The following is a 56,522-nucleotide window of genomic DNA, read 5'->3' on the forward strand; positions in this document are numbered from 1 at the left end:
CCCCCAGGCTGCGCGTCAGCGCGAGGGTGAGCATCTCCGCCGGCTGGGCTACCCAGCGGCTGTCAGCATAGCTGCGCCGCTGCAAGCCCTGCTCGCCGTCCAGGCGGTACTGCATGGCCGCGCTGCGCAGCCAGGCGGGCGCGCTGACCTGGACGGCGAGCAGGCCCTCTAGCGGCATCCCAGGCTGCGCCTTGTCCGGCGGCGGCAGGTCGTACAGCGCGGGAGTACGCGGGACAGGCACGATGGAGTTGCAAGCGGTCAGCGTAATCGCACCAAATAACAAGGAAAGACGGAACAGGGATGAAAGGCGCATGGCGACGGTCAGCTCAAGGGGCCGGACGGGAATATCCCGGCTCGCCCGGGCCTGGCACCCGCTCTCCACGGCCGGTGATGAGAATCTGCGGGCTGCCTTCGATCTGATCGATCAGGATGCCGAGACGCTGGGTGGTGGCGGTGAGTTCCTTCAACAGCAAGGTGACTTGCGGCAGAGTTTCTCCGGCCAGGTTGTCACCGGTGCGGCCCACCGTCTGCTCAACCTGCTCCGCAGTCTGCGCCAACCGCCCCATCAGGCTGCGCAGTTCGATCAGCGTAGGTTCAGCCTGGCGGCTGGCGCGCTCCACGTTCGCCAGGGTGCTTGAAAGCCGCTCCACATTGGCGGGGCTCAGAATCTCGCGTACCGCGTCCAGCGTTTGCGGCAGCTGGGAAAATGTCCTGTCCATACCCGCGGAGGCGGACTCCACCCGGGCAAGCGTGTTGCGCAGCCGCCGCACGCCCTCTTCGTCCAGCACAGCGCTCAACTGGTCGGCGATGGTCTTGAAGCGCTGCGCGATGGCCAGCGCGGTATCGGTAATCTGTTCCACAGTGCCCGCCTCCAGCGGCAGGCGTGGCAACTCGCCGGCGGAAGCGCGCAGCGGCGTCGGATCGCTGCCGTGATCCTCCAGCTGGATATAGGCCAGGCCGGTGAGCCCTTGGGTGGCGAGACGGGCGCGGGTGCCCTGCGTCAGCGGAATCTCGTCCCGGATACGGATGCGGACGAGGATGTTGCGGCTGTCCTGGGGGTCCAGCCGGATTTCAGCCACGTTACCAGCGGGAATGCCACGGAAACGCACCCGCGCCTGGTGGTTCAGTCCATTGACTGAGCCCTGGGACACCAGCAGGTATTCGTGCATGCGCTCCCGATGGCCGGAGAACCACCACAGGGCCAGTATCAGCGCAGCGCCCATCACCAACACGAAACAGCCGGCGGCAAGAGCGTGGGAACGATTCTCCATCTCAACCCTCCCCATCAGCTGACATGACGGCCCGCCGGCGTTGGCCGTGGAAGAAGCGTTGGACGAAGGGGTGGTCCAGGGCCAAGGTTCGCTCCAGGGTGTCGTGGCTGACGATGCGCTTGTCCGCCAGGATGGCGACGCGGCTCGCCAGAGCGGCCAGGGTGTCTAGGTCGTGGGTGATGAGGATCACCGTCAGATGGAGTTGCCGGTGCAGAGTTCGGATCAGCTCGATGAAGGCCGCACTGCGGTCCGGGTCCAAGCCGGCGGTGGGTTCGTCCAGCAGCAGCAACTCGGGCTCCAGCGCCAGCGCCCGGGCGAGCGCGGCGCGCTTGACCATGCCGCCGGAGAGCTCTGCCGGCATCAGCGCCGCATGGGTGGGTTCCATTTCCACCATGGAGAGCTTCAGGCGTACCAGCGCGGCGATCTCCTCCTCGCTCGCCACGCCCTGCTCGCGCAAGGGAAAAGCAATGTTCTCGCCGACGTTGAAAGCCGAAAACAAGGCGCCATGCTGGAACAGCACACCGAAGCGCCTGCGACGGGCCATGCGCTCCGCCAGCTGGCCGGCGTGCAGCGCCTCGCCGAAGAGGCGGATGCTGCCGGCCTCCGGGCGGGTCAGGCCGATGATGTGGCGCATCAGCGTGGTCTTGCCGCTGCCCGAACCACCGACCAAGGCGACGATTTCCCCGGCCGGCACGACGAGATCGACGCCATCGTGTATCAGCTGATCCCGGAAACGGGTGCGTACCCCCTGCAACTCGATTACCGACGCGCTCACGCCACCACTCCCACCGTGCGGGTGGCGATGGCGAAAGCGGCGTCGGCGAGGATGACGATGGTGATGGCCGACACCACCGAGGCGGTGGTGCTCGCCGACAGGCTCTCGGTATTCGGCTGCACCCGCAGGCCGAAATGGCAGGCCACCAGGGCGATCAGTAGACCAAACACGGCGCCCTTCAGCAGGCCGATATAAAGGTTCGCGATGGGTACGACCCGCGGCAAGGTCTCCAGGAAAAAAGACGGTGCCAGGCCCAGTTCCACCCAGGCGGACACCGCCCCGCCCAGCAGCGCCACCGCCGAGGTCCACAACACCAGCAGCGGCATGGCCAGCATCAGCGCGAAGACCTTGGGCAACACCAGCCGCTGGCTGCGGGAGACGCCCATTGCCGCCAGTGCATCGATTTCCTCGGTGACCCGCATCACACCTAACTGCGCGGTCATCGCCGAGCCCGAGCGGCCAGCCACCAGCACCGACACCAGGACCGGCCCCAACTCCCGGATGATCCCAAGGCCGAGGATGTTGATGATGAAAATGTCCGCCCCGAAGGTCTTCAGTTGCAGGGAGGAGAGATAGGACAGCACCACCCCGATCAGGAAGCCCACCATCGCCGCCACCGGCATGGCCTTCACGCCGACCTTGTAGACACCGGCCGACACCTCCGCCAGCGGAAACTGACGCGGATTGCGCAGCAGGTGGATGCAGTCGAGGAACAGTTGCCCGAGCAGGGCAATGAAATGCAGCGCGTGATCGACGAAACCGAGCAATGCATCACCGAGGGCGACAACTGCCGCACGAGGGCCGAAAGGTGCCGTTCTCGGCAAGGCGTCCGCCGGTATCGTGGCGGCCCGTTCGATGATGCGACGATGTTGCTGCTGGAGAGAGACCTTCGCCGGCCAGCGCTCACCCCAGGCACGCCAGATCAGGATTGCGCCGAAGCTGTCCAGGCGGACGATGGCCCCAAGATCCCATTCGGTGCTCGCAGAGGCCTGCGCCAGCGTGCGGCGTATCCCACCGATGTCCTGCCCCAGGCTGTTCAGCGACCAATCCCCCGCCAGTTCCAGCCGCGCGCCCGCTGCTCGGATGCTGGCGGCAGCAATGCGCGGCGCCATGGGCAGTACGGGTCAGCTCAAGCGGCCGCAGCCGGCCGGACGGCGGCCGAACGGATGAACAGCCCGCGGCCCACCGACAGCCACTGGCGCTGCTCCTCCTCCAGCGCGGCGGCGGTGAGCGGCAGCTTCTGCAGCCATCCCGCGGCAGTGTTCACCGAGAAACCACGGCCTTCCCGTGCAATCTTCACCGGCGGCAACCCGCGCTTGTCCCTCGCGCGGTGGATCACCACCGCCAGCCGCAGGCAAGCGATCAGCAACCAGTCGGAACTGCCAGGATCGATAGCGGCAACCCGCTCCAGCTTGCCGCGGTGGGCGAGCACGATGCGCGCCAAGCGGCCCTGGTCCATGCGGGAGAAGCCAGGCATGTCTGCATTTGCCAGGATGTAGGCGCTGTGCTTGTGATAACTGGAGTGCGCCACCGAGATGCCGATCTCGTGCAGCAGCGCAGCCCAGCGCAGAAAGCGCCGGTCGGGGTGATCCGGCTCGGCGGCCTCCGGGGCCAGTTGCTCGAGGAAATAGCAAGCAGTGTCCGCCACCTGCTCCGCCTGCCGCATGTCCACCCGGTAGCGGGAGGTGAAAGCGTTGACGGTGGCGTCCCGCAGATCGGCATGGTGGTAGCGGCCCAGCAGGTCGTAGAGCACGCCCAGGCGTAGCGCGCCCTCGGAGAACACCATGCGGTCCAGTCCGAACTCCTTGAACACCGCACTCATGATCGCCAGGCCGCCGAGCAGCACCGGCAGGCGGTCGCCCTTCAAGCCGCTCAGTTCCAGGGCGTGGATGTTGCCGGCGCGCAGCAGCAGGGTCTTGAGCTTCTCCAGGCCGTCGCGGGTGATGCCGCCGTTGGAAAGGCCGTTCTGCTCCAGGATCTCCGCCAGCGCCTTTGCCGATCCGCTGGAGCCGACCGCCAATTCCCAGCCGACCTCCCGGTAGGCATGAGCGATGGCTTGCAGCTCGCGGCGGGCAGCCAGCTCAGCCTCCTTCATGCCGCGCTTCTCCACCCGGCCGTCGGGGAAGTAACTCAGGCTGTAACCCACGCAGCCCATGTACAGCGACTCCAGCATCAGCGGCTCGAAACTCTTGCCGATGATGAACTCGGTGGAACCGCCCCCGATGTCCACCACCAGTTGCTGGCGGTGCGGGTCAGGCAGGGTGTGAGCCACGCCGACATAGATCAGCCGCGCTTCTTCCCGGCCGGCAATGACCTCGATAGGAAAACCCAGCGCTGCCTCGGCCCGGACGAGGAAATCCGGCGCGTTCTTTGCCACCCGCAGGGTATTCGTCGCCACTGCCCGCACCGCGCCGGCGGAGAAGCCGGCCAGGCGCTCATGGAAGCGCTGCAGGGCGGCAACGCCCCGCTGCTGGGCGGCCATGTCCAGCCACTTCTCGGGCGAAAGACCGGCTGCAAGCCGCACCGGCTCCTTCAGACCATCCAGCGGATAGATCTGGTTATTGACGATACGCCCCACCTGAAGCCGGAAGCTGTTTGAACCCAGATCGATGGCAGCGATCAATTCTTGCATCGTGTCGGACTATGGCTTGCGATGTTCGCAGGAGCGCCGATTCTAGCACTGCGACCGGCCCCGCCAGCCGGCTTTCCAGGCGGAGCTGCCGTCATCTAAATGCAAAGGAAATGTCACATAATCGGCAGTGATTTTCCCGTCCCGGACGCCTCATGAACAGACCGCTCAACCTCAAGCGTTTTCCGACAGAGCATTTCATCAATCGCGAACTTTCCCTGCTGCAATTCCAACGCAGGGTGCTGGCCCAGGCAGCCGACAAAGGCGTCCCCCTGCTCGAGCGCCTGCGCTTCCTCTGCATCGTCTCCAGCAACCTGGACGAGTTCTTCGAGATCCGCGTTTCCGGCATCAAGGAACAGATCCGCCTGCTGAGCGGCGCCTCCGGCAATGACGGCCTCTCCCCTGCCGATCTGCTCGCCCGGCTGAGTACCGAGGTGCACAAGCTGATCGCTGAACAGTACTCGCTGCTGAACGACGACATCCTCCCCGCGCTTCAGGCCGAAGGCGTGGTGTTCTTGCGTCGCCGGCAGTGGAGCGATGCGCAGCGTGCCTGGATCGCCGACTACTTCCAGCGCGAAGTGATGCCGGTGCTGACGCCTATCGGCCTGGACCCGGCGCACCCTTTCCCTCGCGTGCTCAACAAAAGCCTGAATTTCGCCGTCGAACTGGAGGGCCGCGATGCCTTCGGCCGCGACTCCGGGGCGGCCATCGTGCAGGCGCCGCGTGCCCTGCCCCGCGTCATCCGCCTGCCGTCCGACATCTGCGAAGCGGAATACACCTTCGTCTTCCTGTCCTCGGTCCTGCACGACCAGGTCGGCGCCCTGTTCAGCGGCATGAACGTACTCGGCTGCTACCAGTTCCGTGTCACTCGCAATTCCGACCTCTTCGTCGACGAGGAAGAAGTGAAAGACTTGCGCGCCACGCTGAAGGGCGAGTTGCAACAGCGCCATTACGGCGACGCGGTGCGCCTGGAGGTGGCCGACAACTGCTCCGAGGAAATGGCTGATTTCCTGCTGCAGCATTTCCGCCTCGGCCGCGACGATCTCTATCGCACCCCGGGCATCGTCAACCTGGTACGGCTGATGCAAGTACCCGACTGGGTAGACAGGCCGGACCTGAAGTACCCACCCTTCCTTCCCGGCCTGCCGCGTGCGCTGGACAAGCGCCGCGAAATCTTCGCGGCCATCCGCAGCCAGGACATCCTGCTGCACCACCCCTTCCAGAGCTTCGCGCCGGTGATCGACCTGCTGCGCGCGGCAGCCGACGATCCGCAGGTGGTCGCCATCAAGATGACGGTCTACCGCACCGGGACGGACTCCGTGCTGATGGAGCACCTGGTGCGCGCGGCGCAGAAGGGCAAGGAAGTCACCGTCGTGCTGGAACTGATGGCGCGCTTCGACGAGGAAGCGAACATCTCCTGGGCAAACCGCCTTGAGGAGGTGGGGGTGCACGTCGTCTATGGCGTGTTCGGCTACAAGACCCACGCCAAGCTGCTAATGCTGGTACGCCGCGAGGAGAGCGGCCTGCGCCGCTATGTGCACCTGGGCACCGGCAACTACCATCCGCGCACCACCCGCTTCTACACTGATTTCGGCCTGCTGACCTGCAACGAAGACATCGGCGAGGACGTCGCCGAGCTGTTCAAGCAGCTCACCGGCCTGGGCAAGGCGTCGGCGCTGCGTCACCTGTGGCAAGCACCCTTCTCGCTGCAGCCCAATGTGGTGGCTGCCATCCAGCGGGAAACGGAAATCGCCGCCGCCGGCCGCAAGGGCCGCATCATCGCCAAGATGAACGCGCTGCTTGAGCCAGAGACGATAGAGGCGCTGTATGCCGCCTCCCAGGCCGGGGTGGAGATCGACCTCATCGTCCGCGGCCCCTGCGCGCTGCGCCCTGGCGTGCCGGGCCTGTCCGAGAACATCCGGGTGCGGTCGGTGATCGGCCGCTTCCTGGAACATCACCGCATCTTCCACTTCCACGCGGACGGCGAAGACGTGATCTATCTCTCCAGCGCCGATTGGATGGACCGCAACTTCTTCCGCCGCATCGAGATCGCCTTCCCGGTACTCGATCCCCGCCTGAAGCGGCGGGTGATGAAGGAAGGCCTGCGCCCCTACCTGGGCGACAATTGCCAGGCCTGGGAGATGCAGCCGGACGGCAGTTACCGCCGAAAGACGCCGCGCGGTACGCGCCGCGCCGCGCAGATCATCCTGCTCGCGGAGCTGTCGGCAGCCAGCTGATTTCGCACACGCAGACAAGCAAAAAAGGGCGCACCACGGTGCGCCCTTTCCTTTATGGCGGCCAGCCCGTATTACTTGGCCTTGCGGCGAAATGCCACACCGGAGAGACCCGCGGCGGCCAGCAGCGCCAGCAGGGACGGTTCGGGCACATGGGTAGGATTGCCCGGCGCGGAAGCATCATCCACGCCGTCCAGCCAGACGCTCCAGAAGGTGCCCTTGCCTGTACCGTTGGCAGGCTGATCCCAGTCGCCGATGGCGACTGGCGTCTGCGAATCAAAGGTGAAGCCGTCGCTCAGCGAGTAACCCAGCGCCCAGTTGTTGTAGGTCGCGATAGTAAAGATGTAACTACCCGCCTCCAGGAAAGGAAGGGCGAAACCGGAGTCGAACCGGGTCTGGCCAGGGGCGATGCTGGCATCATCATCGTTCTCGTCTACACGGCTGCCGTCGGCCTTCCACAGCGCGGTGATCGGGTCGAAGTTCACACCGTCCAGGAAGGAGTCGGTCCATACCCGCACGTTGGTGGCGTCATTGTTCAGCGTGAACGACACCTGGATCACGTCATTGTGATTGGTGATGTTCCCGGTGAAGTTGAACAGAGCGGCTTGGCTAGGCGCGGCCACCGTCAGAAGGGCAGCGGCCAGGAGGGCGGTCTTCATTCTTATCTGGTCCAAGTTGATCAAAAAACCACGAGCATAAAGCAAGCCCCGGACCAGATTACCCAACTTGGTGTTGTATATCACTTTTTATACAACTCACCGGATATTCAAAGAGCGGAATGTAAAAAAAGCCGACAGCCTTGAGCAGTCAAAAGGAATAGCGCATGCGCTTACTTCCTTTGCGCACCAATCACCCCTGAAACCTCGCGAATCAATGAAATCACTTTCTGGATCTGGGTGCCGCTGCCTACTTCCATGGTGAAACGCATGAAGGCGGTACCCTTCTTGGTGAGCGTATTTACCGCGATGACGTTGAGCTTCTCTCTCGACAGCACTTCCGATATATCCCGCAGCAATCCCTGGCGGTCTGTCGCCTGGACCGCGATATCCACCGGAAAAACAGCCTGTTTGTTGTTGTAGGCCTGGTCGCCCCACTCCGCCTCTATCACCCGCTCCGGATGGCGGTGGGCCAGCAACTGGAAATCATGGCAATCCACCCGGTGGATGGAGACGCCGCGTCCGCGGGTCACGAAACCCTCGATGGCATCCGGCGGCGCCGGCTTGCAGCAGCGCGACAGCGAGGTCATCAGCTTGCCTACACCGACGATGAGGATCTTGTCGCTGTTGTCGCCAGAGCGGCTGCGGCCGACGACGATTTCCGGCTCGGCCGGGGCCTCGGCGGATGCATCTGCCTCGCGCAGGGCCATCTGCACCGCCCGCGGCCCGATCTCGCCCCGGCCGGCGGCCACGTATAGTGCATCCGCGTTCTTGAAGCCCAGCCGCTCGGCCAGCCCGTCGATGTTGGCCTGGCCGTGGCCGTCGCGCTGCATCTCGCGGTTAACGAAGCTGCGGCCGCGACTCAGCAGTTCCTCTTCTTCCTGCTGGCTGAAGTACTGCTTGATCTTGCTCCGCGCCCGGCTGGTGGCCACATAACCTTGGCGAGGGTCCAGCCAGTCGCGGGACGGGCCACCCTCCTTCACGGTGGTGATCTCCACCGTCTGCCCGCTCTGCAGCTGGGTATTCAGCGGCACCAGGTGGCCATCCACCTTGGCACCCCGACAGCGGTGGCCGAGATCGGTATGCAGCCGGTAGGCGAAGTCCACTGGCGTCGCGCCGGTAGGCAGGTCTACGACCCTGCCCTGGGGGGTCAGCACATAGAGGGTATCGTCCAGCGAGGCGCGCTTGAACTGCTCCACCCATTTCGCCGAGTCGGTGACTTCATCCCGCCAAGACAGAAGATTGCGGAGCAACGCGATCTTGTCGTCGTAATCGCCGCCGTGGCTGCTACCTTCCTTGTAGCGCCAGTGCGCCGCTACGCCGAGCTCGGCATGGCGGTGCATATCGTGGGTGCGGATCTGCACCTCCAGCGCGCGGCCATCACCGGCGAGGACCGCGGTGTGCAGCGACTGGTAGTTGTTACCCTTGGGCTTGGTGATGTAGTCGTCGAATTCCTGGCTGATCGGCTGCCACAACTGGTGGACGATCCCGAGCACCGTGTAGCAGTCCTTCACCTCCGCCACCAGCACCCGCAGGGCGCGGATGTCGTAGACCTGGGAGAAATCCAGCCGCTTCGCCCGCATCTTGTTGTAGATGCTGTAGATGTGCTTGGGGCGGCCGTGGATCTCGGCCTTGATACCGACCTCCTCCAGTTCCTCGCCCAGCCGGGTGATCGCGTTGCGGATGAACTCCTCGCGCTCAACCCGGCGCTCGTCCAGCATTTTGGCGATGCGCTTGTAGGTGTCGGGCTCCAGGAAACGGAAGGAGAGATCCTCCAGTTCCCACTTCAGCTGCCAGACGCCGAGGCGGTTGGCCAGCGGCGCGTATATATCCAGGCTCTCCCGGGCGACCTCGAAGCGGGCCTCGCTCGGGTTCTCGGTGAAATAGCGCAGGGTCTGCGTGCGGGAGGCAAGCCGCAGCAGAACGACGCGGATGTCCTCCACCATCGCCAGCAGCATCTTGCGCAGCACTTCGGTCTGGGCGCGGATCTCCGGCGCGGTGGCGAGCGCGGTGGCGCGCGTGATGACACGCAGGCCGTTCAGCCGCAGCAAGCCATGAACAAGGCGCGCAACCGGTCCGCCGAAGCGGCTCTCGATGAGTTCGTTGCAATCGACGCCATCATCCAGGTACTCGCCGATCGCGAACAACAGCGCGGCGATCCGCGTTTCGGCATCCAGCCGCAGCGAAGCGGCAATCAGCGCCATGCCCAGCGCGTGCGTCCAGACCGACTCGCCGGTGCCCAGCACATGTCCCTCATAGGTTTCGGCGGCCAGATCCAGGGCCTTCTCGATCAACGCGCGATCGTTGGCGCAGAGACCGGCTGAGATGAGGTCTACCGGGGGAGCGGCATCGTTGGGAGAGACGGCGTGGGTGACGGAAACCATAGGGCGGGATTATCCCATATCGGGTCTTTCGAGGTGCTAAGATCGCGCCACCGAAGGCCAGTCGGCCTTCGTCGCCCCCAGCTAGAAATGACGGAAAACAATACAGCCAGGCCTCGCAGCCGGCGGCGCATCTGGATTGCCCTCGCCGTGCTGGTCATCATTGCCGGCGGAATCGGCGGGGCCTTCGTTTCCGAAGAACTCCTGAGCTCCCGCCTGCAGGCGCGCTACCTCAGCGCACTGGGCCGGGAACTGAGCTTCCCGGTGCAACCCGGCGCAGGCGAGTTCCTGCCCGCTCCCGATGGTCCCTATGACGGCCGGCTCGGTTACAACCAGATGCCCGCCTTTGTCGCCCGGCTTGTGGAGCGCGGCCATGTGGTGACCCGCCAGGCGCGCCCCTCCCCCCGCCTGGTGGAGTTGACCGATCTCGGCCTGTTCCCTATCTACCATGAGAAGAACCGCGCCGGACTGCGCCTGCTCGACTGCGAAGGCGGGGCGCTGCAGGCCGCACTTTACCCGGAACGGGGCTACGAGCGTTTCGAGGACATTCCCCCCTTGCTGGTCAATTCCCTGCTCTTCATCGAGAACCGGGAGCTGCTGGACCCCACGCAGCCGCGTCGCAATCCGGCCATCGAATGGGGACGCTTCGCCAAGGCCGCGGCAGATCAGGTCATCAGCGTCGTCGCGGAAGACCGCAGCACACCCGGCGGCAGCACGCTTGCCACCCAGATCGAGAAGTACCGCCACTCGCCCGACGGCCGTACCGGCAGCCGGCAGGAAAAGCTGCGGCAGATGGGCAGCGCTTCGGTCCGCGCCTATCTCGATGGGGAGGACACGCTGAAAACCCGGCAACGCATCGTGCTGGACTACCTCAATACCGTTCCCTTGTCGGCCAAGGCTGGCTTCGGCGAGGTCAACGGCATGGGGGATGGCCTGTGGGCCTGGTACGGGCGGGACTTCGACGAGGTGAACCGCATCCTCGGCGGCCCCTTGGTGGAAACCGGCCGGGTGGAGAATGGCGAGGACCTGCCGGCGCGCGCGCTGGCCTTCAAACAAGCCTTGTCGCTGACCATCGCCCAGCGGCGCCCTTCCTACTATCTGGCAGGCGGCGCCCAAGGCCTGAATGAACTGACCGACGCCCACCTGCGCCTGCTTGCCGATGAAGGCGTCATCCAGCCCTCGTTGCGGGATGCCGCCCTGGCGGTGAAGCTGAAGCTGCGCGAAGAGCCGGTCGCGGCACCGCCGGTCGCCTTCGTCACCCGCAAGGCGGTCACCTCGCTGCGTGCCCACCTTTCCGGCCTGCTGGGCGTGCCGCGGCTGTATGACCTGGACCGCCTGGATCTCTCCGCCTCCAGCACGCTGCATGGCGCGGTCCAGCGCAACGTCACAGCGGTACTGCGCGAGTTGGGCAATCCGGCCCGTGCCCGCGAGGCTGGCCTCTACGGCTTCCGCATGTTTTCCGAGGGGCAGGATCCCTCCAAGGTGATGTTCAGCTTCACCTTGTACGAGAGCACCGGCGGCGCAAACCGCCTGCGGCTGCAGACGGACAATTACGACCAGCCCTTCGACATCAACGAAGGCGCCAGGCTGGACCTGGGTTCGACCGCCAAGCTGCGCACCCTGGTGAGCTATCTGGAACTAGTGGCCGCGCTGCACACCGAGTACGCCGGCCGCGACGCAGCCGAGTTGCGCCGCCTCCCCCGCCAGGGCTCCGACTTCCTCACCCATTGGGCGCTGGACTACCTTGCCACCGCGAGCGACCGGGACCTGAAGCCGATGCTGGAAGCGGCTATGGAGCGGCGCTATTCCGCCAGCCCGCAGGAGCAGTTCTTCACCGGCGGCGGGCTGCACACCTTCGGCAACTTCAACCGCGAGGACGACAAGAAAGTCATGACGGTGCGCGAGGCCTTCCGCAACTCGGTGAACCTCGTCTTCATCCGCATGATGCGCGACATCGTCCGCTACCACGTCGCCCGGAACCCGGCCGCTTCCGGCATCTTCACCGACCCGGACGATCCCCGCCGCCGCGATTACCTCAATCGCTTCGCCGACCGCGAAGGCAAGGTCTTCCTCTCCACCTTCTATCGCAAGCACCAGGGCCGCAGCCCGGATGAGAGCGTGGGCCTGATGGTGGAAGGGCTGCAGCCGACGCCACGGCGCCTGGCGGTGATCCTGCGGGCGACCTGGCCGCAAGCCAGCCTGGCCGAATTCGGCGACGCCCTCGGCGTACACCTGCGGGAAAGCGACAAGCTGAGCGAGGGCGAAATCCGCGATCTCTACGACCGCTTCGGTCCCGGCCGCTACTCCCTGCCAGACCAAGGCTATCTGGCCGGCGTCCATCCGCTGGAGCTCTGGCTCGCCGGTTTCCTGCGCGCCCACCCGGGCGCCACGTTGCAGCAGGTGCTGGAGGCCAGCGGCGACGAACGCCTGGCGGTCTACACCTGGCTGTTCCGCACCCGCCACCGGAATGCACAGGACGTACGTATCCGCAGCCTGCTGGAAGTGGAAGCCTTCATCGAGATCGGCCACAGCTGGCGCCGCCTCGGCTATCCCTTCGAGTCGCTGACGCCCTCCTATGCCTCTTCCATCGGCAGCTCGGCAGACCGGCCCGCCGCGCTGGCGGAACTGGTGGGCATCATCGTGAACAAGGGCAAGCGCCTGCCGGTGGTCCGGCTGGACAGCCTGCACTTTGCCGCCGGCACGCCCTACGAAGCAGAACTGGTCCGCGGCACCGGCACGCCCGAGCAGGTACTGCCGGAGGCGCTGACCGAGGTGGTGCGCGGGGCGATGGTGGACGTCGCCGAGAACGGTACCGCGCGCAGGCTCAAGGGCGTGTTCCGCCGCAGCGACGGCAGTCCGCTGGTCGTCGGCGGCAAGACCGGTACTGGCGACCACCGCTACGACGTCTACGGCAAGGGGGGCCAGCTCGTTTCCTCCCGGGTAGTGACCCGCTCCGCCACGCTGGTCTTCCTCATCGGCGATCGCTTCTTCGGCACCCTGACTGCCTACGTCGGCGAGCCCTACGCGGAGCAGTACGCCTTCACCAGCTCCCTCGCCGTACAACTCGCTCGCTCCCTCGCCCCCCTGCTGGCGCCACTGATGGCGGAGGATGCACAGGGCCAGCCGGCCAGCTGCCGCCTCGCCAGCGACGCCTGACCCTCCGGCGACGGCCCGCGGGCGGCGCCGGCCTTGTGCCATCATCCGGCCTCGACAATAGAAACGGCTCGCAATGAAACCCTTCCGGAGCGGCGCCACGCCTGGCCACCCCTATCTCCTGCTCACCCTCACCGCCCTTTTCTGGGCCGGCAACATGGTGATGGGGCGCGCAATCCGCGCCGATGTCCCGCCCATCGCGCTGGCCTTCTGGCGCTGGGTCATCGCGCTGGCACTGGTGCTGCCCCTCGCCCTGCCCCACCTGCGCACCCAGTGGCCACTGCTGCGCAAAGCCTGGCGACCGGTGCTCATCCTCGGCGCGGTCGGCATCGGCGGCTACAACACCTTCGCCTACATCGCCCTGCAATACACCACCGCCACCAGCGCCACTCTGCTCAATTCCTTCATCCCGGTCGCCACCATCGCGCTGGCCTTCCTGCTGCTCGGCAAGCGGCTATCGGCCATGGAGGGCTGGGGCGTGCTGGTCTCCCTGTTCGGCGTGCTCACGCTGGTGAGCCACGGCAGCCTGCAGACCTTGCTGGGACTGAGCCTGAATACCGGCGACCTGTGGATGCTCACCGCGGTGCTCACCTGGGGCCTGTACACCGTAGGGCTGCAGTGGCGGCCGCAGGGCGTGGATCCAATGCTGATGCTGGCCGCCTTCACCATGGTCGGGCTGATCGTGCTGGCGCCGGTCTACGCCTGGGAGCTGTCCAGCGGCCGCAGCATCAATCCGAGCCTGCAGGCCATCGGCGGCATCCTCTACACCGGCGTCTTTCCCGGCTTTCTCGGCTACGTGTTCTACAACGCCGGCGTCGCCGCAGTCGGCCCCAACCGCAGCTCGCTCTTCATCCACCTGATGCCGGTGTTCGCCACCATCCTGGCTGCGCTGTTCCTGGATGAGCGGCCTTACTGGTATCACTTCGCCGGCATCGGGCTGGTGTTCGCCGGCATCCTCCTCACCACCCGCAAGCCGGCGAGCTGACGATGCTGCAGCGTTTGAAACAGTGGCTGGGCCTGGGCGAGAGGCAGCCGCGGATCGCAGAGGAAACCTGGCGCGAAGTGGAAGCCACCCTCCCCTTCCTCGGTTTCCTGGAGGAGGCGGACAGACTGCGCCTGCGCGCCATGGCCACCGAGTTCCTGGCGGTCAAGCAGTTCCACGGCGCCCAGGGGCTGCAGCTCACCGACCGGATGCTGCTCGCGATCGCGCTGCAAGCCTGCCTGCCAGTGCTCAATCTTGGCTTGCAGGCCTACAGCGGCTGGGTGGGCATCGTCGTCTACCCGGGTGATTTCGTCATTCCACGCAAGGAAATGGATGCGGACGGCGTGGTGCATGAGTACGACGACGAGGTCTTGGGCGAAGCCTGGGAAGGCGGGCCAGTGCTGCTCTCCTGGTTCGAGGACGAGGCGCCGGAGGGCGTGAACGTCGTCATCCATGAATTCGCCCACAAGCTGGACATGGAGAACGGCGGCGTGGATGGTCTGCCGCGGCTGCGGCCCGGCATGTCGGCCCAGGCCTGGGCGGAGGCCTTCGAGCTGGCCTACGAGCAGTTCTGCGCCCAGGTGGATGCTGGCGAGGAGACGCTGCTGGACCCGTATGGCGCTGAACATCCCGGCGAGTTCTTCGCCGTGGCCACGGAAACCTTCTTCGAGGCCCCTGCGCTGCTGCAGGAAGCCTTCCCCGAGGTTTACCGCCAGCTGGCCCGGTATTACCGGCTGGATCCCGCCGCCGGCGAGGGCAGATGGGCCGGACTGCAGCAAAGGTAATAAAAACTCATTTGTCGCAAATCCCCTGACCACAAGGGTTTCAGCGGCAAAATCCATTCCTGGAAATTGTTTTTCACATTGCGGGATCGAAGCCGTTTGGCACTCCCCCATTCGCCTGCCTAAGCTGAAATCACCGCTCTTGCGGCGGTGATTTGTTCTTGCAACGGAGGGTGTCACATGGCCATTACCTGGATTCTGGTTGCTAACGCCAGCCTGGCGAAGCTGTATGCGAACCTCGGCCCGAACAAGGGCTTGAAGCTGGTAAAGGAACTAATCCATCCGGCTAGCCGCCGGAAAAACGCCGACCTCGTAACCGACCGCCCCGGCAGCATGGCGGCAGGTGGTGTCTCAGGGGGCGCCAAGCAGCCGCAAACCTTGCCGAAGCAGCATGAGGCCAAGGTATTCGCGCAGGAGATCGCACAGACGCTCTACCTGGGGCGGGCGCAGAACGCGTTCCGCCGCGCCATCATCGTGGCTCCGCCGGCATTCATGGGGATGCTCAACACCGTGATGGATGGGCCCACCGCCCAGCTTGTCTCGGACCGTTTCGAGAAGGACTACACCAAGACGCCTGAACCGGAACTGGCCCTGCGCCTTTCCACCGCAATCTACCTCTGATTTCGACTGCCTCCCTCAGGGAGGCGCGAGGGCCGCTCCGGACGGCCCGACCACCGCGGGGCGCTTGGCGCCCCGCATTCATTCCGGCGCCCTCAAGCCACCGCGGTCATGCTCACAGCGGCCACTCTCCCAGCGTACGGTAACTGGCCCCGTCGGGCAGCCGTTGCGATTCGACCAGCCGGAAGGCGTCCACCGCCCAGCCCAGCCCTTCTCCGCAGCACGCTTCCGCCGGCGCGCTCCGGGCATTGCGCAATACCGTCACATGCGGCTTGTAGCTGCCCCCCTCCAGTTGGAATCCAGCGCTGCGCAGCCCGGCACACAGCTTCGTCTGCAGCAGATCCAAGGGCGCTGGCACCTCCTCGGGCGCCAGCCAGATGATGCGATGCCCATGCCAGCTACCCTGGCGCGTCAAGCTGATGCGGAAAGGCACGGCGGCCACACGGGATGCCACCGCCTGAAGTTCGGGCAGGCGGTGGCGTTCGACATCACCGAGAAAGGCCAAGGTCATGTGCAACGTGTCCGGCCGCATCACCCTGCCCTTGCAGCTTTGCTGCAGCCGGAGCGCTTGGCGGTGGATCGCCCTGGCCAGTCCGGGCGAGGGCCAGCAGGCGAAGAACACTCGGGCACGCTCGCTCATCGCCGGCCTGCCGCCTGCCCGTCCCTCAGCCCGCGCGGGCGAGCAGGCAAACGACCTGGGCGGCGATGCCCTCGCCCCGGCCGGTGAAGCCCAGCTTCTCGGTGGTCTTGCCCTTGATGTTGACCGCCCTTGCATCCATCTCCAGGTCGGCCGCGATGTTGGCCACCATTGCTGGCGCATGGGGCAGGATGCGCGGCGCCCGGCAGATCACGGTCGCGTCCACGTTGACGAGCTGCCAGCCGGCGCCACGCACGCGCGACCACGCCTCGCGCAGCAGCACACGGCTGTCGGCACCGGCATGGGCGGGATCGGTATCCGGGAACAGGCGGCCGATGTCACCCAGGCCGGCGGCGCCCAGCACCGCGTCGGTCACCGCGTGCAGCAACACGTCTGCGTCGGAGTGGCCCAGCAAGCCCAGATGGAAGGGGATGCTGACGCCGCCAATGATCAGCGGCCGGCCAGGCACCAGGGCATGCACATCGAAACCCTGGCCGATGCGGAAAGGCACACTCATCCCATCTTCTCCTCGCGGTTCTGCAGTATCCATTCGGCCAGATGGAGGTCCAGCGGCCAGGTCACCTTCAGGTTGGTCGCATCGCTTTCGACCAGGCGCGGATGCAGGCCGGCGGCTTCCAATGCGCTGGCCTCGTCGGTGACTTCACGTGCGCTCTCCAGTGCCCGGCGCAGCATCACGTAGCGGAACATCTGCGGCGTCTGCGCCTGCCACAGGCTGTCGCGCGGCACGGTGGCGGCGACATGGCGCTGGCTGTCGGCGCGCTTCAGCGTATCCGCCACCGGCACGGCCAGCAGGCCGCCGACCTCTTCGCCGGCGAGTTCGCGCACCAGCTTGTCGATATGCCAGGGCGCAAGGCAGGGGCGCGCGGCATCGTGCACCAGCACCCAGTCGGACTGCTCCGCCTCGTTGGCGATGGCGCGCAGGCCGGCCAGCACGCTGTCCGCCCGGCTGGGGCCGCCGCAGAACAGGGGCACCAGCTTGGGGCCAAGTTCGCTCCAATCGTGCCTGGCCCACTCGGCGTCGCCCACCGACAGCACGACGAAGACCTTGTCTATGTCCGGCGCCTGGCACAGCACGGACAGCGTATGGAACAGCAGCGGCCGGCCAAGCAGCGGCAGATACTGTTTCGGCAGCGCAGAACCCATGCGTGAACCGCTGCCGGCTGCGGGCACCAGGGCGAAATGGCGGGGATGGAAATTTTGCATGGCGCGGATTCTAACCGCGCCCCTCTCCGCCGCAATCTCCCCGCAGTATGCGCCGACGCAACACCCGGGCCCGCCGATCTACGGTCGGCGCGAACGCGGGCCGGTTGGTCTGGCGTCAGCCGTGCCTATAATCGAAGGCCAAGTCCGCGATGCGGGCGCGGTTTTTGCTCCATTCCATCTGTCCGTCGTTCCTTACACGCCATGGCCATCGCTTCTGTCCGTCCGCCTGCCGTCGCCGGCCAGTTCTATCCCGCCGATGATCGGGTGCTGCGTGCCCAGATCGGCGAAATGCTCTCGTCCGCGGTTGCGCTGGATGAAGCGCCGATGCCGAAGGCATTGGTGGTACCCCACGCCGGCTACCTCTACTCCGGCCCGGTGGCCGCCACCGCCTACGCCAGCCTGGCGCCGCTGCGGCAGCAGATACGGCGCGTCATCCTGCTCGGCCCGGCGCATCGCATGCCGGTGAGCGGCTTCGCGCTGCCTGCGGCCCAGGCCTTCGCCACGCCGCTGGGCGAGATCCCGATTGCGCGTGAGGACTGGCTCGCACTGCAGCAGCGGCCGGACATGGCGGTGGATGACCGCCCGCATGCGCTGGAGCACTCGCTGGAAGTGCAGTTGCCTTTCCTACAGCTTTGTCTGGACAGCTTCGAACTCGTGCCCCTGCTGGTGGGGCGTGCGACGCCCGAGGCCACCGGCGAGCTGCTGGAAGCACTATGGGGCGGCCCGGAGACCCTGATCGTGATCAGCTCCGACCTCTCCCACTACCACCCTTACCACCAGGCCTCCACCTGCGACCGCGCGACGGTACAGCAGATCCTGCTGATGCATGGCGGCGTCGACCATGAACAGGCTTGCGGCGCCACCGCGGTGAACGGACTGATTCCGGTCGCCCGCCGGCACGGGCTGGTGCCCCGGCTGCTGGACCTGCGCAACTCCGGCGATACCGCTGGCGACCGCAGCCGGGTCGTCGGCTACGCCAGCATTGCCTTCTGCGATCCCCTTCCCGATGCCGCCCTCAGACACTGAACTCGGCACCCTGCTGCTGGCGCGAGCCCGCCAGGCGATTGCCCATCATCTCGGCCTGGGCGAACCGCCACCGCCGGAACCGGCGCTGGCCGAACGCGGCGCCACCTTCGTCACCCTGACCAAGGACGGCGAGTTGCGCGGCTGCATCGGCAGCCTGCGACCACAGCGCAGCCTGGCCGAAGACGTCGCCGCCAACGCGGTCGGCGCCTGCCGCGACCCGCGCTTCCCGCCGCTGGCGGCCACCGAGTTTCCCCTCATCAGGATCGAAGTCTCGCTGCTGTCTGCGCCCGACTTCCTGACGTTCGCCGACGAGGCCGACCTGCTGTCGCAACTGCGTCCGGACGAAGACGGCTTGATCCTCTTCGCCGGCTGTCGCAGCGCCACCTTCCTGCCGCAAGTCTGGTCCCAGTTGCCGGAGCCGGCACGCTTCCTGGCGGCGCTCAAGCACAAGCTGGGATTGGCGGCAGACCATCCGGCCGAGCGCTTGATGGCAGCGCGGTACTCGGTGCGCAAGTGGATGGAAGACGGAGCTGAGAGCGGGGTAGCCAAGGCATGAAGACCGGCCCGACCGACTTGCCTCCGCCTCACGCCGGTGGCCACGGGCACGGCGCTGGCGGACACGGTGGCGGCCATCCCGGCGCCGCCGGCGGCCTGTTCCAGTTGCCGGAGCTCAAGCTGAGGCGCTACGCCAAAGGCGAATACATCACCTACCCTGGCAGCGGCGACGATGCCGTCTTCCAGCTGCAGAGCGGCCGCCTGCGGGTCTTCCTGTCCGGCGACGACAAGGAGCTGACGCTGGCCTTCCTCGAACCGGGAGAAGTCTTCTCCAGCCACACCCGCGCCTGGGTGGAGGCGGTGAGCGACTGCAGTCTGCTGGTCGCGGATACCAAACGCTTCCAGTCCCAGCTGCTGGCCGATCCCAGACTCACACCGGCCATCATCCGGGTGTTCGCCCGGCTGCTCAGCAACTCCATCAACATCATCGAGAACCTCGCCTTCCGCGACGTCAGTGCCCGGCTGGCCAACTTCGTGCTGGGCCTGGCGCGCGCGGCGGATGCCGAGCTGCCGGTGGGGCTGCGGGTGCCACTGCAGCTGCGCACCGAGGACATCGCCCGCCTGCTCGGCACCTCCAGGCAAACGGTGTCCTCGCTCATCAGCCAGTTGGTGCGCGACGGCGTACTCGCCCGCGAAGGCCGTCGCGCCCTGCTGCTGCTGGACCCGGCGGAACTGGCGCGGCGCGCGAAAGGCAGCGAATTGTCGCCTGGCTGACAGACAGCGGTACGGGGTGGGCCACAGAATTGCGTCCATAGCCCACTCCGAGGACCGCCCCCATGAACGCACCGCTTCCGCCCAAGAGCCAGCAACTGAGCAACCCCTTCGCCGAGGCGCTGGACAAGCCGGACCGCTACATCTCCTTCTGCGGTATCGACTGCGACGGCAACGCCAAGCTGTTGATGACCTACATCCGCCGCCACATCGACACCCCGGGCCAGAGCAACGCCTTCTGGGACAAATTCCGCGACAAGCTGGAAGGCCGCAGCAGCGAGCGCTGCGACGAGCTCTTCCTGGTGCACAGCTACATCAACATGATCCGCGAGCTGCTGGAAACCTACGACGACGAGGAAGGCCTGCTGTTGCTGGACAAGCTCGAAGAGGAATGCTGCTGAGGGCTTTCCCCTGGCCCCGCCGGGCACCGCCCGGCAGTTCCGCGGCACCGTGCTAGCCTGAAAGCAAGGATTGTTCAGGCCGGCATGGAAATGAATCTCCCCAGCGACCACCCCGCCCGCTACTGGCACGCCCTGGACGACGGGCGCCTCCAGTGCGATCTATGCCCGCGCTACTGCCATCTGCACGAAGGCCAGCGCGGGGCCTGCTTTGTGCGCATGAACGACGGCGGCCGCCTCGTCCTCAGCACCTGGGGCCGCAGCTCCGGCTTCTGCATCGACCCGATAGAAAAGAAGCCGCTCAACCACTTCCATCCTGGCAGCAGCGTGCTCTCCTTCGGCACGGCTGGCTGCAACCTCGCCTGCAAGTTCTGCCAGAACTGGGACATCAGCAAATCCCGCGACATGGACCGGCTGATGGACCAGGCCCTGCCGGACGACATCGCCCTCGCCGCCCAGCGCAATGGCTGCCGTAGCGTCGCCTTCACCTACAACGACCCGGTCATCTTCGCCGAGTACGCGATGGACATCGCCGACGCCTGCCATGGGCGCGGCATTACCACGGTGGCGGTCACTGCCGGCTACATCACGCCGAATGCGCGGGCGGATTTCTTCTCCCGCATGGATGCGGCCAATGTGGACCTCAAGGCTTTCAGCCCGGCCTTCTACCGCCAGCTCTGCGGCGCCGAGCTGCAGCCGGTGCTGGATACCCTCGTCTGGCTGCGCCATCACAGCGCTGTCTGGCTGGAGATCACCACGCTGCTGATCCCCAGCCGCAACGATAGCGACGCCGAACTGCAGGCGCTTGCGCGCTGGGTCTGCAGGGAACTCGGCGACGAGGTGCCGCTGCACTTCACTGCCTTTCATCCGGACCACAAGATGCGCGATGTTCCAGCCACGCCGCCGGAGACGCTCAACCGCGCCCGCCGCATCGCGCAGGATGCCGGCCTGAAGCACGTCTACACCGGCAACGTCCACGACCCCGAGGGCGGCACCACCCGCTGCGCCCGGTGCGGCGAGGCGCTGATCGTGCGGGACTGGTACCAGATCCTCGACTACCGCCTGGATGCGGAGGGCGCCTGCCCCTGCTGCGGCACCCGCCTGGCCGGCCGTTTCGGCCCCTACGGCAAACCCTTCGGCCCCCGCCGCATTCCCATCTCGATACACGCCACAAGCCCCGCCTGAGCCGGCTTGCCCGCATCGGGCGGCTGTGCCATGCTGGCCCAACGCCCGTAGCCGGCCCCGGCCGCGGCCCCAGCCGAGAAGAAGCGCCGTGAAGCTCCGCCACACGCTGATCAGTCTGCCCACCGAAGGCATCTGGCTAGATGGCCTGCTCTCCCACGCCCCGGACGTGCGCGCGCTGGCCATCGTCCTGCAGCCCAACGCCCACCATCCGGCCCGCGCCCGCGAGTCGCTGATCGCCGCCACCCTGCAGGAAGCCGGCTTCGCCACGCTGACGATGAACCTCCTCACCCACTACGAGGAGAGTCGCGACCCGGACGCCCACTTCAACGTTCCGTTGCTGGCTAACCGGGTGCTGGCTGCCGCCGACTGGGTGCTGCACCAGCCGCCGCTGGTCGGCCTGCCCATCGGCCTGGTATCCCTCGGCACGGCCAGCGGCGCCGCCATCCGGGCGGCGGCCAAGTCGCCCGAGTGCTTCGGCGCCCTTGCCTGCCTGGGCGGCCGGCCCGACCTCGCCGGTGCGGCGCCGCTGCGTACTCTGGTGAGGCCGGTGAGCTTCATCGTCGGCAGCCAGGACGAAGGCCTGGAGATGCTGCGCCAGGCGTACGACCTCATTACCGCCACCCGCAGCTGGAAGACGCTGGACAGCGGCGACTTCATCCATGCGGACGACGCGGCTATCCGCTCCGGCGCCAGCTTGGCCACCGAATGGTTGATCTCTCACCTGCCGGAACGTCCTCCCGCGATCATCGAGCCCCCTACCGCTGGGGTCGACGCGCCGCTCGTCTCGCCCTCGGCCACACCGCAGCACCCCGAGTGAGCTTCGCCCGGCGCCCGCCGGAAACTTCGGCGCCCACCAGCCCGACGAACGCGCTACCGCAAACCCGCACCGGCGACTAATCTCGAATAGTTGCCACCGGTTACGGCCCAGCATGCATGAGCATCTCCGGCGTTTCTTCCTCTTCCCCGGCCTACGTCCCTCCGTCCACCGAATCCCGCTCCGGCTCAGGGAAGGCGCAGGCCTGGGCGCGCGAAGAGACCCTGACCGAGGCGGAGCAACGCGAAGTCGCCCAGTTGGAGGCGCGGGACAATGAGGTCCGCGCGCATGAGGCGGCGCATGTGGCGGCCGGCGCCGGCCTCATTACCCGCGGCGCAACCTACTCCTTCCGTACCGGGCCGGATGGCGAACGCTATGCCATCGGCGGCGAAGTCCGCATCGACACCTCCGCCGGCAAAAGCCCGGAAGAGACTGCCGACAAGGCACGCCAGATCGCCGCCGCGGCCCTGGCGCCGGCCAATCCTTCCAGCCAGGACCGGCAGGTTGCCGCCAAGGCCCGCGCCATGGAAGTCGAGGCCCGTGCAGAGATCGTCGCGCAGCGGGCGGTGGAAGCCCAGGCCAGCGGCGGGCAGGCCGCCCCCGCCTCGCCGGCACGCGACCTGTCCCGCACCTATGATGCCGCCGCGCCGTCCGGCAGCAGCATAGACACCTACGCCTGAGGCCACCCCCGAGGCCTGCCCGGGCCGCGCCGAAAGCCGCGCCGCGTCTCGCGCTACGACTTATCACCTAGCCCTTTCCGCGGCGCTGGCGGCGGGGCCTTCCTCTATAATCCGGCCTCATCCCATCCCGTTTCCGCGCCGCGTGCCGCCGCCGCGGCCCGAGCCCATGCCCAGTTTCGACGCCCTGCTTCCCGGTCTCTCTGCCTTGCCCCTGCCCAAGCCCGGCGGCAAGCTGGACCTTCCCCCGCTGGCCGGCTCCAGCGACGCGCTGGCGCTCGCCCAGCTCGCCGGCCGCGGGCAGATGCTTACCGTGGTCACCGCCAACCCGCTGGATGCCCAGCGCCTGCAAGACGAGCTCGCCTGGCTGGCGCCCGGCCTGCGCCTGCACCTACTGCCGGACTGGGAGACGCTGCCGTACGACAGCTTCTCCCCGCACCAGGACCTGATCTCCGAACGCCTCTCCACCCTGTACGCCATCAGCCGCGGCGAGGCCGACGTGGTGCTGGTGCCGGCCAGCACCGCGCTCTATCGCATGGCGCCGGCCGCCTACCTCGCCGCCTACACCTTCTTCCTCAAGCAAGGCGCCAGGCTGGACGTGGACCAGCTGCGGGCGCAGATGGCACTGGCCGGCTATGCGCATGTGACCCAGGTGGTGAGCCCGGGCGAGTTCTCGGTGCGCGGCGGGCTGGTGGATCTCTTCCCCATGGGCTCGCCGCTGCCCTACCGCATCGACCTCTTCGACGACGAAATCGAGAGCATCAAGACCTTCGATCCGGACACCCAGCGCACCGTCTACCCGACCAAGGAAATTCGCCTGCTGCCGGCGCGCGAGTTTCCGCTGGACGATGGTGGCCGCACCCGCTTCCGCAGCCGCTTCCGCGAAACCTTCGAGGGCGATCCGTCCAAGGCCTCCATCTACAAGGACGTCTCCAACGGCATCGCACCGGCGGGCATCGAGTATTACCTGCCGCTGTTCTTCGAAGAAACGGCCACCCTGTTCGACTACCTGCCGGCCGACACGCCGGTGCTGCTGCACCGCGACGTTTCCGCCACCATCACCGAGTTCTGGCGCGACACCCGCTCCCGCTACGACCTGCTGAAGGGCGACCGCAGCAAGCCGGTGCTGCCGCCGGACCAGCTCTTCCTGTCGGAGGAGTCTTTCTTCGTCGCCTTGAAGAACCGTCCCCGGCTCACGCTGGCCTCCGGCGCCGCCGGCGAGGCCGCGCGGGCCCTGCCGGAACTGGCGGTGGAGCGCAAGGCCAGCGATCCGCTGCACAAGCTGAAGGCGCTGCTGCAGGGCGAATGGTGCAGCCAGGGCGGCCGCGTACTGCTGCTGGCGGACTCGCCCGGCCGCCGCGAAACCATCTCCGAATACCTCGCCGAGTATGGGCTCAAGCCCAGCGCCAGCGCCGACTTCCATGCCTTCGTCGATAGCGGCAGCGCCTTCGCCCTCGGCGTCGGCCCGCTGGCCGCGGGCTTCCTGCTGCCGGAGGCAGGCATCGCCGTCGTCACCGAGGCCGAGCTCTATGCCACCACCGCCCGCAGCCGCGCCCGCCGCGAGGCGAAGAAGGCGGCGACGATGGAGGGCTGGCTGCGCGACCTCTCCGAGCTCAAGATCGGCGACCCGGTGGTGCACGTTTCCCACGGCATCGGCCGCTATCTCGGCCTGGTGCACATGAACCTCGGCGAGGGCGACACCGAATTCCTGCACCTGGAGTACAACGCCGGCGACAAACTCTATGTGCCGGTGTCGCAGCTGCATGTGATCACCCGCTACGCCGGTGCCGACCCGGAGGCGGTGGATCTCCACCGCCTCGGCTCCGGCCAGTGGGAAAAGGCTAAGAAGAAGGCGGCGATGCAGGTGCGCGACACCGCCGCCGAGTTGCTCGCCCTCTACGCCCAGCGCGCCGCGCGCCCCGGCCACCGCTTCGATTTCAAGCAGCACGACCTGGAAGCCTTCGCCGAGGCCTTCGGCTTCGACACCACGCCGGACCAGCAGGCCGCCATCGACGCGGTGGTGGCCGACATGAAGTCCGGCCGGCCGATGGACCGCCTGGTGTGCGGCGACGTCGGTTTCGGCAAGACCGAAGTCGCGCTGCGGGCCGCCTTCATCGCCGTCGCCGATGGCAAGCAGGTGGTGGTGCTGTGTCCGACCACGCTGCTGGCCGAGCAGCACTACCAGACCTTCACCGACCGCTTCGCCGACTGGCCGATCAAGATCGCCGAGCTGTCGCGCTTCAAATCGGCCAAGGAGCAGGCGGAAGCGCTGGTCCAGCTCGGCGAGGGCAAGGTGGACATCATCATCGGCACCCACCGCCTGCTGCAGAAGGATGTGGTGTTCAAGCGCCTGGGCCTGGTCATCATCGACGAGGAACACCGCTTCGGCGTACGCCAGAAGGAGGCGCTGAAACAGCTGCGCAGCGAGGTGGACATCCTCACCCTCACCGCCACGCCGATTCCCCGCACCCTGGGGCTGGCGATGGAGGGCCTGCGCGAGTTCTCGGTGATCGCCACCGCGCCGCAGAAACGGCTGGCGATCAAGACCTTCGTGCAGCGCTGGAGCAAGGGCATCGTGCGCGAGGCGGTGCTGCGCGAGTTCAAGCGCGGCGGCCAGGTGTACTTCCTCCACAACGAGGTGGACACCATAGAAAGCGTGCGCAACGAACTGGCCGAGCTGGTACCGGAGGCGCGTATCGTCGTCGGCCACGGCCAGCTGCCGGAGCGCGAACTGGAGCGGGTGATGCGCGACTTCACCCAGCAGCGCGCCAACCTGCTGTTGTGCACCACCATCATCGAAACCGGTATCAACATCCCCACCGCCAACACCATCATCATCAACCGCGCCGACCGCTTCGGCCTCGCCCAGCTGCACCAGCTGCGCGGCCGCGTCGGCCGTTCGCACCACCAGGCCTACGCCTACCTGCTGACCGATGCCAACGCCAAGCCCACCGCCCAGGCGCAGAAGCGGCTGGAAGCGATCTCGATGATGGAGGAGCTTGGCTCCGGCTTCTACCTGGCGATGCACGACCTGGAGATCCGCGGCGCCGGCGAGGTGCTGGGCGAGAGCCAGTCCGGCGAGATCCAGCAGGTCGGCTTCTCGCTCTACACCGAGATGCTCAAGCGCGCGGTGAAGGATCTGCAGGCCGGCAAGGAGCCGGACCTGTCGCAGCCGCTGGAAGTCGTTTCCGAGATCAACCTGCACGCACCCGCCCTGCTGCCCACCGACTACTGCCCGGACGTGGGCGAGCGCCTGACCTTGTACAAGCGCCTGGCCAATTGCGACTCGGAAGACGAACTGCGCAGCCTGCAGGAAGAACTCATAGACCGCTTCGGCGAGCTGCCGCAGCAGACGCAGGCGCTGATCGAAACCCACCGCCTGCGCCTGCTGCTCAAGCCGTGGAACGTGCAGAAGCTGGACGCCTCCGAGGCGCAGATCAGCGTGCAGTTCGGCCCCGCGGCACCAATCGACCCGGCCAAGGTCATCTTCCTCATCCAGAAAGACAAGAACACCCGCATGGCCGGCCCGGACAGGCTGATCCGCAAAGTCAACCTGCCGGTTCTCAAGCAGCGCGCCCAGGCGGTGCGGGAATTGCTGGACGCGGTGAAGGCCTGAGCCGGCCCGGCCGCCGACCGGAGGACGCCCCATGCTGATCAACTGCATTGCCTACCAGCACGGCCACAAGCTGGCCGACCTCGAAGTCGAGCAGATCAGCGACTACCTGGCCAAGCCGGACTGCTTCGTCTGGGTGGCGCTGAAGGACGCCACCGCCGAAGAGCTGGCGACCATGAAGCACGAGTTCAACCTGCACGAACTCGCCATCGAGGATGCCGCCCACGGCCACCAGCGGCCCAAGATCGAGGAGTACGGCGACGAGGTGTTCGCGGTGATGCACCTGGTCGAGGAGCATGAGGGCCAGCTTCATGTGGGCGAGGTCGATGTCTTCGTTGGCCCCAACTACATCCTCTCGGTGCGCAGCGGCAGCAAGCAGGACTTCCTCGGCGTGCGGGCGCGCTGCGAACGCGAGCCCAAGATGCTGGCGCGCGGTTCCGGCTATGTGTTCTACGCGCTGATGGACGCGGTGGTGGACCGCTACTTCCCGCTGATCGAGAAGCTGGAGAACGAGCTGGAGCTGCTGGAGGAGCGCATCTTCACCAAGGGCGCGGCCCGCAGCAGCAGCATCCGCCGGCTCTACCGCCTGAAGCGCAAGGTGACGGTGCTGAAGCATGCGGTGACGCCGCTGATGGAGGCCGCCGGCAAGCTGCAGAGCGGCCGGGTACCGCCGGTGTGCAGCAGTAGCCGCAACTACTTCCGCGATGTCTACGACCACCTCACCCGCATCAACGCCTCGCTGGAGAGCACCCGGGAGACCATCGCCACCGCCATCCAGGTGAACCTCTCCATGGTTGCCCTCGACCAGACCGAGGTGAGCAAGCGGCTGGCCGCCTGGGCGGGGATATTCGCCGTCGCCACCGCCTTCGCCGGCATCTGGGGCATGAACTTCGTGCACATGCCGGAACTGCAGTGGGAGTACGGCTATCCGACCGCGCTCGGCCTGATCGCCGCCTCCTGCGGCGTGCTGTACTGGCGCTTCAAGAAGGCGCGCTGGCTATAGCACGCGGCGGCGGGTTCAGCTGAAGCTCACGGCCGGGCTTGCTCCCAGCAGGCTCCATTCCGCTTTCGGCTGGCCGAACAGGAAACCCTGGAAAGCCTGGCAGCCGTGACGGGAGAGGAAGGCGTACTGCGCTTCGGTTTCCACCCCTTCCGCCATCACACTCAGACCCAGGCTCTGCCCGAGGGCGATGATGGTGCGGGCGATCACCGCATCGTTCGGATCGGTGAGCACGTCGCGGACGAAGGAGCGATCTATCTTCAATTGCTCTATCGGCAGCCGCTTCAGGTAAGCCAGCGAGGAATAGCCGGTGCCGAAGTCGTCCAGCGAGAAGCCGACGCCCAGCTGCTTCAGGCGCGTCATCTTGGCGACGATTTCTTCGACGTCGTCCAGCAGCAGGCTCTCGGTCAATTCCAGCTTGAGGCGCAGCGGATCTGCGCCGCTGCGGTCCAGCGCGCCCACCACCTGGTCCACGAAGTCCGGGTGGCGGAACTGGCGCACGCTGACGTTCACCGCCAGCGTCAGCTGGGCGGTGGCCGGCACCTGCGCCCAAGCCGCCAGCTGGCGGCACGCGCTTTCCAGCACCCAGCGGCCCACCGGCACGATGAGGCCGCTGCGCTCGGCCAGCGGAATGAAATCGGCCGGCGGAATGTTGCCGCGTGCCGGGTGCTGCCAGCGCAGCAGCGCTTCCGCGCCGGTAGCCTTGCCGCTGCGGTCCAGCTGCGGCTGGTAGTGCAGCAGGAACTGGCCCTCGCGCAGCGCCTGGCGCAGGTCGGACTCCAGTGCCGAATAGGCCGCCACCTCGGCCTGCATGGCCGGGTCGAAGAAGCGCAAGGTGTTGCGACCGGCCTCCTTGGCCTGGTACATCGCCAGATCGGCGCGCTTCAGCAGTTCGTCGATATGCTGGTCGGCGGCATCGAACAAGGTGATGCCTATGCTGGGGGTGCTGTGGAACTCGCGGCCGGCGATCAGGTACGGGCTGTTCAGGGCGAGCAGGATCTTGTCGCCCACCGCCTCCGCGGCGGCAACCGCCTCCCGCGGCTGCGCGCTCAGGTCCTGCAGCATGACGACGAACTCGTCACCCCCCAGGCGGGCGACGGTGTCGGCGCCGCGCACCGAGGACACCAGCCGCTCCGCCACCTGGCACAGCAGATGGTCGCCGTACTCATGGCCCTGGGTATCGTTCAGCGTCTTGAAGTTGTCCAGGTCGATGAACAGCAGCGCGCCGTGGCGCTGGCCCGGAAGCTGGCCGGCCAGGGCGTGGCGCAGCCGGTCCATCAGCAGGCGGCGGTTGGGCAGGCCGGTGAGCGGATCGTAGAAGGCGAGCTGGCGGATCTCGTCCTCCGCCGCCTTGTGGCGGCTGACGTCGTGCGCGTAGCCGTGCCACAGCACGCTGCCATCGCCCTCCAGCTGCGGCGTGGCGTAGGCGCTGACCCACACCGGGCTCTCCGGCCGGCCGACGCGGTACTCACAGTTCCACGGCTGCAGCGTCTGGGCGGACAGCAGCAGCGATTCGCTGACCCGCTCGCGGTCCTCGGGATGGATGGCCGCCAGCACCCTGTTACCGTCGCGCCGCACCTCTTCCGGCGACACGCCGAACAGGGCGCGTATGCCCTGGCTGGCGTAAGGATAGGTCGAGCGGCCGTCGATGCTCTGACGGTACTGGTAGATCACGCCTGGCACGTTGTCGGCGATCTTCTCCAGCCGCTCGCGCAATTCCCGCTGTACCGCCTCGCCGGCCCGCAGTTCCACGTCGCGCTGCTCCAGCGTGCGGATGCTGCGCTGCTGACGCAGCAACAGTCCGGCCAGCCCCAGGCCGAAAGCCCCCAGCAACACGATGAGGGCAGACATGCTCTGCCGCAGCTGGCCCAGCGAGGTACGCTGGCTGGAGGCCTGCTCCATCGACGACTGGAACAGGGCGTCGTTGAGTGCCTGCAGCTCTGCACGCAGGCCACTGATCCTGTCCAGCTCGGCGCCCAGGCCGATGCCATCCTGCGGCCGGGTGGCTCGCAGCGTGTCCAGCCGCGCCAGCACCTCCGCCAGCCGCCGGTTGAAGGCATCCAGCCCCTCGACGCCGGACTCGCCATACACGCCGATGTTGTCGCGCTGGCGCAGGGTGGCGAGGTCCAGCGCAAAGTCCAGCGCGGCATAGTTCTTCTCGTCCGGCACCACCACCGCCATCTGCAAGGCGGCCTCAAGCCGGGCCAGGTCGTGGAAGAAGGCGGAGAAATCACGCTCGCGGTAAAGCGAGGTCAGCGGCAGCGCCGCCTCGATGCGGGAGACGTTCACCCACAGCTGCACGATGCCGGCGGCGGAAAGCGACAGCGCCAGCAGGGCGAGCAGATAGAAACGACGACGCCAGACCAGGATCACACGCGGCATGCTCAGTTCACCGGCTCGATGCGCTCGATGAGCCAGACCCAGCGGAGGCGGTACAACGTGTCCTCCAGTGTCTTGTCCATGTCGCGCGGATAGATGACGCGTACCGGCCCCTTCTCCCGCCGGGACAAGGGATGGCCGTCGCGGCGGGTGGCCAGCAGCAGCGGCCAGCGCTCCCAGTCCTCGCAGGGAATGAGCTGGGAGAAGCCGTCGCCGCCGAACACCCGTATCGCCTTCACCTTGTCCATGCCGTAGCGGGCCAGCACATCGGCCAGCAGCGGGCCCTGATAGACGCCGTCGTCCGCCGGCCAGAAGCTGCGGGTACGGACCTGGTAAAGCATGCCGCGCTCGAGCTCGGCCACGTTCAGCTGGCGGGCGGAGCCGCGTATGCCGAGGGCGATGACCGGCAGTTCCCCGCCCAGCGGTGCCAGGCTGGTGGGTTGCGGGCGCGCCGGGGAATAGCCGGAGTAGCCGGCCGCACTCCAGGCGGAGGCGGCGAACAGGAACAGGCACAGGCCGGCGAATAAGCGCTTCATCACATTCGGGTGGGGGATCCAGGGATATTCCACCTTGGGCGGAGGCTCGGCCGGACGCGTGCGCGAGCCACGGACGAAGCGCCGAAACTGGAATCGGCGGATATTACCTTAGCAACATGCGCTCACCCAGCCCCCCGCCCGTCTCCACGGTGGTTTCCCTCAGCGGAAGCTTCGGAACAGCCCTGCCGCGGCGTTACAATGCCGCTCTTTTCCCTGTGCTGCGGGAGCGCATCATGTCTGTCGCCCAGACCGAGAACCTGAACATTGCCGCGGTCGATCACATGCCCTCTCCGGAGGAGATCAAGGCCGCCGTCCCGCTGACCGACCGTGCCGCCGCCGCGGTGCTCGCCGGCCGCCAGGCCCTTGCCGACATCCTGGACCGCAAGGACCCGCGACTCTTCGTCGTCGTCGGCCCCTGCTCCATCCACGACCCGGCCGCCGGCCTGGACTACGCCCGCCGGCTGAAAGCGCTGGCCGACGAGGTGGCCGAAACCATGTTGCTGGTGATGCGCGTCTACTTCGAGAAGCCGCGCACCTCCACCGGCTGGAAGGGCTTCATCAACGATCCCTACATGGACGACTCCTTCCGCATCGACGAGGGCATGGCCAAGGCCCGCCGCTTCCTGCTGGACGTCAGCGAAACCGGCCTGCCGACCGCCACCGAGGCGCTAGACCCGATCGCGCCGCAGTACTACGGCGACCTGATTTCCTGGACCGCCATCGGCGCCCGCACCTCCGAGTCCCAGACCCACCGCGAGATGGCTTCCGGCCTGTCCACCCCGGTGGGCTTCAAGAACGCCACCGACGGCGACCTGGAAGTGGCGATCAACGCCATCATCTCCGCCTCCAATCCGCACAGCTTCCTCGGCGTGAATGGCCGTGGCCAGTCCGCCATCCTGCGCACCCGCGGCAACCGCCACGGCCATGTGGTGCTGCGCGGCGGCGGCGGGCGGCCGAACTACGACACCGTCTCCATCTCCCTGGCCGAGCAGGCCCTCGGCAAGGCCAAGCTGCCGGTGAACATCGTGGTGGATTGCTCCCACGCCAACTCGTGGAAGAAGCCCGAAATGCAGCCGCTGGTGATGAAGGATGTGATCCACCAGATCCGCGAGGGCAACCGCTCGGTGGTCGGCTTGATGATCGAGAGCTTCATCGAAGCCGGCAACCAGCCGATCCCGGCCGACCTGTCGCAGCTGAAGTACGGCTGCTCGGTGACCGACGGCTGCGTCGGCTGGGACACCACGGTGGACATGATCCGTGGCGCCCACACCGTGTTGCGCGAAGCCCTGGCCCGGCGGGAGCGCGCATGAACCTCGTCGCGCAGGGCGAGGACATCGACAACCTCGCCTTGAAAACGCTGGCCAAGCTGGTGCACGCCAGCGCCATCGAGCAGATCACCCCCAGCGCCTTTCGCCTGCTGGGCGCCGACCCGGCGACCGACATCGCGCCTCACTGCCGCGCCCACGACATCGACTGGGCCTGGGTGCCGCCCGGCCGCAGACTCTCGGACATGGGCCTGTTCGTCACCGACATGGATTCGACGCTGATCAACATCGAGTGCATCGATGAGATCGCCGACATGCAGGGGCTGAAGCGGGAGGTGGCCGCCATCACCGAATCGGCGATGCGCGGCGAGATCGACTTCCGCGAATCGCTGAACCGCCGCGTCGCCCTGCTCGCCGGCCTGCCGGAAAGCGCGCTGGGCCGCGTCTACGAGGAAAGGCTGCAGCTCAACCCCGGCGCCGAAGCACTCATGCGCGGCCTGCGCGACGCCGGCGTGCGCACGGTGCTGGTCTCCGGCGGCTTCACCTATTTCACCGAGCGGCTGCAGCAGCGCCTGGCCTTCGACTACGCCTACGCCAACCAGCTGGAAGTGGTGGACGGCCGGCTGACCGGCAAGGTCACCGGCCCGGTGGTGGATGGCGAAGCCAAGGCCGCCCACCTGTGCCGCATCCGCGATGAGCTCAGCCTGGCGCCGCAGCAGGTGATCGCCGCCGGCGACGGCGCCAACGACAAGCTGATGCTGGAAGCCGCCGGCGTCGGCATCGCCTACCACGCCAAGCCGGTGCTGCGGGAAGCCGCGGACTATCGGCTGGATTTCGTCGGCCTGGACGGCATCCTGGCGCTGTTCGCCAGCTGAGCCCCCCGCAAGCGGCGGACTCCCGCCCTCGCCTCATTCCTCGCGGGCGCCCGCCCTGCCTTGCAGTTCCTCAGCCGCCGTCCTGCACATGCCTCAGGATGGCCGGCAGCATGGCGGCGCCCAGGCGCTTGCTGCGCTCACCGCTCCAGCCGCAGCGGCCGTCCGGCAGATTGGCGTTGTCCTTGAACGGCATCTCCAGCGTCAGCGACACGCAGCCGAAGCGGTGCGCCACCCATTTGCTCGCCAGGGACAGCAACTCTTCGCCGAAGCGCCCGGGTAGATAGCCATGCTCGGTCTGGAAGTCCGGGCTGGCGGCTGAAAAAGCGGCGACGAAGCGGGCCTGCTGCTGCGCCATCTCCGGCGTGAAGCCCGGTACCTCTTCCGCGGTGGAGAAGAACACGTAGGGCAGCGCCTCGTCGCCGTGGATGTCGAGGAAAAGCGCGCAACCGCTGGCTTCCATCGCCCGGCGAACGTGGAACACCTCCGGGCTGGCCGCCACGTCCGGATTGCGCCATTCACGGTTCAGGTTGCGGCCGGCGGCATTGGTGCGGAGGTTGCCGCGCACCGCGCCGTCCGGGTTCATGTTGGGCACGATGTAGAGCAGCGCCTGCTCCCGCAAGCACCGCGCCACCGGGTCGGCCTCGTCCAGCAGGCGCTCCAGCAGCCCTTCCACGAACCACTCCGCCATGCTTTCGCCCGGATGCTGACGCGCAGTGATCCACACCGGCTTGCGGTCGGGTAGCTCGCGGCCGACCGCCACCATGTCCAGATCCCGCCCTTCCACCGTGGCGCCCAGGTTGCGCACCGCCGTATGGGGCGAACGCTGGACACGGCCCAGCAGATCCAGGTGGCGCTCCAGCGAATAGGGCTCGAAGTAGGCGTAATAGACGCTGTCGAACTCAGGCTGATGCTCAACGATCAGCTGGCCGTTGTCGTAGCGGGTAGCGGAAAGGCGAAACCAGGTCTGGCGGTCGTAGGAAGCCACGCAGCGATAGTCCGGCCAGCCATCCGGGTAAGCGGCATCGGCGGCATTCTCGAACACCATGCGCACCGCCTTGCCGGCGGCGCCATGCAGGCGGAAATGGAACCACTGGCGGAAGGCGGCGGCGTTGTCCGCCCGCAGCCGCAGGCGGATGTCGGCCGGGTCGGCCAGGCTCACGACTTCGATGGCACCGGAGTCGAAGCAGGAACTGATGCGCATGGTGCTCTCCTTGGCCGCCCGGGGCACTGGCGCGGGCGGCATATGGTCGGGCGCAGGTCGGAGCTCAGCCCACGCGGCGGCGGAATACCCAGCTGTCGCCGTCGGAGGCGGCTTCGTCGTAAGCGTAGCCTTCGCCATCGAAACCCTTGAGCGCCTCCACGTCCTCGGCCCGGTGGTCGATGGCGTAGCGGCTCATCAGCCCGCGGGCGCGCTTGGCGTAGAAACTGATGATCTTGTACTGGCCGGCCTTCCAGTCCTCGAACACCGGCGTCACCAGCCGGCCGCGGAGCTTGCGCGGTTTGACCGACTTGAAGTACTCGCCGGAGGCCAGATTGACCAGTACCGGCTCGCGCCCCGCCTTCTCTTCCCGCGCCAGCAGTGCATTCAACTCATCGGTGATGCGCTCGCCCCAGTAGGCATACAGATCCTTGCCAGCCGGGTTGGCCAGCCGGGTGCCCATTTCCAGGCGATAAGGCTGCATCAGGTCCAGCGGGCGCAGCACACCGTAGAGACCGGAGAGAATGCGCAGATGGTCCTGCGCCCAGGCCAGGCCGGCCTCGTCCAGCGTGGCTGCGGACAAACCTTCATAAACATCGCCGTTGAAGGCCAGCACCGCCTGCTTGGCGTTGCCGCTGTCGAAGGGCCGCGACCAGGTGGAGTAACGCGCCGCGTTCAGCGTGGAGAGCTGGTCGGACAGCGACATCAGCTCGGCGATCTGGGCCGGCGATTTCTCGCGCAGGATGTCGATCAGCCCTTGCGCCTGATCGAGGAAGTCCGGCTGGGTGTGCGTGCTGGTGGTGGGGGGCGTGTCGTAGTCGAGAGCTTTGGCGGGGGAGATGACGAGGATCATGGGGCGAATCGCTGGAAGCGGATTATTGGGGGGAACGGCTGGATCGCAATGCGCTTGCTTTGGGCCCCGGTGCGGAAGTTCACCGGCGACGCGCGATGTTAGCCCGGATGGCCCTCGCGCCGCAGCGCCGGTTTGACACCTCTGGACCGATTGCGCACCATTCGCCGGTTCTACGCCCCCGCCGCCTCTTCCCATGTCCGCCGATCTGCTCCAGCGTTCCCTGGCTTCCGTCTGGCACCCCTGCACCCAGATGAAGCACCACGAATCCATGCCGCTGGTGCCGGTAGTGAAAGGCGAAGGCGCCTGGCTGATCACCGAGGACGGCCGCCGCCTGCTGGACGGCATCAGCTCCTGGTGGGTGAATCTCTTCGGCCACTGCAACCCGCGCATCGGCGCCGCGCTGCACGACCAGCTGGACAGGCTGGAGCACGCGATGCTGGCCGGCTTCACCCATCCACCGGTGGTCGAGCTGTCCGAACGCCTGAGCGCCCTCAGCGGCCACCGCCTGGGCCACGCCTTCTACGCCTCGGACGGCGCCTCGGCCACCGAGATCGCGCTGAAGATGAGCGTGCATTACTGGCGCAACCACGGCCTGCCGGGGAAGAACCGTTTCGTCAGCCTCGCCGGCAGCTATCACGGCGAGACCGCCGGCGCGCTGGCGGTGACCGACGTGCCGCTGTTCCGTGACGCCTACGCGCCGCTGGTGCGCCCGGGCGCAGTCGTGCCAGTGCCGGACAGCCGCCTCGCCAGCGGCGAGACCTCCGCCACCGACATCGCCCGCCAGGCCGCCCACGCACTGGAGCGCCATCTCGAAGAACACCACGCCGAAACCGCCGCGCTGATCGTCGAGCCGCTGGTGCAGGGCGCCGCCGGCATGGTGATGTACGACGCGGAATACCTGCGCCTCGCCCGCACCCTGTGCGACCGCTACCAGGTACATCTGATCGCCGACGAGATCGCGGTTGGCTGCGGCCGCAGCGGCAGCTTCTTCGCCTGGGAGCAGGTGGACAGCAGCACGCGCGCCGGCTGGCCGGATTTCCTCTGTCTGTCCAAGGGCATCTCCGGCGGCTACCTGCCGCTGTCGCTGGTGCTCAGCCGCGACGAGATCTACCGCGGCTTCTACGCCGACGAGAGCGCCCGCGGCTTCCTCCATTCCCACTCCTACACCGGCAATCCGCTGGCCTGCCGGGCGGCGCTGGCGACCCTGGACATCTTCGCGGAGGACGATGTGCTCGCCGCCAACCGCCTCCGCGGCGACCGCCTGGAGCAGTTGCTGCGCGAACGCCTCGGCACCCATGCCGCCGTTCGCCACCTGCGCCGGCGCGGCATGATCTTCGCCTTCGACGTGGACGGCGCCGCGCCGGATTTCGCCCGCCGCTTCTTTACCGCCGCGCTGGAGCACGGCGCGCTGCTACGGCCGATAGGCAACACCGTCTACTTCATGCCGCCCTACATCCTCGACCGGGCCGAATGCGAGCACTTGGCGAGCGCGGCCGCCGCCGCGCTGGACGTGGTGCTGAACTGAAATGAGCCGGCTGCTGCATGACCTGCAGGCGGAACTGGCCGGCCTGCGTCAGCAATCCCTGCTGCGCCGCCGCCGCAGCAACGCCCTGCCCTGCGGCCCCTGGGCGGAAGTGGATGGTCGCAAGCTGCTGTCCTTCTGCAGCAACGACTACCTCGGCCTCGCCGGCACGCCGGAACTGGCCGCCGCGCTGGCGGCCGGCGCTCAGCGCTGGGGCACCGGCTCCGGCGCCTCCCACCTGGTCAGCGGCCACTACGACTGCCATGACGAACTGGAGCGGCAACTCGCCAGCTTCGTCGGCTGCGAGCAAGCGCTCTACTTCTCCACCGGCTACATGGCCAACAGCGGCGTCATCCCCGCCCTGGTCGGCCGCGGCGATGCCGTCTTCGCCGACCGCCTGAACCACGCCTCGCTGGTGGACGGCATGCTGCTCTCCCGCGCCGAGATGCACCGCTACCCGCATGCCGACTGTGCCGCGCTGGAGCGTCAGCTGGCCGCCAGCGCGGCAAAGCGCAAGCTCATCGTCACCGACAGCGTGTTCAGCATGGACGGCGACCTCGCCCCGCTGGCCGAGCTGCTCGCCCTGGCCGAGCGCCACGACGCCTGGCTGATGGTGGATGACGCCCACGGCTTCGGCGTGCTCGGCCCGCAGGGCCGCGGCGCGCTGGCCGCGCTCGGGCTGACCTCCTGGCGCCTGATCTACATCGGCACCCTGGGCAAGGCCGCCGGCGTCTCCGGCGCCTTCGCCGCTGGCCAGGCCGACGTCATCGAATGGCTGCTGCAGAAGGCACGCACCTACATCTTCACTACCGGCGCCCCGCCGGCGCTGGCTCAAGCCCTGCTCGCCAGCCTGGCACTGATCCGTGACGGCGACGGCCGCCGCGCCCACCTCGCCCTGCTGACAGCCACCCTGCGGGCACGGCTGGCCGGTGCGCGCTGGCCCCTGCTGCCCTCCTCCACCCCCATACAGCCGCTGGTGATAGGCGACAACGCCGCCGCGGTCGCGGTCGCACAGGGGCTGATGGAAGCCGGCCTGTGGGTGCCCGCCATCCGCCCGCCCACCGTGCCCGCTGGCAGCGCCCGCCTGCGCATCTCGCTGTCCGCCGCCCATAGCCTGGACGATGTGCATCGTCTGGCGGATGCGCTGCTGGAGCAGGAGCGCAGCCTGGATGCGCGGGGGCCAGCATGGTGAAGCGTCTGCCCGTCGTGCTGCTGCATGGCTGGGCCATGCGCCCCACGGTGTGGGCAGGCGTGCGCGCCCGGCTGTCTGCCGATACGCCGGTATACGCCCCCGCCTTGCCGGGTCACGGTGGCAACCCGGCCGTTGGCGCCAGCCTTGCCGCATGGAGCGATGCCCTGCTGGCCACGCTGCCGCCCCTGGCGGTGTACTGCGGCTGGTCGCTGGGCGGCATGCTGGCGCTGGACATCGCGGCGCGCAGTCCGGAGCGCGTCGCCGGGCTGCTGCTCGTCGGCACCACGCCGCGCTTCGTTGCCGACCCGGACTGGCCCCACGGTCTGGCGGCCGACACGGTGGCCGGCTTCCGCGCTGGCTATGCCGAAGCGCCAGAGGCGACGCTACGCCGCTTCCTCGCCTTGCAACTGCTGGGCGACCCCGCGCGCAAACGCCTGCAGCAGCCCCTGGCCGACGCCCTGGACCCGGCAGCAGCCCAAGGCGCAGTCGGGAGCGGAAGCGGCTTCGCCGACGGCCTGCGCCTCCTGGCCGAAAGCGATTTGCGACCGGCCGCCCGCGACATCCGCTGCCCGGTACGCCTCCTCCACGGTGCCGCCGACGCCCTGATGCCGGCCGGCGCGTCCCGCTGGCTGGCCAGTGAGCTACCCGCTGCCGGGCTGCATCTGCTGGAACAGGCCGGCCATGCCGTGCCGCTGAGCCACGCCGAGGCCTGCGCGACGCTGCTGGATGATTTCCGTGCAGCCTGAGGCGGAGGAGCGGCGCGCGCACAAGCGCGCAGTCCGCCAAGCCTTCGACCGGGCGGCCGCGAGCTATGACGCGGCGGCGGCGCTGCAGCGGGAAGTCAGCGCGCGGCTGGCGGATTTCGTCCTGGCACACGCCGCCGGGCCGACGCCACGCCGCATCCTGGACGGCGGCTGCGGCACCGGCCACGGCCAGGCGGCGCTGGCCCGCCTGTGGCCGCAGGCGGAGCGCATCGCGCTGGACTTCGCACCCGCCATGTTGGCCCACCTACCGGCCGGCGCCGCCGCGCGCCTGTGCGGTGATCTGGAAAGCCTGCCGCTTGCCGACGCCAGCCTGGACATCGTCTGGTCCAGCCTGGCCCTGCAATGGTGCGAGCCAGCCACCGCGCTGAGGGAAATCGCCCGCGTGCTGATGCCGGGCGGCCGCGCCTGGATCGCCACCCTGGGGCCAGAAACGCTGTGGGAGCTGCGCGCAGCCTTCGCTGCGGTGGATGACGACCGCCACGTCATCTCCTTCCATCCGCTCACCCACTGGCTGGAAAGCGCCGCGTACGCCGGGCTGGACTGTTCTGCGCAGGATGGCAGCAGGGTCTACGCCCAGGCAACGGACCTGAAGCGCCTGCTGCGCGATATCAAGCAGATCGGCGCCCACCGGACCGGCCCCGGCCGCCGGCGCAAGCCGCTCGGTCGCGCGGCCTGGAGCCGGCTGGAGTCCGCCTACGAGCGCCACCGCCTGCCCGACGGCAGCCTGCCGGCGAGCTACGACCTCATCCTCCTCTGCCTGGAGAAACCCGCATGACCCTGGCCCGCGCCTGGTTCGTCACCGGCACCGACACCGAGATCGGCAAGACCCACACCACCTGCGCCCTGCTCCATGCTGCCCGCGCCCAGGGGTTGAGCGCGCTGGGCATGAAGCCGGTCGCCGCCGGTACCGAACTGCGCAATGGCGAGTGGATCAATGAGGACGCCGCCCGCCTGCGGGAAGCCGGGAGCTTCGACCCCGGCCTGGCGCTGCTGAATCCTTGCTGTTTCCGCAGCCCCATCGCGCCACATATCGCCGCCCTGGAGGAAGGCCGCAGCATAGACCCCGCCCCCTTGCTGCGGGCCTTCGGCGAGCTGCGCCAAAAGGCGGACATCCTCCTGGTGGAAGGCGTCGGCGGCTTCCGCGTACCGCTGGGCGAGCATTACGACACCGCCGACCTCGCCCGCGACTTCGGCCTGCCGGTGATCCTGGTCGTCGGCATGCGGCTGGGCTGCATCAGCCATGCGCTGCTCACCGCCGAGGCCATACGGCAGCGCGGCCTTGAACTGGCCGGCTGGGTAGCGAACACCGTGGACCCGGCCATGCTGCGGTTCGACGACAACGTGGAGGCGCTGCGGCAACGGCTGCAGGCTCCGCTGCTGGGCGTGCTCCCCCACCTGGAACAGCCCGCGGAAGGTGCCGCGCGCAGCGGTTTGCACCTTCCCCGCTGAATGCGGGAATCAACGACAGGACGGCCATGGCCCCGGCCGCGCGAGCATGGGCCGGCGCCGGAGGGCTATACCCTCTCTCGTTCCTCGAGTGCAGTGTTGCAGCCACCAGCCAGCGCGCCCCGCTCCGCTCTCAAATTACCGCCTCCAGCCTCGCCCGCAGCGCGGCGGCCTGAGGGCGCGCAGCGCTGCTCTCGTTCATCGCCTTCATCCAATCCTCCAGCAACAGGCGCAACTCGGCGCTGTCGCGGCTGGCATCGATGCGCTCCATCAGGCTCAGCTTGGCGTAGGGGCCGCTGAAGGTCTTCAGGGTGTTGAGCATGAAATTGCGTGCCATCTGGTGGCGCGCGGCAGGGTCTTCCGGTACATCGGCGGGGCGCGTTGGCGTAGCCGGGGCAGGAGCGGCGGACGATGCGCTTTCTTGCGGAGCTGCTCCGGCGACCACCTCGATGTAGCCTTCGCGCTCCAGTTCGGCCAGGGTCTCAGCGAAAGCGGGATCGGGCAGCATGCACTGCAGTTCCGCGCTATCCCGTTTGCCATCCGCCAGGATCAGCAGGCGGCGTGCGCGCGGCCCCAGGGCCCCGCGGCGAACTTCCATTTCCTCCAGCCCTTTGCGGGTCTTGGCGTATGCCGGCATCGGCGTCTCCTCCTTTGGTGGAATCCTTGTCCCCGGAGCGGCTTGAAGACCGCTCTTTCTTTTGTGGCAAGGAGCTTCGCTGGAGGAAAACGACATTGTCAAGTCGACAACATCACAATCCGGACTAAGTCGTTCAGCCTAGGCGCGTCTGTCGGCGCTGTTCGAACAGGCAGATGGCGGCCGCGGCAGCGACGTTGAGGGACTCGACGCCCGCCGCCATGGGAATCAGCACGGTGGCATCGGCACGCTGCAGCAGTTCAGGAGACAGCCCCTGCCCCTCCGCGCCGAACAGCCAGGCCACCGGACCGTCCAGCGGAACTTCGTAGAGAGAGCGGGAAGCCGGCGCCAACGCGGTTGCCAGCACCCTGCCGGGGTAGCTCCGCAGCGCGGCAAGCAGATCGCAACGCTCGCAGATACGCAGCAGGAAGTGAGCGCCCATGCCGGCACGTAGCGCCCGCGGCGACCACGCCTGGGCGCAGCCTTCACCCAGCAGCACCTCGCCCAGCCCTGCGGCCGCGGCGGTGCGCAAGAGCGTGCCGAGGTTGCCTGGATCCTGCACGCCGTCCAGCACCAGGAGGGAGGCCGCGTCTGCGGATGGAGCCACCGGGTCTGGCAGGACAATCGCAGCGAGGATGCCGGAGGGCGCATCCACTGGGCTGATGTGGGCGAACAGGGCGTCCGGCAGCAAAACCGGCTCCAGCTGGGCCGGCAGCCGCGCGAGCAGGCTGGCGATTTCCGCTATCCCAATGGCGGACTCCGCGAGATAGACCGCTTGCAGCGGCCAGCCCGCGTCCAGCGCGGCAGCAAGCAGATGGGGCCCGTCCAGCAGCGTCAGCCCCTGCTTGCGCCGCTCCCGCGCGGAGTTGGCCACACCGTGGAGTTTCTTCAGCGTCGGGTTGTCGCGCGAGCTGATCGTCTTCACGCCGCCCTCAGAACGCCAGCCCCAAGGTGGCGGCGGCGATGGTGACCACGCCCAGCGCGAGGTTGAAGGCGACGCGCTGGCGGATGCGGTTCATCGCGATGGCGCCGCGGGCCCAGTCCTCCACCCGAACCGCCTGCTGCAGGCTGCGCCAGGGGCCGAACCAGATGGAGAGGAAGACGGCGATCATCACCAGGCCGGTAAAGGTCATCGCATGCCAGGCAGCGGGCGCCCGCGCAAAGCCGACCTCCATCAGCATCGCGCTGCCGGACAGCAGCAGGAGCACGATGGCTACCCAGACCAGCAGGAAGAAGCGCCCCAGCACCGCCGCCCACAGCGCCAGCCGCTGCGCCGGCGCGAGCGCTCCGAGCGCCGGTCGCAGACAGCCCCAGGCGAACGCCATGCCGCCCACCCAGGCCGTCACCGCCAGCACGTGCAGGAACAGCATGAGGTGGTGGAAGGTCATGCTTGCGGCTCCTCCACCCACAAGGGCGGATTGGCGATGACATCGCGCACCGGAGCGAAACTGCGGCGGTAGAAATCGGCGACGCCGTGCCGTCGCAGGGCGTCCAGGTGCGCGGCGGTCGGATAGCCCTTGTGGGCGGCGAGGCCGTAGTGGGGATAGAGGACGTCAAGCTCGCGCATCTGCCGGTCGCGTTCGGTCTTGGCCAGGATGGAGGCGGCGGAGATAGCCGGCTCGGTGGCGTCGCCCTTGACGATGGCGCGTACCGGGTAGGGCACCTCCGGGCAGCGGTTGCCGTCCACCAGCACCTCCCCGGGCACATGCCCCAGCGCGATCACCGCCCGCCGCATGGCCAGCATGCTGGCGTGCAGGATGTTGAGGCGGTCTATCTCCTCAACGCTGGCCTCTGCAACCGCCCAGGCGAGCGCCTGCTCGCGGATCTGCAGCGCCAGCCGTTCCCGTGCCCGCTCCGTCAGCTTCTTGGAGTCGGCCAGGCCTGCAATCGGCCGCAGCGGGTCCAGGATGACCGCGGCGGCCACCACCACGCCACACAGCGGGCCGCGGCCGGCCTCGTCCACCCCGCAGATCAATAAGGTCGTCATGCCGGCCGGTGCGCCGCGCGCCACTGAGGGTTGTCATCGAGATACGGCAGTATGGCGGCGGCGGCCTTCTCCGCGGTGTTCTGCCGCAGCGCAAGGTGCAACTCGGTGAAGCGTTGCTCCAGCTGCTCCCGGGCAGTTGCATCCGCCAGCCAGCCTTCAAGCGCATCGGCGAGTCGCTCTGGCGTGGCTTCGTCCTGCAACAGTTCGGGCACTATCGACTCGCCGCATAGCACGTTCGGCAGGCCCACCCAGGGCAGGTAGGCCATGCGTTTCATCAGCCGGTACTGCCATTTGCCCATGCGGTAAGTGATCACCATAGGACGCTTCAGCAGCGCCGCCTCCAGCGTTGCGGTGCCGCTGGCGACCAGCACCACATCTGCCGCAGTCATCGCGTCCACCGCGTGACCGAACAGCAGGCGTATCGGCAGTTCGCCGGCCTCCTGCCTGTGCATCGCCTCCTGGAACAGTTCGCGGGTTTCACGCGTGGCCAGCGGCACCAGGAAGACAGTGTCCGGATTGCGCTCCGCCATCAGGCGTGCGGTGGCGATGAAGGTCTCGCCAAGGTTGCGGACCTCCGACTGGCGGCTGCCAGGCAGCATGGCGACCACCCTGAGCTTGGCAGAGAGCCCCAGGCGCTCCCGCGCGGCAGCCCGGCTAGGCTCCAGCGGGAAAACGTCGGCCAGCGGATGGCCGACGTAGCTCACCGGCACGCCGGCCCTGTCGTAGATTTCGGGTTCGAAGGGGAACAAGCACAGCATGCGGGTGACCGAACGCGCGATGCGTTTGATCCTGCCACCCCGCCAGGCCCAGATCGAGGGGCTGACGAAGTGCACCGCAGGCAGGCCGGCAGACTTCACCTTGCCTTCCAGCCAAAGATTGAAATCGGGTGCATCCACGCCGATGAAGGCGGATGGGCGATTGCGCAGAATGTCCTTCAACAGCGCCTTGCGGATGCCCGAAAGCTCGCGGTAGCGCTTGAGCGCATCCACATAGCCGTGCACCGCCAGCAGTTCCGAGGGCCAGCGAGCGTCGAAACCCTCGGCCTGCATCTTGGGGCCGCCAATGCCGTAGAACTGCGCGTCCGGGCAGTGACGCTTGATGGCGCGGATCAGGTGGCTGGCAAGAAGGTCGCCGGAAGCTTCTCCGGCAACCATGGCGATACGGGGCGCCATGGCTTCACCGAACGATACCGCGACCGGAGGCGGCGATGAATTCGGCGAACAGGGCCACTTCCGGGAACTCGGCGGCGATCTCCGCAACTCGCTCCCGCGCCTCGCCCAGCTTGAGGCCGGAGCGATACAGCACACGATAGGCGCGCTTGATGGCGGCAATCCCTTCGCTGGAATAGCCGCGCCGCTTCAGCCCTTCGCTGTTGATGCCATGTGGCGCCGCCGGGTTGCCAGCGACAGTAACAAAGGGCGGCAGATCCTGCAGCAGCACGGTACCAACGCCGCAGAAGCTGTGGGCGCCGACGCGGCAAAACTGATGCACCCCGGTGAACCCACCGAGGATGGCCCAATCGCCCACGTGAACATGGCCGGCCAACGTAGCGTTATTGGCGAAGATGGTGTGATCGCCCACCTGGCAGTCATGCGCCACATGCACATAGGCCATGATCCAGTTGTCGCTGCCTAGGCGGGTAACCTGCGCATCCTGGCTGGTGCCGACGTTGAACGAGCAGTACTCGCGGATGGTGTTGCGATCACCTATTTCCAGTCGGGTCGGTTCATCGTCGTACTTTTTGTCCTGCGGCACCGCGCCGATGGAGCAGAACTGGAAGATCTCGTTGTCGCGGCCTATCCGGGTATGCCCCTCGACGACGACATGCGGACCGATGCGGCTGCCCTCGCCGATCTCGACGTGCTCGCCGATGATGGAATAGGCGCCGATCTCCACGTTGGCGCCCAGCTTGGCACCGGGATGAACGATCGCGGTCGGATGAATCATCACAGGGTCTTGAGCGCGCACATCAGTTCGGCTTCGGTGGCGATCTCGTCACCGACCCGGGCGACGCCCTTGTACTTGTAGATGTTGCGCTTGTTCTGGGTGATGGAGACGTCGAACAGCAACTGGTCACCCGGCACCACCGGGCGCTTGAAGCGGACGCCGTCGATACCGGCGAACAGCACCACCGAGTTCTCGTCCGGCTGCATTCCCATGGTCTTGAACGACAGCAGCGCTGCCGCCTGGGCCATGGCCTCGATGATCAGCACGCCCGGCATCACCGGGTGATGCGGGAAATGGCCGGGGAAAAAGGGCTCGTTCATGGTGACGTTCTTCAGCGCCAGGATGCGCTTGCCCTCCTCCAGTTCCAGCACCCGATCCACCAGCAGGAAGGGGTAACGGTGCGGCAGGTACTTGAGGATTTCGTTGATGTCCATGTCGTTCAGTTCGAGCTCTTTTCTTCGAGGCGTTGTTCGAGGGCGCGTATTCTATCCACCAGGGCATCCAGATGGCGAAGATGGGCGAAGTTTTTCACCCAGTCCGCGTGCCCCTGGACGGGAAGATTGGCGGTGTAGACACCGGGCTTGTTGATGGACTTGGTGACCAGGGTGCCAGCGGAGATCACCACGTCATCGACGATATGCAGGTGCCCGATGATGCCGGCCTGGCCGCCGACCATGCAGCGCGCACCAATGACAGTGCTGCCGGCAATCCCTACGCATCCCGCAATGGCGGTGTAATCGCCGATGCGGACGTTGTGGCCGATCTGGATCTGGTTGTCTATCTTCACACCCCTGCCGATCCAGGTGTCGTCCAGCGCGCCGCGGTCTATCGTGGTGTTGGCGCCGATCTCCACCTCATCGCCGATGACGACCCGGCCGACTTGGGGGATCTTCACCCAAGCGCCGCTTTTTTCGCGGGCAAAGCCGAAGCCATCCGAACCGATGACGGCACCGGAATGGATCAGGCAGTTCCGCCCGATCATGCAATCCGCGTAGATGGAGACTCGCGGAGAAATGCGGCTGCCCTGACCTACAACGCAATTTTTGCCGATGTAGCAGCCAGCGCCGATAACGACGTCTTCGCCGATCTCCGCGCCTGCTTCTATGACTGCCCCGGCAGCCACCGACACGGAGGCTGGAATGGCTGCCGAAACCGCCGCGGTCGGATGGATGCCGGGAAGCACCGTCTCAGGCGGGTTGAAGAACTGCGCGACGCGAGCGAAATACAGGTAGGGGTCCGGTGCTACGACGCGCGGCCGGTCTGCCAGCAAGTCACGCGCCGCGGGACCGACGATGACTGCCGCGGCCCGGCTGGACCTCAGCTTGGAGACGTAGCGGGGATTGGCGAGGAAGGAAAGATCACCCTCCCCCGCCTGATCAAGCGTGGCTACCCGCCGGACGACGACCTTGCCATCGCCGACGAGTTCTCCACCAAGGCGGGTGACCAGCTCTTCAAGACTGTACATGCGCCGCGGAGTGGAGTCTTACTTGCCCTCGGACAGGGACTTGATCACCTTGTCCGTGATGTCGATCCGCGGACTGGCATAGACCGCTTCCTGGAAGATGATGTCGAACTTCTCCGCTTCGGCGATCTGCTTCACCGTACGGTTGGCCTTGTCCAGAACCGACGCGAGTTCTTCGTTGCGACGCTGGTTCAAATCTTCGCGGAACTCGCGCTGCTTGCGCTGGAAATCGCGGTTCAGGTCGTTGAAGGAACGTTCCTTGTTGCGGCGATCAGCCTCGGCCATGGTCATGCCGTTGCGCTCGAGGTCTTCCTGCATGGATTGCAGGTCCTTGGCCATGCGCTGCATTTCCTGGTCGCGCTTCTCGAATTCCTTCTCCAGGCGCTGCTGGGCCCGCACTGCGGGCACCGCCTCCCGCATCACCCGGTCGGAATTGACGAACCCAATCTTGGTCTCGGCCGCCGCGGCGCTCTGGGCGGCGATTCCGAGCACTGCTGCTGCGAGAATGGAAAGGGTGCTGACTTTCACTTAAGCCTCCAACGAAAACGATAAGGGCTGCGGGCGTATCAGAACACCGAGCCCATCTGGAACTGGAACCGCTGGACCTCATCCTCGGATTTGGCATTCAGCGGGAAACCAACGCTGAACTTCAGCGGACCGATAGGCGAACTCCACGCAAACGCCAGTCCACTACTGTAGCGCAAGTCGCCGAACTTGAGCTTCTGGTCCTCGCCCCACACCTGGCCAGCGTCGAAGAAAGCGGAAATGCGGAAGGAGCGATCCATTCCGGCACCCGGCATCGGGAAGTAGAACTCCGCGTTGCCAACGACCTTGCGGGTGCCGCCCAGGGAGTCGCCATCGGTGTTGCGGTCGGTACCCAGCGAGCTCTGCTCGTAGCCGCGCACCGAGCCAATACCGCCCGCGTAGAAATTCTTGTAGAAAGGCATGGGCTTGCCACCGTAGCCCTTGGCCCAACCGAAGTCGCTATTGAGCATCAGCGCATAGTCCCGCCCGATCGGCAGCCAGTACTGGTATTGGTAGTTCAGCTTGCCGTAGCGGATATCGCCGCCGGGAACCGCGACTTCGCCGTAGATGCGTTGATAGATACCCTTGCGCGGATAGAGCACGCTGTCACGGCTATCGCGAGCCCAGCCAGCACTTGCGATCAAGCTCATCAAACCGCCGCAGTCATAGCTTTCGCAGAACTTGATGTACTGCGACGGGCTGTCGGAATAGGTGGTGATCCGGGTCCGGTCCAGGGTCAGGCCGAAGCTGATGCTGTCATCTTCCGCGATCGGATACCCCAGACGCAGGCCGACACCACTGGAAACCGTCTTGTACGGAGCCACCGAATAGGATTCTGACGGATCGTAGGTTCGGTGGTAGACATCCCACCCCAGACTGACGCCATCCACCGTGTAATACGGGTTGGTGAAGGACAAGGCATAGGTCCGGTTGGAAGCGCTGGTGTTCAGGCCCAGCGTCAGGGCGTTGCCGCTACCGAAAAGATTCTGCTGGGAAATGGAGGCCGACAGGACGACCTTTTCGGAACTGGAGAAGCCGGCGCCCAGCATCAGGTTGCCGGTCGCGCGCTCCTTGACGTTGAAGTTGGCGTCGACCTGGTCGGTCGTTCCCGGCACGGCAGGCGTTTCCACCGTGACCTCGTCGAAGAAGCCCAGCCGGTCTACCCGGGTGCGGGAGCGGTTGATCGCAGAGGCGTCGTACCAAGCGCCTTCCATCTGCCGCATCTCGCGGCGCACCACCTCGTCGCGCGTCTTGGTATTGCCGCCGACATTAATGCGGCGCACATACACCCGGCGGCCCGGATCCACGAACACGGTGAAAGCGACTTCGCGCTTCTCCTTGTCCACCTCGGGCGCAGCATTCACGTTGGCAAAGGCATAGCCCTCGTTGCCCAACTTGTCGGTCACCGCCTTGGTCGTCTCGGTGAGCTTCTCACGCGAGAAAATCTCACCCGGCTTGATGGTGCTCAGCGCCAGATAGTCGGACTCGGGCAGGATGAGGTCGCCAGTGAAGCGGACACCGGTGACGGTATAGACCTCGCCCTCGGTGATGCTGAGGGTGATGTAGATGTCCTTTTTGTCCGGGGTGATCGAAACCTGGGTCGAATCGATGTTGAAATCCAGATAGCCCCGGTTAAGGTAATACGAGCGCAGATTTTCCAGGTCGGCGGACAGCTTCTGGCGGGAATACTGGTCGTTCTTGGTGTACCAGGTGAGCCAGCCCGGCGTCGTCAACTGGAACAGATCCAGCAGGTCGTCCTCGTCGAAGGCCTTGGCGCCGATGATGCTGATCTGCTTGATCTTGGCGACTTCACCCTCGTCCACGGTGAAGTTGATGGAAACACGGTTGCGTTCCAGCGGGGTCACGGTGGTGGTGACGGTCGCCGCGTACTTGCCGCGGCTGAGGTACTGCCGCTTCAGTTCCTGCTCTGCCCGGTCCAGCAGCGCGCGGTCGAAAATACGGGATTCGGCCAGGCCGACTTCACGCAGGCCCTTCTTCAGCTGGTCCTTGTCGAATTCCTTCACGCCAACGAAATCGATCTGCGCGATCGCGGGGCGCTCATCCACCAACACGACGAGCACGTCGTTCTCGACTTCGATACGCACATCGCGGAAGAAGCCGGTAGCGAACAGGCCGCGGATAGCCTCTGCGGCCTGGCCTTCATCAAAACGCTCTCCAACCTTTACCGGCAGATAATTGAATACCGTACCGGCTTCGGTTCGCTGAATTCCTTCGACACGGATGTCTTTTACGGTGAACGGTTCGAAAGCAAGCGCCGGCGAAGCGGCAAAAAGGGCCGTGATCAGCCCGGACAGAAGCTTACGGTTCATTCTTCAGTTGTTCAGCCGGAAATGAGACGATTGATGTCGTTGTAGAAGGCGAATGCCATGAGCATTGCGAGGAGAGCGAGACCGATTTGTTGACCGATCTCCATGATGCGTTCCGGAATCGGACCGCCCTTGATGATCTCCACCACATAATACAGTAAATGCCCACCATCCAGCACCGGGATGGGGAGCAGGTTCAGCACGCCCAGGCTTATGCTGATGAGGGCGACGAACTTCAGATAGTGGCTGAGTCCGAGCTGGGCCGTCTGGCCCGCATAGTCGGCGATGGTGACCGGGCCGGAGAGGTTCTTCCAGGACACCTCGCCGGTCAGCATCCGCCCCATCATCTTCAGGCTGAGGACACTGGTTTCCCAAGTCTGAGATATCGCCTTGACCAGCCCCTGCATCGGGCCATAGCTCACCACGGCGAACATCGACAGGCCGCCATGGACGGGCTCGGCAACCGCCACGCCGATACGGCCGATCTGCTGGCCGTTCTCATTCGCCAGCTCGGGCACTACCTCGAATTGGAGCTGCCGCCCTTCCCGCACCACATCCAGGGCCACAGATCTCCCGCCGGCCTCGCGGATTTTGCCGACGAGGTCCGTCCAGGAGCTGATGGCCGCGCCGTCTATCCGCAGCACCTCATCCCCGACACGCAGCCCGGCGCGATCAGCCGCAGCGCCCGCCACCAGCTTGCCGATGACCGGCGGAATCGCCGGTCGCCACGGCTTGAGGCCCATCCGGGTAATCAGGTCTTCTCCGCCGTCATCTATCGGCAGACCGGTGAGATCGAGCACCCGCACTGCGGGCCGCTCCTCAAGCGTCGTCACATGGAGTTCCACCTTCCGGCTCTCCAGCGCGTGGCGCAACAGCGCCCACCGCAGCTCCTGCCAACTGCGGACCTCCTCGCCGTCGACCATCCCCACCAGATCACCCTCGACGATCCCCGCTGCTACCGCAGGGGAGTTCTCACCGGCTATCGCAAGCCGCGGACGCAACTCCTCGGTTCCCGCCACGAAAACGCCCCAATACACCGCGATCGCCAACAGGAAATTGGCCAGGGGTCCTGCCGCAACGATGGCGAAGCGCCGCCAGACGCTCTTGCGATTGAACGCGCGGTGCAACTCTTCTGGCGGGACCTCGCCCTCCCGCTCGTCCAGCATTTTTACGTAGCCGCCCAACGGAAACGCGGAGAGTGCCCACTCGGTGCCATCCCGTCCCGCCTTGCGGACAAGCAATGGACGCCCGAAACCGATGGAGAAGCGCAGCACCTTCACACCGCACCACCGGGCGACGAGGTAATGCCCCAACTCATGAACCAGAATCAGGACACCGAGGGCAACGGCGAAAGGAATCAGATAGTTCAGCAGGGACATCAGGTAGCCTGGCGTAGTCGTATCTCGTTGCGCGCATACTCCCGCGCGCAGGCGTCGGCAGCGAGCACCGACTCGAGCGAATCGACCGTAAGCGCCCCGGCACGTTCCATACACGCTGCGATCACTTCCGGAATCTGCAGGAAGCCGATTCGACGCTCCAGGAAGGCCGCGACAGCCTCTTCATTGGCAGCATTCAGCACAGCCGCAGCAGCACCGCCGGCCCGCAACGCCTCGTAGGCCAGCGCGAGACAAGGAAAGCGGGAGAAATCCGGCCGCTCGAAAGTCATCCGCGCGACCTCGAAGAGGTCCAGCGCCTTGACGCCCGAATCGATGCGGTCAGGCCAGGCCAGCGCATGCGCGATGGGCGTGCGCATGTCTGGATTGCCCAGTTGCGCCAGCACCGAGCCATCCTCGTAATCCACCATCGAATGGATGACGCTCTGCGGGTGGACGACCACTTCGATCCGCTCCGCCGGCACGCCGAACAACCAGTGAGCCTCGATCACCTCCAGGCCCTTGTTCATCATCGTCGCCGAGTCAACCGAGATCTTCCGCCCCATGACCCAGTTCGGATGCGCACAAGCCTGCTCGGGGCTCACCTGCTCCAGCTGCGACAACGGCGTCTCGCGGAAGGGGCCGCCCGAGGCGGTCAGCAGCACGCGGCGAACGCCGTGAGAGCCTGGATTGCGGCGAAAACTCCCGGGCAGCGACTGGAACACCGCGTTGTGCTCGCTATCGATCGGCAGGAGTGTGGCGCCAGCCCTCTCCACTGCATCGATAAACAGCTGCCCCGACAGCACCAAGGCTTCCTTGTTGGCCAGCAGAACTTTCTTCCCCACGCGGGCTGCAGCCAGCGTAGGCGCCAACCCCGCCGCCCCCACGATAGCAGCCATTACCGCATCCACATCTGCGTGACTGGCGACATCCACCAACGCATGCTCGCCGTGCAGCACCTCGGTCTTGCTGCCGGCCTCCTTCAGAGCTTGCCGCAGGGAAGCTGCCGCCGTCTCGTCCCGCATTACCGCGTAACGCGGCGAAAAGCGCAGACACTGCGCCTGGAGCTTCTCCCACTGCCGGCTGGCGGTCAGCGCGAAAACGGTAAAACGGTCTGGATGACGAGCGACGACATCCAGCGTGCTGACGCCGATCGAGCCAGTGGCCCCGAGAACGGTAAGTTGCTGCGGACGAATTGAGGACATCTGGAAAAGGGAATCGGTTACCTGTCAGGCAATCAGCAGCAGGGTTCCGAGTCCGATCAGGGGCAAGGTGGACGTCAGGCTGTCGATGCGATCCAGCACACCGCCGTGGCCGGGGAGCAACGTACCGCTGTCCTTCATGCCTGCCTGCCGCTTTAGCAAGGACTCGAAAAGATCTCCGATGATGCTGACCGCGGTTACGAGCACAAGGACAGGCGCAAGCAGGAGCAGATTAGCAATCGGCTGCGTCACGCCACCCAGAGAAAACGCCACTATGTAACCAAAAACCACCACGCCTGCCGCCGCGCCGTAGGCTCCCTCCCATGTCTTGCCCGGGCTGATCGCCGGCGCCAGCTTGCGCCGGCCAAAGGCACGGCCGGAGAAATAAGCCGCTATGTCTGCGACCCAGACGATCGCCATGGCCGCGAGCAGCAGCCAGGGCCCGAACTGCCTGAGGTGCGCCAAAGCGAGCGCCGGCGGCAGCAGCACGAGCGCTCCGACCAGGACAGCCAGTGCCGGCGAAGAAAGACGCCACTTGCTCTTCAGCCACAGCGGCACTACCAACAGCCAGAACAGGACGCTCAAGCCATAAATGGGGAAAAGCAGGGTTGGATCAGCGCTTTGCTCAGTCAGCCCTGCGAAATGCCCGATCAGGAAGCAAAGGATGGCGGCTCCCGCACTGAAGACAACGCTCCGAGACGAACGAAAGCCGGCGAGCGCCCCCCACTCCCAGGCACCGGCAAAACATACCAGCGCACAAAAACCCAGCCAGGCAGCAGGAGGAAGCAGAAATAGGACGGCCAGCAGGCCGAACAGGAGAACCAGCGCGGTGATGACCCGCGTTTTAAGCATGATGCCCCGGATCCGATGCCGCCGTTGTCTCCACTGCTGCGACGGGCTCACGCAACTGCTCGCTAGTGCGGCCGAAGCGGCGCTCGCGGCCACCATAGGAGGCGATGGCCTGATCCAGCGCACTGACATCAAAGTCGGGCCACAGGGTCTCGGTGAAGAACAGCTCGGTATAGGCAAGCTGCCACAGCAGGAAATTGCTGATGCGCTGCTCACCGCCGGTGCGAATGAAAAGATCCGGCTCCGGGGCGTAGCTCATCGACAGTTCCGCAGCGAGCTCCTGCTCGGTGAACTCGCCGGCGCGATCTGGCGCCCGGGCGCTCATTTTATTGACGGCCTGCATGATGTCCCAGCGGCCACCGTAATTGGCGGCGACCGTCAGCGTGAAACGCTCATTGGCCGCGGTGAGCTCTTCTGCTGACCGGATGATCTCCACCAGCTTGGGATCGAAACGCGACAAATCGCCAACCACGCGGAAACGGATGCCGTTCTGATGCAGGCGCGTCACCTCCTTGCGCAGCGACTTCATGAAGAGCTGCATCAGGAAAGACACTTCGTCCACCGGCCTGCGCCAGTTCTCGGAGCTGAAGGCGAACAAAGTAAGGTACTCGACCCCGCGTTCCATGCAGGCGCGGATCACGGTCCGCACCGTTTCCACGCCCCGGCTATGGCCAGCGACGCGGGGCATGAAGCGCTTGCGGGCCCAGCGGCCGTTGCCATCCATGATGATGGCGATGTGACGCGGCACCGTTGATACCTCGGGAATATCCCGAGTGGAACTGCTAAAACGCGCGTCGGCCAAGATCCGCCTCCTGTGTTTCGCCCGGTTGTTGCAAGACCGGCCGAAGGGCTCAGATCTGCATCAGTTCCTGTTCTTTCTGCGACAGCAGCTTGTCGATCTCGGCGACATAGCGGTCGGTCAGCTTCTGGATATCGTCCTCGGCACGGCGCTCGTCGTCCTCGGAAATGGTCTTGTCCTTGACGGCATCCTTCAGTTGCTGATTGGCATCCCGACGCAGATTGCGCACGGCGATCTTGGCGCCCTCGCCTTCCTGGCGGACGACCTTGGTCAGGTCACGACGGCGCTCCTCGGTCAAGGCCGGCATCGGCACCCGGATCAGCTCGCCCATCGTAGCCGGGTTGAGGCCGAGATCGCTATCGCGGATCGCCTTCTCGACCTTGCCCACCATGCTCTTTTCCCAGGGCTGCACGCCAATGGTGCGGGCATCGATCAGGGTCACGTTCGCCACCTGGTTCACCGGAACCAGGCTGCCGTAATACTCGACCATGACGTGATCGAGCAGGCCGGTATGCGCACGGCCGGTGCGGATCTTGGCGAGGTCGGTCTTGAGCGCCTCGACCGACTTCTGCATCTTCTGTTCGGTCGTCTTCTTCAGCTCGGGAGTCATGCTCGCTTCCTCAGGAGTGGACCAATGTGCCTTCGTCTTCGCCCATCACCACGCGCGTGAGCGCGCCGGGCTTGAAGATGGAAAACACGTTGATCGGCAGTTTCTGGTCGCGGCAGAGGGCAAACGCAGTGGCATCAAGCACCGCCAGGTTGCGGCCGATGGCTTCGTCGAAGCTGATGCGGTGATAGCGCTGAGCCTGCGGATCCTTCTTCGGATCCGCGGTATAGACGCCATCCACCTTGGTCGCCTTCAGCACGATCTGGGCACCGATCTCGGAACCGCGCAGCGCGGCAGCGGTATCGGTGGTGAAGAACGGATTGCCTGTGCCAGCGGCGAAAATCACCACCCGGCCTTCTTCGAGGTGGCGGATCGCCCGTCCCCGGATGTAGGGCTCGACCACTTGATCGATACGCAGCGCCGACTGCACGCGGGCCTCGAGGTCGTTACGGCGCATCGCGTCGGCCAGTGCCATCGCGTTCATCACCGTCGCCAGCATGCCCATGTAGTCGGCCGTAGCGCGGTCCATGCCGGAGGCCGCGCCCTTCATGCCACGAAAAATGTTGCCGCCGCCGATCACCACACCCACCTGCACACCGAGGCGGTTCACCTCGGTGATCTCGGCAACGATGCGGCTGACGACCTCCTCATTGATGCCGTAGGCGTCATCGCCCATCAGGGCTTCACCGGAGAGCTTGAGCAGGATGCGCTTGTATGCGGCGGCGGACATGTACGCTGCTCCTTACTTCTGGGCAGCGGCGGCCTGGGCGGCCACTTCGGCGGCGAAGTCGGTGACCTTCTTCTCGATCCCCTCGCCCACCAGATAGAGCACGAAGCTGCCGACGGAGGCGTTGCGCGCCTTCAGCAGCTGCTCGATGGTCTGCTTGCCGTCCTCGGCCTTCACGAACACCTGGGCCAGCAGCGTGACTTCCTTCAGGAACTTCTGCACGGTGCCGTCGGCGATCTTCTCCAGCATGGCTTCGGGCTTGTTGTCGGCGCGAGCCTTTTCGATCGCCACGCGGCGCTCGGTGTCGATCAGATCCTGCGACACGCCGGAAGCATCCAGCGCCTTCGGCTTGGACGCGGCGATATGCATCGCGATGTCCTTGCCCAGCTGTTCATCACCGCCAACCAGGTCCAGCAGCACGCCAACCTTGGCGCCGCCGTGGATGTAGCTGTACAGCTGACCCTTGGCCTCGATGCGGGCAAAGCGGCGCAGGGACATGTTTTCGCCGATCTTGCCGACCAGCGCGGCGCGGGTCGACTCGATGGTGCCTTCACCGAAGGGCAGCGCAGACAGCGCGGCAACGTCGGCCGGGCTCTGGCTGACGACCAGATCGGCCGCACCCTTGACCAGCGCGAGGAAGTCGTCGTTCTTGGCCACGAAGTCGGTCTCGCAATTGACTTCGATGATTGCGCCCTGCTTGCCATCGGCGGACACGCTGACGGCCACGATGCCTTCAGCGGCAACGCGGGCGGCCGCCTTGGAGGCCTTGTTGCCCAGCTTGACGCGCAGAATCTCTTCAGCCTTGCCCATATCGCCGGCAGCTTCGGCCAGGGCTTTCTTGCATTCCATCATCGGCGCGTCGGTCTTCTCGCGCAGTTCCTTGACCATGCTTGCGGTGATTTCCGCCATGCTAACTCCTGGGATCTCAGTCAAATCCGGCGGCTCCAGGCCGCCGGTATTCGGTTTTCTATCGGGAAGGAGAACCTTCCGGAATCAGGCCTGCTGTTCCTGCGTGCCGTCTTCTTCGACTTCGACGAATTCGTCGGCGCCGGCGGCAACGATTTCCTGCAGCACCTGGCTGCGGCCTTCCAGCACCGCATCGGCCACGCCGCGGGCGTACAGGCGGATGGCGCGGGAGGAGTCGTCGTTACCCGGGATCACGTAGTCAATACCTTCGGGGGAGTGGTTGGTATCCACCACGGCCACGACCGGAATACCCAGCTTCTGGGCTTCGGTGACGGCGATCTTGTGGTAGCCCACGTCGATGATGAACAGCGCGTCCGGCAGGCCGCCCATGTCCTTGATGCCGCCGATGCTCTTCTGCAGCTTTTCGAGCTCGCGGGTCACGGTCAGCGCTTCGCGCTTGGACAGACGCTCGATGGAACCGTCTTCGATCATCGCCTCGATTTCCTTCAGGCGCTTGATGGACTGCTTGACCGTCTTGAAGTTGGTCAGCATGCCGCCCAGCCAGCGCTCGTCTACGAAGGGCATGCCGGCGCGGCGGGCTTCCTCGGCGATGATCTCGCGAGCCTGGCGCTTGGTGCTGACAAAGAGGATGGTGCCGCGGTTGGAAGCGAGCTTGCGCACGAAGCTCATCGCTTCGGTGTACTTCACCATCGTCTTTTCGAGGTTGACGATGTGGATCTTGTTGCGCTGGCCGAAGATGTACGGGGCCATGCGGGGATTCCAGAAGCGGGTCTGGTGGCCGAAATGGACGCCCGCTTCGAGCATCTGACGCATCGTGACAGTCATTGTGTAACTCCGAATTGAAGGTTGAGCCTCCGCCTCCGGGGCGCCCTCAAAAGGAACTTCCATCGACAGGAAAGCTCTCCATCGGGTGGCGCCACTCACCGGAAAAGGGCGCGCCGGAATTCCCGGAGCACAACTCTTTCCCGGACCTTCCCGCCGCTTGCGATGAAGCAGCAGCCAGGAGGCGTGTGGATTTTGTCCGCCAAAGCAGACAAGCCCGCGATGATATCACTGCCACATGACGCTTCTCAAGGCCGAAACCGTTACCAGGTTTGCCCGGCCGGGGCGCATGCGCTAGCCTTGATACCTTTTTCGAGCCCCGATCCCGCCCATGAGCATCGTCATCAAGACCCCCGAAGAAATCGAGAAGATGCGGGTGGCCTGCCGCCTTGCTGCCGAGGTGCTGGACTATATCGAGCCCTTCGTGAAACCGGGCGTGACGACAGGCGAGCTCGATCGGCTCTGCCATGAATATATGGTGCAGGTTCAAGGCACCGTGCCGGCACCGCTCAATTATGCGCCGCCAGGCTACACGCCCTACCCCAAGGCCATCTGCAGCTCGGTCAATCATCAGGTCTGCCACGGCGTTCCGGGGGACAAAGCGCTGAAGAAGGGCGACATCGTCAACCTGGACATCACGGTGATCACGCCGGACGGCTTCCACGGCGACACCAGCCGCATGTTCATCGTCGGCGGTGAGGCCAGCATCCTGGCCAAGCGCCTGTGCCAGGTCACTTACGAATGCATGTGGCTGGGAATCGCAGCCGTCCGCCCTGGCGGCCGGCTGGGCGACATCGGCGCCGTCATCCAGAAGCATGCGGAAGGCAACGGTTTCTCCGTTGTGCGCGAATTCTGCGGCCACGGCCTGGGGCGCAAGTTCCACGAGGAACCCCAGGTACTGCACTACGGCAAGGCGGGCACCGGCGTCGAGCTGCTGCCGGGCATGATCTTCACCATCGAGCCGATGATCAACGCGGGCAAGG

The 56,522-nt window shown here is 66.3% G+C and carries 53 protein-coding genes and 1 pseudogene (1 of these 54 running past the window's edge); 22 read left to right on the forward strand and 32 right to left on the reverse strand.

Annotated elements, in window-relative coordinates:
- The 5 genes and pseudogenes from GRF61_RS07475 to ppx form a co-directional block, all read right to left on the reverse strand.
- A pseudogene (locus GRF61_RS07475) lies at positions 1-241 on the reverse strand (hypothetical protein); the annotation flags it as partial.
- Between the two features lie 85 nt (positions 242-326).
- The gene (locus GRF61_RS07480) at positions 327-1,271 is read right to left on the reverse strand and encodes an MlaD family protein (protein WP_169150048.1); all 945 of its coding nucleotides are present in this window, start codon (positions 1,269-1,271) and stop codon (positions 327-329) included.
- A 1-nt stretch (position 1,272) separates the two neighbouring features.
- Positions 1,273-2,046, reverse strand: coding sequence for an ATP-binding cassette domain-containing protein (locus GRF61_RS07485; protein ID WP_169150049.1), 774 nt, complete (start codon positions 2,044-2,046; stop codon positions 1,273-1,275).
- Positions 2,043-3,158 carry an ABC transporter permease gene (locus GRF61_RS07490; RefSeq protein ID WP_169150050.1) on the reverse strand — a complete coding sequence of 372 codons (1,116 nt, stop codon included), beginning with the start codon at positions 3,156-3,158 and terminating at the stop codon, positions 2,043-2,045. Before GRF61_RS07490 ends, GRF61_RS07485 begins: the two co-directional genes overlap by 4 nt.
- Positions 3,159-3,175: 17 nt before the next feature.
- Positions 3,176-4,678 (reverse strand): exopolyphosphatase, encoded by a 1,503-nt coding sequence (ppx, locus tag GRF61_RS07495; RefSeq protein ID WP_169150051.1) that lies wholly within the window; start codon positions 4,676-4,678, stop codon positions 3,176-3,178.
- Positions 4,679-4,830: 152 nt separating this feature from the next.
- Between ppx and ppk1 the strand changes: the two genes are divergently transcribed.
- Positions 4,831-6,912 carry a polyphosphate kinase 1 gene (gene ppk1 / locus GRF61_RS07500; RefSeq protein WP_169150052.1) on the forward strand — a complete coding sequence of 694 codons (2,082 nt, stop codon included), beginning with the start codon at positions 4,831-4,833 and terminating at the stop codon, positions 6,910-6,912.
- 71 nt (positions 6,913-6,983) lie between these two features.
- Here the strand turns inward: ppk1 and GRF61_RS07505 are convergent, their stop codons facing one another.
- Positions 6,984-7,568: a DVUA0089 family protein gene (locus GRF61_RS07505; RefSeq protein ID WP_169150053.1), complete on the reverse strand. Its 585-nt coding sequence runs from the start codon at positions 7,566-7,568 to the stop codon at positions 6,984-6,986.
- A 170-nt stretch (positions 7,569-7,738) separates the two neighbouring features.
- Positions 7,739-9,949, reverse strand: a complete 2,211-nt coding sequence (locus GRF61_RS07510) for a bifunctional (p)ppGpp synthetase/guanosine-3',5'-bis(diphosphate) 3'-pyrophosphohydrolase (RefSeq protein ID WP_169150054.1) — start codon at positions 9,947-9,949, stop codon at positions 7,739-7,741.
- 147 nt (positions 9,950-10,096) lie between these two features.
- Here GRF61_RS07510 and GRF61_RS07515 point away from each other — a divergent pair, with 147 nt between their 5' ends.
- From GRF61_RS07515 to GRF61_RS07530, 4 genes are all read left to right on the forward strand, one after another.
- Positions 10,097-13,102 (forward strand): transglycosylase domain-containing protein, encoded by a 3,006-nt coding sequence (locus GRF61_RS07515; protein WP_348982361.1) that lies wholly within the window; start codon positions 10,097-10,099, stop codon positions 13,100-13,102.
- A gap of 73 nt (positions 13,103-13,175) precedes the next feature.
- Positions 13,176-14,084 carry a DMT family transporter gene (locus GRF61_RS07520; protein ID WP_169150056.1) on the forward strand — a complete coding sequence of 303 codons (909 nt, stop codon included), beginning with the start codon at positions 13,176-13,178 and terminating at the stop codon, positions 14,082-14,084.
- A gap of 2 nt (positions 14,085-14,086) precedes the next feature.
- On the forward strand, positions 14,087-14,866 hold the full coding sequence (locus GRF61_RS07525) for a M90 family metallopeptidase (RefSeq protein ID WP_169150057.1): 780 nt from the start codon (positions 14,087-14,089) through the stop codon (positions 14,864-14,866).
- Positions 14,867-15,043: 177 nt separating this feature from the next.
- Complete coding sequence (locus tag GRF61_RS07530; RefSeq protein ID WP_169150058.1) at positions 15,044-15,484, forward strand: host attachment protein; 441 nt, start codon at positions 15,044-15,046, stop codon at positions 15,482-15,484.
- A 112-nt stretch (positions 15,485-15,596) separates the two neighbouring features.
- Here the strand turns inward: GRF61_RS07530 and thpR are convergent, their stop codons facing one another.
- From thpR to ispD, 3 genes are read right to left on the reverse strand one after another with little or no spacing between them, the layout of a single operon-like run.
- On the reverse strand, positions 15,597-16,121 hold the full coding sequence (thpR, locus tag GRF61_RS07535) for an RNA 2',3'-cyclic phosphodiesterase (RefSeq protein ID WP_169150059.1): 525 nt from the start codon (positions 16,119-16,121) through the stop codon (positions 15,597-15,599).
- A gap of 25 nt (positions 16,122-16,146) precedes the next feature.
- Entirely contained in the window at positions 16,147-16,635 is a 489-nt protein-coding gene (gene ispF, locus GRF61_RS07540) for a 2-C-methyl-D-erythritol 2,4-cyclodiphosphate synthase (RefSeq protein ID WP_169150060.1), read from the reverse strand.
- Positions 16,632-17,342: a 2-C-methyl-D-erythritol 4-phosphate cytidylyltransferase gene (gene ispD / locus GRF61_RS07545; protein ID WP_211165803.1), complete on the reverse strand. Its 711-nt coding sequence runs from the start codon at positions 17,340-17,342 to the stop codon at positions 16,632-16,634. Before ispD ends, ispF begins: the two co-directional genes overlap by 4 nt.
- Positions 17,343-17,543: 201 nt before the next feature.
- Here ispD and amrB point away from each other — a divergent pair, with 201 nt between their 5' ends.
- The 9 genes from amrB to corA all read left to right on the forward strand — a co-directional run bounded on the left by amrB (position 17,544) and on the right by corA (position 27,324).
- Positions 17,544-18,368 carry an AmmeMemoRadiSam system protein B gene (amrB, locus tag GRF61_RS07550; protein ID WP_169150061.1) on the forward strand — a complete coding sequence of 275 codons (825 nt, stop codon included), beginning with the start codon at positions 17,544-17,546 and terminating at the stop codon, positions 18,366-18,368.
- Positions 18,349-18,924 (forward strand): AmmeMemoRadiSam system protein A, encoded by a 576-nt coding sequence (amrA, locus tag GRF61_RS07555; RefSeq protein ID WP_169150062.1) that lies wholly within the window; start codon positions 18,349-18,351, stop codon positions 18,922-18,924. Before amrB ends, amrA begins: the two co-directional genes overlap by 20 nt.
- Entirely contained in the window at positions 18,921-19,637 is a 717-nt protein-coding gene (locus tag GRF61_RS07560) for a Crp/Fnr family transcriptional regulator (RefSeq protein ID WP_169150063.1), read from the forward strand. Before amrA ends, GRF61_RS07560 begins: the two co-directional genes overlap by 4 nt.
- Before the next feature lie 62 nt (positions 19,638-19,699).
- Positions 19,700-20,035, forward strand: coding sequence for a N(2)-fixation sustaining protein CowN (gene cowN / locus GRF61_RS07565; RefSeq protein ID WP_169150064.1), 336 nt, complete (start codon positions 19,700-19,702; stop codon positions 20,033-20,035).
- Between the two features lie 84 nt (positions 20,036-20,119).
- Complete coding sequence (gene amrS, locus GRF61_RS07570; RefSeq protein ID WP_211165804.1) at positions 20,120-21,217, forward strand: AmmeMemoRadiSam system radical SAM enzyme; 1,098 nt, start codon at positions 20,120-20,122, stop codon at positions 21,215-21,217.
- An 88-nt stretch (positions 21,218-21,305) separates the two neighbouring features.
- Positions 21,306-22,034: an alpha/beta hydrolase gene (locus tag GRF61_RS07575; RefSeq protein WP_169150065.1), complete on the forward strand. Its 729-nt coding sequence runs from the start codon at positions 21,306-21,308 to the stop codon at positions 22,032-22,034.
- A 116-nt stretch (positions 22,035-22,150) separates the two neighbouring features.
- Positions 22,151-22,711, forward strand: coding sequence for a putative metalloprotease CJM1_0395 family protein (locus tag GRF61_RS07580; protein WP_169150066.1), 561 nt, complete (start codon positions 22,151-22,153; stop codon positions 22,709-22,711).
- 166 nt (positions 22,712-22,877) lie between these two features.
- Positions 22,878-26,324: a transcription-repair coupling factor gene (gene mfd / locus GRF61_RS07585; RefSeq protein ID WP_169150067.1), complete on the forward strand. Its 3,447-nt coding sequence runs from the start codon at positions 22,878-22,880 to the stop codon at positions 26,322-26,324.
- A gap of 31 nt (positions 26,325-26,355) precedes the next feature.
- Positions 26,356-27,324: a magnesium/cobalt transporter CorA gene (corA, locus tag GRF61_RS07590; protein WP_169150068.1), complete on the forward strand. Its 969-nt coding sequence runs from the start codon at positions 26,356-26,358 to the stop codon at positions 27,322-27,324.
- Between the two features lie 15 nt (positions 27,325-27,339).
- Here corA and GRF61_RS07595 read toward each other — a convergent pair whose 3' ends face one another.
- On the reverse strand, positions 27,340-29,703 hold the full coding sequence (locus GRF61_RS07595; RefSeq protein ID WP_169150069.1) for a GGDEF domain-containing phosphodiesterase: 2,364 nt from the start codon (positions 29,701-29,703) through the stop codon (positions 27,340-27,342).
- Positions 29,704-29,705: 2 nt separating this feature from the next.
- Positions 29,706-30,236, reverse strand: coding sequence for a molybdopterin-dependent oxidoreductase (locus tag GRF61_RS07600; RefSeq protein ID WP_169150070.1), 531 nt, complete (start codon positions 30,234-30,236; stop codon positions 29,706-29,708).
- A gap of 233 nt (positions 30,237-30,469) precedes the next feature.
- On the opposite strand from GRF61_RS07600, the gene GRF61_RS07605 reads away from it, so the two are divergent.
- On the forward strand, positions 30,470-31,546 hold the full coding sequence (locus GRF61_RS07605; protein WP_169150071.1) for a 3-deoxy-7-phosphoheptulonate synthase: 1,077 nt from the start codon (positions 30,470-30,472) through the stop codon (positions 31,544-31,546).
- Positions 31,543-32,376 (forward strand): phosphoserine phosphatase SerB, encoded by an 834-nt coding sequence (gene serB, locus GRF61_RS07610; RefSeq protein WP_169150072.1) that lies wholly within the window; start codon positions 31,543-31,545, stop codon positions 32,374-32,376. The genes GRF61_RS07605 and serB overlap by 4 nt, the downstream gene beginning before the upstream one ends.
- 70 nt (positions 32,377-32,446) lie before the next feature.
- On the opposite strand, the gene GRF61_RS07615 is transcribed toward serB, so the two are convergent.
- Together GRF61_RS07615 and yaaA are read right to left on the reverse strand one after the other, a co-directional pair.
- Positions 32,447-33,577: a carboxypeptidase family protein gene (locus tag GRF61_RS07615; protein WP_169150073.1), complete on the reverse strand. Its 1,131-nt coding sequence runs from the start codon at positions 33,575-33,577 to the stop codon at positions 32,447-32,449.
- A 64-nt stretch (positions 33,578-33,641) separates the two neighbouring features.
- Positions 33,642-34,427, reverse strand: coding sequence for a peroxide stress protein YaaA (yaaA, locus tag GRF61_RS07620; protein ID WP_169150074.1), 786 nt, complete (start codon positions 34,425-34,427; stop codon positions 33,642-33,644).
- Between the two features lie 193 nt (positions 34,428-34,620).
- On the opposite strand from yaaA, the gene bioA reads away from it, so the two are divergent.
- Genes bioA through bioD form a run of 5 tightly spaced genes read left to right on the forward strand, consistent with a single transcriptional unit; the run spans position 34,621 to position 39,354 of the window.
- Complete coding sequence (gene bioA / locus GRF61_RS07625) at positions 34,621-35,952, forward strand: adenosylmethionine--8-amino-7-oxononanoate transaminase (protein WP_169150075.1); 1,332 nt, start codon at positions 34,621-34,623, stop codon at positions 35,950-35,952.
- Position 35,953: 1 nt separating this feature from the next.
- Complete coding sequence (gene bioF, locus GRF61_RS07630) at positions 35,954-37,141, forward strand: 8-amino-7-oxononanoate synthase (RefSeq protein WP_169150076.1); 1,188 nt, start codon at positions 35,954-35,956, stop codon at positions 37,139-37,141.
- Positions 37,135-37,887: an alpha/beta fold hydrolase gene (locus GRF61_RS07635; RefSeq protein WP_211165805.1), complete on the forward strand. Its 753-nt coding sequence runs from the start codon at positions 37,135-37,137 to the stop codon at positions 37,885-37,887. The genes bioF and GRF61_RS07635 overlap by 7 nt, the downstream gene beginning before the upstream one ends.
- Entirely contained in the window at positions 37,877-38,680 is an 804-nt protein-coding gene (locus GRF61_RS07640; RefSeq protein WP_348982362.1) for a methyltransferase domain-containing protein, read from the forward strand. The genes GRF61_RS07635 and GRF61_RS07640 overlap by 11 nt, the downstream gene beginning before the upstream one ends.
- Positions 38,677-39,354: a dethiobiotin synthase gene (bioD, locus tag GRF61_RS07645; RefSeq protein WP_169150078.1), complete on the forward strand. Its 678-nt coding sequence runs from the start codon at positions 38,677-38,679 to the stop codon at positions 39,352-39,354. Before GRF61_RS07640 ends, bioD begins: the two co-directional genes overlap by 4 nt.
- A gap of 130 nt (positions 39,355-39,484) precedes the next feature.
- Here the strand turns inward: bioD and GRF61_RS07650 are convergent, their stop codons facing one another.
- From GRF61_RS07650 to rpsB, 18 genes are all read right to left on the reverse strand, one after another.
- Complete coding sequence (locus GRF61_RS07650; protein ID WP_169150079.1) at positions 39,485-39,988, reverse strand: hypothetical protein; 504 nt, start codon at positions 39,986-39,988, stop codon at positions 39,485-39,487.
- A 133-nt stretch (positions 39,989-40,121) separates the two neighbouring features.
- Positions 40,122-40,910 carry an RNA methyltransferase gene (locus GRF61_RS07655; protein ID WP_169150080.1) on the reverse strand — a complete coding sequence of 263 codons (789 nt, stop codon included), beginning with the start codon at positions 40,908-40,910 and terminating at the stop codon, positions 40,122-40,124.
- Between the two features lie 7 nt (positions 40,911-40,917).
- The gene (locus GRF61_RS07660; protein ID WP_169150081.1) at positions 40,918-41,373 is read right to left on the reverse strand and encodes a CopD family protein; all 456 of its coding nucleotides are present in this window, start codon (positions 41,371-41,373) and stop codon (positions 40,918-40,920) included.
- Positions 41,370-41,972: a ribonuclease HII gene (gene rnhB, locus GRF61_RS07665; protein WP_169150082.1), complete on the reverse strand. Its 603-nt coding sequence runs from the start codon at positions 41,970-41,972 to the stop codon at positions 41,370-41,372. Before rnhB ends, GRF61_RS07660 begins: the two co-directional genes overlap by 4 nt.
- Positions 41,969-43,144 (reverse strand): lipid-A-disaccharide synthase, encoded by a 1,176-nt coding sequence (gene lpxB, locus GRF61_RS07670; RefSeq protein ID WP_169150083.1) that lies wholly within the window; start codon positions 43,142-43,144, stop codon positions 41,969-41,971. The genes rnhB and lpxB overlap by 4 nt, the downstream gene beginning before the upstream one ends.
- 4 nt (positions 43,145-43,148) lie before the next feature.
- Positions 43,149-43,919 (reverse strand): acyl-ACP--UDP-N-acetylglucosamine O-acyltransferase, encoded by a 771-nt coding sequence (lpxA, locus tag GRF61_RS07675; protein WP_169150084.1) that lies wholly within the window; start codon positions 43,917-43,919, stop codon positions 43,149-43,151.
- Entirely contained in the window at positions 43,919-44,353 is a 435-nt protein-coding gene (gene fabZ, locus GRF61_RS07680) for a 3-hydroxyacyl-ACP dehydratase FabZ (RefSeq protein ID WP_133594901.1), read from the reverse strand. Before fabZ ends, lpxA begins: the two co-directional genes overlap by 1 nt.
- Positions 44,354-44,358: 5 nt before the next feature.
- Entirely contained in the window at positions 44,359-45,384 is a 1,026-nt protein-coding gene (gene lpxD / locus GRF61_RS07685) for a UDP-3-O-(3-hydroxymyristoyl)glucosamine N-acyltransferase (protein ID WP_169150085.1), read from the reverse strand.
- Positions 45,385-45,402: 18 nt separating this feature from the next.
- The gene (locus GRF61_RS07690) at positions 45,403-45,909 is read right to left on the reverse strand and encodes an OmpH family outer membrane protein (protein WP_169150086.1); all 507 of its coding nucleotides are present in this window, start codon (positions 45,907-45,909) and stop codon (positions 45,403-45,405) included.
- A 38-nt stretch (positions 45,910-45,947) separates the two neighbouring features.
- Positions 45,948-48,236 (reverse strand): outer membrane protein assembly factor BamA, encoded by a 2,289-nt coding sequence (gene bamA / locus GRF61_RS07695; RefSeq protein ID WP_169150087.1) that lies wholly within the window; start codon positions 48,234-48,236, stop codon positions 45,948-45,950.
- An 11-nt stretch (positions 48,237-48,247) separates the two neighbouring features.
- Positions 48,248-49,612 (reverse strand): RIP metalloprotease RseP, encoded by a 1,365-nt coding sequence (rseP, locus tag GRF61_RS07700; RefSeq protein ID WP_169150088.1) that lies wholly within the window; start codon positions 49,610-49,612, stop codon positions 48,248-48,250.
- Positions 49,612-50,811, reverse strand: coding sequence for a 1-deoxy-D-xylulose-5-phosphate reductoisomerase (gene ispC / locus GRF61_RS07705; protein WP_169150089.1), 1,200 nt, complete (start codon positions 50,809-50,811; stop codon positions 49,612-49,614). The genes rseP and ispC overlap by 1 nt, the downstream gene beginning before the upstream one ends.
- Before the next feature lie 24 nt (positions 50,812-50,835).
- Entirely contained in the window at positions 50,836-51,660 is an 825-nt protein-coding gene (locus GRF61_RS07710; RefSeq protein WP_169150090.1) for a phosphatidate cytidylyltransferase, read from the reverse strand.
- Positions 51,653-52,459 (reverse strand): polyprenyl diphosphate synthase, encoded by an 807-nt coding sequence (gene uppS, locus GRF61_RS07715; protein ID WP_211165806.1) that lies wholly within the window; start codon positions 52,457-52,459, stop codon positions 51,653-51,655. The genes GRF61_RS07710 and uppS overlap by 8 nt, the downstream gene beginning before the upstream one ends.
- 49 nt (positions 52,460-52,508) lie before the next feature.
- Complete coding sequence (gene frr / locus GRF61_RS07720; RefSeq protein WP_169150091.1) at positions 52,509-53,066, reverse strand: ribosome recycling factor; 558 nt, start codon at positions 53,064-53,066, stop codon at positions 52,509-52,511.
- 10 nt (positions 53,067-53,076) lie between these two features.
- On the reverse strand, positions 53,077-53,793 hold the full coding sequence (gene pyrH, locus GRF61_RS07725; protein ID WP_133594909.1) for a UMP kinase: 717 nt from the start codon (positions 53,791-53,793) through the stop codon (positions 53,077-53,079).
- A 12-nt stretch (positions 53,794-53,805) separates the two neighbouring features.
- Positions 53,806-54,699 (reverse strand): translation elongation factor Ts, encoded by an 894-nt coding sequence (gene tsf / locus GRF61_RS07730; RefSeq protein WP_169150092.1) that lies wholly within the window; start codon positions 54,697-54,699, stop codon positions 53,806-53,808.
- An 84-nt stretch (positions 54,700-54,783) separates the two neighbouring features.
- The gene (gene rpsB / locus GRF61_RS07735; protein ID WP_169150093.1) at positions 54,784-55,542 is read right to left on the reverse strand and encodes a 30S ribosomal protein S2; all 759 of its coding nucleotides are present in this window, start codon (positions 55,540-55,542) and stop codon (positions 54,784-54,786) included.
- A 328-nt stretch (positions 55,543-55,870) separates the two neighbouring features.
- Between rpsB and map the strand changes: the two genes are divergently transcribed.
- Positions 55,871-56,522, forward strand: the 5' portion of a protein-coding gene (map, locus tag GRF61_RS07740; protein ID WP_169150094.1) for a type I methionyl aminopeptidase. The gene runs 167 nt beyond the window's last position; 652 of the gene's 819 nt are visible here — the first part of the coding sequence; it begins with the start codon at positions 55,871-55,873; the stop codon falls past the right edge of the window.

This window comes from Azoarcus sp. TTM-91 (genome assembly GCF_012911025.1).
GTDB lineage: Bacteria > Pseudomonadota > Gammaproteobacteria > Burkholderiales > Rhodocyclaceae > Azoarcus.

Excerpts from the sequence above, each read along its gene's own strand:
- GRF61_RS07480 (WP_169150048.1), bottom strand. The coding sequence starts at position 1,271 with ATGGAGAATCGTTCCCACGCTCTTGCCGCCGGCTGTTTCGTGTTGGTG.
- GRF61_RS07490 (WP_169150050.1), bottom strand. The coding sequence starts at position 3,158 with ATGGCGCCGCGCATTGCTGCCGCCAGCATCCGAGCAGCGGGCGCGCGG.
- ppx (WP_169150051.1), bottom strand. The coding sequence starts at position 4,678 with ATGCAAGAATTGATCGCTGCCATCGATCTGGGTTCAAACAGCTTCCGG.
- ppk1 (WP_169150052.1), top strand. The coding sequence starts at position 4,831 with ATGAACAGACCGCTCAACCTCAAGCGTTTTCCGACAGAGCATTTCATC.
- GRF61_RS07505 (WP_169150053.1), bottom strand. The coding sequence starts at position 7,568 with ATGAAGACCGCCCTCCTGGCCGCTGCCCTTCTGACGGTGGCCGCGCCT.
- GRF61_RS07510 (WP_169150054.1), bottom strand. The coding sequence starts at position 9,949 with ATGGTTTCCGTCACCCACGCCGTCTCTCCCAACGATGCCGCTCCCCCG.
- GRF61_RS07520 (WP_169150056.1), top strand. The coding sequence starts at position 13,176 with ATGAAACCCTTCCGGAGCGGCGCCACGCCTGGCCACCCCTATCTCCTG.
- GRF61_RS07525 (WP_169150057.1), top strand. The coding sequence starts at position 14,087 with ATGCTGCAGCGTTTGAAACAGTGGCTGGGCCTGGGCGAGAGGCAGCCG.
- GRF61_RS07530 (WP_169150058.1), top strand. The coding sequence starts at position 15,044 with ATGGCCATTACCTGGATTCTGGTTGCTAACGCCAGCCTGGCGAAGCTG.
- thpR (WP_169150059.1), bottom strand. The coding sequence starts at position 16,121 with ATGAGCGAGCGTGCCCGAGTGTTCTTCGCCTGCTGGCCCTCGCCCGGA.
- ispF (WP_169150060.1), bottom strand. The coding sequence starts at position 16,635 with ATGAGTGTGCCTTTCCGCATCGGCCAGGGTTTCGATGTGCATGCCCTG.
- ispD (WP_211165803.1), bottom strand. The coding sequence starts at position 17,342 with ATGCAAAATTTCCATCCCCGCCATTTCGCCCTGGTGCCCGCAGCCGGC.
- amrB (WP_169150061.1), top strand. The coding sequence starts at position 17,544 with ATGGCCATCGCTTCTGTCCGTCCGCCTGCCGTCGCCGGCCAGTTCTAT.
- amrA (WP_169150062.1), top strand. The coding sequence starts at position 18,349 with ATGCCGCCCTCAGACACTGAACTCGGCACCCTGCTGCTGGCGCGAGCC.
- GRF61_RS07560 (WP_169150063.1), top strand. The coding sequence starts at position 18,921 with ATGAAGACCGGCCCGACCGACTTGCCTCCGCCTCACGCCGGTGGCCAC.
- cowN (WP_169150064.1), top strand. The coding sequence starts at position 19,700 with ATGAACGCACCGCTTCCGCCCAAGAGCCAGCAACTGAGCAACCCCTTC.
- amrS (WP_211165804.1), top strand. The coding sequence starts at position 20,120 with ATGGAAATGAATCTCCCCAGCGACCACCCCGCCCGCTACTGGCACGCC.
- GRF61_RS07580 (WP_169150066.1), top strand. The coding sequence starts at position 22,151 with ATGAGCATCTCCGGCGTTTCTTCCTCTTCCCCGGCCTACGTCCCTCCG.
- mfd (WP_169150067.1), top strand. The coding sequence starts at position 22,878 with ATGCCCAGTTTCGACGCCCTGCTTCCCGGTCTCTCTGCCTTGCCCCTG.
- corA (WP_169150068.1), top strand. The coding sequence starts at position 26,356 with ATGCTGATCAACTGCATTGCCTACCAGCACGGCCACAAGCTGGCCGAC.
- GRF61_RS07595 (WP_169150069.1), bottom strand. The coding sequence starts at position 29,703 with ATGCCGCGTGTGATCCTGGTCTGGCGTCGTCGTTTCTATCTGCTCGCC.
- GRF61_RS07600 (WP_169150070.1), bottom strand. The coding sequence starts at position 30,236 with ATGAAGCGCTTATTCGCCGGCCTGTGCCTGTTCCTGTTCGCCGCCTCC.
- GRF61_RS07605 (WP_169150071.1), top strand. The coding sequence starts at position 30,470 with ATGTCTGTCGCCCAGACCGAGAACCTGAACATTGCCGCGGTCGATCAC.
- serB (WP_169150072.1), top strand. The coding sequence starts at position 31,543 with ATGAACCTCGTCGCGCAGGGCGAGGACATCGACAACCTCGCCTTGAAA.
- GRF61_RS07615 (WP_169150073.1), bottom strand. The coding sequence starts at position 33,577 with ATGCGCATCAGTTCCTGCTTCGACTCCGGTGCCATCGAAGTCGTGAGC.
- yaaA (WP_169150074.1), bottom strand. The coding sequence starts at position 34,427 with ATGATCCTCGTCATCTCCCCCGCCAAAGCTCTCGACTACGACACGCCC.
- bioA (WP_169150075.1), top strand. The coding sequence starts at position 34,621 with ATGTCCGCCGATCTGCTCCAGCGTTCCCTGGCTTCCGTCTGGCACCCC.
- bioF (WP_169150076.1), top strand. The coding sequence starts at position 35,954 with ATGAGCCGGCTGCTGCATGACCTGCAGGCGGAACTGGCCGGCCTGCGT.
- GRF61_RS07635 (WP_211165805.1), top strand. The coding sequence starts at position 37,135 with ATGGTGAAGCGTCTGCCCGTCGTGCTGCTGCATGGCTGGGCCATGCGC.
- bioD (WP_169150078.1), top strand. The coding sequence starts at position 38,677 with ATGACCCTGGCCCGCGCCTGGTTCGTCACCGGCACCGACACCGAGATC.
- GRF61_RS07650 (WP_169150079.1), bottom strand. The coding sequence starts at position 39,988 with ATGCCGGCATACGCCAAGACCCGCAAAGGGCTGGAGGAAATGGAAGTT.
- GRF61_RS07660 (WP_169150081.1), bottom strand. The coding sequence starts at position 41,373 with ATGACCTTCCACCACCTCATGCTGTTCCTGCACGTGCTGGCGGTGACG.
- rnhB (WP_169150082.1), bottom strand. The coding sequence starts at position 41,972 with ATGACGACCTTATTGATCTGCGGGGTGGACGAGGCCGGCCGCGGCCCG.
- lpxB (WP_169150083.1), bottom strand. The coding sequence starts at position 43,144 with ATGGCGCCCCGTATCGCCATGGTTGCCGGAGAAGCTTCCGGCGACCTT.
- lpxA (WP_169150084.1), bottom strand. The coding sequence starts at position 43,919 with ATGATTCATCCGACCGCGATCGTTCATCCCGGTGCCAAGCTGGGCGCC.
- fabZ (WP_133594901.1), bottom strand. The coding sequence starts at position 44,353 with ATGGACATCAACGAAATCCTCAAGTACCTGCCGCACCGTTACCCCTTC.
- lpxD (WP_169150085.1), bottom strand. The coding sequence starts at position 45,384 with ATGTACAGTCTTGAAGAGCTGGTCACCCGCCTTGGTGGAGAACTCGTC.
- bamA (WP_169150087.1), bottom strand. The coding sequence starts at position 48,236 with ATGAACCGTAAGCTTCTGTCCGGGCTGATCACGGCCCTTTTTGCCGCT.
- rseP (WP_169150088.1), bottom strand. The coding sequence starts at position 49,612 with ATGTCCCTGCTGAACTATCTGATTCCTTTCGCCGTTGCCCTCGGTGTC.
- ispC (WP_169150089.1), bottom strand. The coding sequence starts at position 50,811 with ATGTCCTCAATTCGTCCGCAGCAACTTACCGTTCTCGGGGCCACTGGC.
- GRF61_RS07710 (WP_169150090.1), bottom strand. The coding sequence starts at position 51,660 with ATGCTTAAAACGCGGGTCATCACCGCGCTGGTTCTCCTGTTCGGCCTG.
- frr (WP_169150091.1), bottom strand. The coding sequence starts at position 53,066 with ATGACTCCCGAGCTGAAGAAGACGACCGAACAGAAGATGCAGAAGTCG.
- pyrH (WP_133594909.1), bottom strand. The coding sequence starts at position 53,793 with ATGTCCGCCGCCGCATACAAGCGCATCCTGCTCAAGCTCTCCGGTGAA.
- tsf (WP_169150092.1), bottom strand. The coding sequence starts at position 54,699 with ATGGCGGAAATCACCGCAAGCATGGTCAAGGAACTGCGCGAGAAGACC.
- rpsB (WP_169150093.1), bottom strand. The coding sequence starts at position 55,542 with ATGACTGTCACGATGCGTCAGATGCTCGAAGCGGGCGTCCATTTCGGC.